Below are 55,990 nucleotides of genomic sequence, written 5' to 3'. Positions count from 1 at the left end.
CGGTATCGACCACCATTCTGGGGGTGATCGAGCGGTCGGCAGCTGGTGGGCGGGTGGGGGTCTGGGCGCAGCAGGTGAGGCTAGCGAAAAGGCAAATTATCAGTAGGCTTTTCATGGGTCACCGGATTACCAGTAGTAGGGGTGGCGATACCAGGGCGATCCCCAGGGGTACCAGGGGTCGTAGAAGGGATCGCGGTTGCGCCAGTCGCGCGCTTCGCGCTGATCCGGCCAGAGGTGGTGAATTTCGCTCTCCACCAGCGGGTAGAGGTAGGGGTAGTCACCGATCGTGCGCTGGGTGGTGCCGGCGATTGTGCCGCTGATCGTCAGCAGCCGTTCTTTGGGGTACTCCTCCGGATCGAGAAAACCCGGAATGCGGGCCAGGAAGCGGCCCTGCGTGCGGCCTGAGCTGTCTGGCTTGCCGTTGCCAGAGAGCGGGCGGGAGAGCAGTTCGATTAGGGTATGTTGCGGCAGATTCTCCACCTGGATGATGCTGCCGCCCCAGCGCACCCGGCTGCCGAGAAAGCGCTCGGGTTGTTGGCGTACCTCCTCGACCCGGATCTCGGTCGGCGGCACCTGGCTGATCGCCTTGGGCAGCGGGCTGGCGCAGCCGTTTAACTGGATCGCCAGGCTCAGCAGGAGCGCGTTTGTGACTTTGTTTATCATCTACCCACCCTCTGACTCTGGCCAAGCTGTAGGGCAGCGGTCTATTCGGTCTGGGGCTGCTCGTCTTCGATGATTCGCTGTTGCTTGGCCTCCTGCTGGAAATAGTAGTCGTATTTGCGGTGCAGGCGGGTGGTGAAGCCCCAGGCCTCGTTGTAGGAGAGGCCGCTGTTTTTCGGGATGATCACCTTGATATAGAGCTTGTTGCCCTTGGCTCCCTTGATCTCGTCCAGGCTGGCCTCGAGCTCCTCGTTTGAGATGGTGCGGAAGTGGCTCTGTTCCGGCAGCTTCAGGTCGATTTGCGGGTTGCCATCCTGTTTGGAGTAGCGCACCTCGACCACATATTTGCCTGTGGCGGTGCGGGCCGGCCGCACCAGTCGATCATACTTTATCCTCAGATTGGCGAACTTGGTCTGCAGATTCTCCAGCTCCTGCTGGCCCAGCAGATCGCTGCTGCGCGCCTGTTGCAGCGCTTTGCCCTGGTCCGCGTAGGCGCTGCGCAGGTTCTCCATCTCTGTCAGGGTCTCACTGTGGCGGCTGCTCAGGCGCCCCATATCTTCGTTGAGATTCTGGATGTCGCGCAGCAGTTGTTCGAGCTGGCTCTGCTGCTGATTGATCTGGGTCTGCTGACGAGCCATCTGTGCCTGCTGCAGCTTAGTGAGATCGACCTGCCGTTCGAGGCGGATGTTGAGATCATCCCGTTCGAAGCCGAGCTGTTTGAGCTGGGTCTCCAGTCCCTCGCGCTCCCGGCCCAAATCGCCGATCTGATGACGCTGGCTGGTGATGGCCGCTTCCTGCTGCTCCTGCAGCTCCTCCATGCGCATCAGCTGCAGCCGCAGCATCGAAATCTCATGCTCGCGGGCGATCAGCTGATCTTCCAGGGTTTCGTTCTCGGCGCCGGTGGAGCGTACCAGTTCCATCGCCTCCTGCTCAGAGGCGATCGAGGTGCGCAGCTGCTCGAGCAGCTCCATGTTGCGGATCAGCAGCACCACCATGGCGAGAAGGAAGATCATCATGATCACCGTCATGATGTCGGTGAAAGAGGGCCAGAAGCCTTCGTCCGCTTCGCCGGCGTGGCGGTTGAGGCGCAGATCGATGAAGCCGTCGTCCATCATCAATCGTCGTGCAGGCGGAAACCGCGGATCAGGATCAGCTTGATCTCGTCCATATCGGTGGCGAGCGTCTCGGTGGTTTTGTCGTGGGCCTTGAGGGTGGCGACCAGCTGTTTTTCGAGGCTGCCGAAGCGCTCCTGGGAGCGCGCCAGATTGGTCACCAGTCCTTGCATCGAGCGCACCAGGCCGGTGAATTCGTGGATTGCACTGTCAGTGGTGGTCTGAAAGCGGGGCATCAACTCATTCACTGTGATCTGCTCCACCGCGCTCACCAGGTTGGTTTGCACGTCGGTCACTTTGAGGTAGAAGTAGCCGAAAAAGAGGTAGCAGACGATGGCGGTGATGGTGGTGGAGAGCGCGGTGGACATGCCGTGCACCACCATTCCCATGCCGCCGGAGCTGACCGCGTTGGAGAGCATGTCGGAGGCGCCGATTAGGGCGATCGAGAGCGACACGATGGTGCCGAACACACCGGTCAGGATCAGCACGTTGTTGATGAATTTTGGCAGGCTGTTGCGGGTGCTCTCGTTGGCCAGCAGGGTGGCGGCCAGCGAACCGTGGTTGATTGGGCAGTTGGCCTTGTGCAGCCCCATCATGGTGCGGTAGCGCATCGCGATGATAGACTTTCTGGCGATGTTTTCCAGCGGGTCGCGCTGGCCTTCACGCAGGTTGCGCAGAAAGCGGATCAGGTCGTTTTCTTCACGGCTGTAGTGGGCGAAGATGGTGATCATGCGCAGGATGCCGACAAAAAACAGCAGCACGATGGCGCCGTTGATGATCAGTCCGGTGCTGGTCAGCTGGTCGCGGAAGTAGACCTGATTGATGAACCCGAACTTCCAGACGATTAATCCCAGCGCGATTAGCGACATGATGATCATACGGATCAGGATGTTGCGGCTGAAATTACGGCGCAGTTGTATGCTCCCCAACGCTCTCTCCCCATTGAGTTCGACAAACCGAACCAGTTTAACCTAGCAAATCAGCCGATGACAGCGATTCATCCCCATCGCCGGGCGCTTTTACAGATATTCAGTGCGGCCCTCCGTGCAGTGGCGGGCGACGATTGTGTCGCGGCTGCCCTGCAGCGGCGGTCGCTGCCAGATGGTGTGCGTCTGGTGGCGGTGGGTAAGGCGGCTCAGTCGATGGCGGATGGTGCGAAAGCCGCGCTGGGTGGGAGGCTGGCGGCGGCGCTGCTGATCTCCAAGGTCGGGCATCTTGATCGACGCCACTGCCGCCGCTTTGGCTGGCAGGCGCTGGAGTCGGGTCATCCTCTGCCGGACGCGGCCAGCCTGCAGGCGGGGCAGCAGTTGATCCGTTTCATCGAGGCCGATGTGGGGCCGCTGTTGCTGCTGATCTCCGGCGGTGCCTCGAGTCTGCTGGAGCTGCCGGTGCCCGGGGTCGGTCTGGAGCAGCTGCTGCGGACCAACCAGTGGCTGCAGGCCAGTGGCCTGCCCATCGATCAGATCAACCGGGTGCGCAAGTCGCTTTCGCTGATCAAAGGCGGGGGGCTGCTCAACTGGCTCGGGGAGCGAGAGGTGACAGCGTTGGCGATCTCCGATGTGCCGGGGGATGATCCTGGGGTGATCGGTTCGGGGCTGCTGCTGCCAGACCTGACGCTGGACCAGCGGGGTTGGCGGCAACAACTGCCGGGCTGGCTCGATATGCTAGTGGCAAACGGTCTGAGCCAGCGGCGGCGGCCGTTGCGGGATCCGCCGCCGGTGGAGATTGTCGCCAATCTGCAGATGGCAAAGCAGGCCGCGGCGCAGCAGGCGCGGACGCTGGACTATGCGGTGAGAGTGGAGCCTGAGTTCATCGTTGGTGATGCCGCCGAGGCGGGGCGAAGATTGGCCGCTCGGCTCAGGGTGGGGCCGGCGGGAGTGTGGATCTGGGGTGGTGAGAGCACGGTGGTGTTGCCGCCCTCGCCTGGCCGCGGTGGTCGCAATCAGCAGCTGGCGTTGGCTGCCGCCTGTGAGCTGGCTGGGGAGCAGAACTGCTTGTTTCTCTCCGCTGGCAGTGATGGTAGCGACGGCCCCACCGATGACGCCGGTGCGCTGGTGGATGGTGCTACAATCGCTCGCGCTGAGCGGGAGGGCTTCGATGCCGCTGCCACCCTGCGTGTCTGCAATGCCGGTGAGCTGCTGCAGGCGAGCGGCGACCTGCTCAGCACCGGCCCCACAGGCACCAATGTGATGGATCTGATGCTGGGCTTGAAGCTGGCTCCCGATAATGACCAGATATAGGCCCGTGGCCACCGCATGCCATCGATTAAAATCAAGGATAGTGTCGGGCACAGCCTGGCCTATAGATCGGCTTAATTAATTGCCTGGTCAATCTTCAATGCATACAGAGAGTCTTTATCAAGCCGCCCGCGAATGTTTGCTGTGCGACGACCTGGAGCAGAAGTTGACGCTGAGCGACGCGACCGCTGCGGCCTGGCGTAGCGGTGAGCTGGAACTCTCCGGTTGGTGCGCTGCGGACGAGATCAAGACGGCGGGACGGCCAGCGTGCCCTGAGCTGGTCCATCCGAGCCGCCTGGCGCGACGCGGCCTGGGCAGCGAGGCGGGCCGGCTGGCGCTGATCCACGCCATCGCCCACATTGAGTTCAACGCCATCAACCTCGCCTGGGATGCGGTGCAGCGCTTCCCCGGTCTGCCACCAGAGTTCTACGACGACTGGATACAGGTGGCGGTGGAGGAGGTCTACCACTTCCGCCTGCTGCGTCAGCGCCTACGCGATGGCGGCGCCGACTATGGCGACTATCCGGCGCACAACGGCCTGTGGGAGATGGCCGTGCGCACCGCCCGGGATCCGTTGCTGCGCATGGCATTGGTGCCACGCATGCTGGAGGCCAGGGGCCTGGATGTGACGCCGGGCATCATGGAACGATTTCGCACCATCGGTGACGAACAGACCGTGGCCTGCCTGCAGGTGATCCTTGATGAGGAGGTGGGGCATGTGCGGTTTGGCAGCCGCTGGTTTCATTACCTTTGTGAACAGCGGGGGCTGGAGCCGGAGGCGACCTACTTTGACCTGTTGGAGCAATTCCTCAATGGCGGGATGCGCTGTCCGCTACACCAGCAGGCGCGGCTTGAGGCGGGGTTTTCGCCACAGGAACTGGAGCGATTGGAGCGGTCATGCGCCAGAAAATAATCGGAATTCTACTCGTGCTGGCGTTGTCGGCAGCAGTATCGGCGAGCGCAACAGAGCTGGATGCCAGACTGTTGGTGTTTCGGGTCAGCGAGCCTGGCGCAGAGCCCTACATCAGCCGGGTGATCGTCAGCGACGATTTCCTGCGTCTGGATCAGGGGGCGAGCAGTCCCGGGTTTATTCTGTTAGATCGCCAGGCTGGGGTGATCTACAGCGTCAATCCGGATGACCGGCTGGTGCTGGTGTTCCGAGCTGAAGCGGGTGGATCCGAAGCGCCTGCGCAGGCGCAGCTGGAGATGCGCCAGTTGGAGCTGGCCGATGCCCCCACGGTGGCTGGGGTGCAGCCGCAGGAGTGGCAGATTAGTGTGGCGGGTCAGCTGTGTGAGCGTGGTCTGGTGGCGCCCGGCCTGATGCCGGAGGCGCGAGCTGCGCTGCAGGAGTATCAGCGACTGCTTGCCCGGCAACAGCTGGCGACGCTTGCTTCGATCCCGCCGGAGTTCCAGGAGCCCTGCGATCTGCTATTGAACATCCAGCGCCCCGGCCTGCTGCTGCAGAAGGGGTTGCCGCTGCAGCAGTGGAGTCCGGCCGGGCATCGCCAGGAGCTGCTCGATTTCCGCCGCCAGTTCCCTGTCAACCGTGAGCTGTTTGTGTTGCCGGAGAGCTTCCGGCGGCTTGAGATGGGGTCGCCTTCGGGAGGAGCTGCAGAGGCGGGCTGAGGCTCAGGCAGGTAGCCGCCTCAGCTCAACCCCTTGCGCCGAGGCGCTGAGGATCTCGGCGCCGCCACTGTCCCACTCGCCGAGTACGTAGCGTTGTACTGGCTGGCCATCCAGTTCGAAGTCGTGCAGACCGGGGCGGTGAGTGTGGCCGTGGATCAGGCGGCCACACTGCTGTTCGCGCAGGTAGCTCTCCAGGGTCTGCTGGTTGACATCCATGATTGCCTCCGCCTTGAGTGAGGTGGCCTCACCACTCTTGGTCCGGTACTCCTGAGCGGCAGCGATGCGTTCGGGGATCGGCTGGCTGAGGAACTGTTTGATGAAGGTGGGTTCCCTCACCTGCTGGCGGAACGCCTGGTAGGCGGTGTCGTCGCTGCAGAGTAGGTCGCCATGCATCAGCAGGGTCGGGGTGCCGTACAGCTCGATCAGGGTTGGATCGCTGATCAGGGTCGCGCCGCTGGCGTTGCAGAAGATCTCGCCGAGCAGGAAGTCCCGGTTGCCGTGCATCAGGAAGATCTTGGTGCCGCTCTCTGCCAGCAGACGCATGCCGTGGATGATGCCGTTGATCTCTGGTGTCACCAGGTCATCGCCGATCCAGGCATCGAATAGGTCACCGAGGATGTAGAGCGCCTCCGTCCCCTGCGCCTCCGAGGCGAGGAATCGCAGGAAACGGTGCACCGTCTCCGACCGTTCGGCGGAGAGGTGCAGGTCGGAGATGAATAGGGTCTCAGCCATCGGCTTTAGTCGCTGATCTCGGTTTTTTCGATGACGATGGTCTCTTTCGGCACGTCCTGGTGGCCTGCCATCATGCCGGTTTCTGCGCCTTTGATCTTGTTGACCACATCCATGCCGCCGGTCACCTTACCGAACACGCAGTAGCCCCAGCCATCCTGCCCCGGGTGGTCGAGGAATTTGTTGTCTGAAATATTGATGAAGAACTGAGCGGTGGCGGAGTGGGGGTCCGCGGTGCGCGCCATGGCGATGGTGCCGGTGAGGTTGGAGAGGCCGTTTTTGGCCTCGTTTTCGATCGGTTCGCGGGTCGCCTTCTGCGTCATGTCGGGCAGCATGCCGCCTCCCTGGATCATGAAGTTGTCGATGACGCGGTGGAAGATGGTGCCGTCAAAGAAACCCTCCTCGACATACTGCTTGAAGTTGGCGCAGGTGTTGGGCGCCTTCTCCTCGTCCAGTTCAATTTCGATCTTGCCGAGGTTGGTGGTGAGCGTAATCATGAAAATACCTGTTGTCTGGTGAACGATCTCTAAGTCTATGGTGCGGCAGTGATTTATCGGCTGACGCTGACTTTCTCGATGATGACGGTGTTGGCGGGCACGTCGCGCATGCCGTTTTTGCGGGTGGTGGGCTGCTGGGCGATCTTGTCGACCACATCCATGCCGCTGGTGACCTTGCCGAACACGCAATAGCCCCAGCCGTCCTGTCCCGGGTAGTCGAGAAAGCTGTTGTCTTTGAGGTTGATGAAGAACTGGGCGGTAGCGGAGTGGGCGGCGGAGGTGCGCGCCATGGCGATGCTACCGCGGCTGTTTTTGAGGCCGTTTTTCGCCTCGTTACGGATCGGGTCTCGGGTTGACTTGCGCTGCATGTCGGGGCTGAAGCCGCCGCCCTGGATCATGAAATTCTTGATCACCCGGTGGAAGATGGTGCCGTTGTAGAAGCCCTCTTCGGCGTACTGGACAAAGTTCTCCACACTCTGCGGTGCAGCGGTGGCGTTGAGTTCCAGGGTGATAGTGCCCAGGTTGGTCTGCATCTCCACTGTGACAGGCTTGCTGTCGGCTGCGATGGCCTCACCGGCAGTGAGAAAAACCATGCCCAGGATCAGGCCCAGAAAAATCCGCTTCATAACTCATGCTCCCTCTAGGAATCTCTGTAAAGGGCGCATCATATCGATATTAAGGGGTGGGAAAAAGGGGCTCCCGGCTCTGTTGGAGCCGGGGAGCTGGCTCAGCGCACCGAGAAGAACTCCACCAGCTCGGCCATGCGGGATGCCTGCTGGGCGGTACTGGTGCTGGCGGAGGCGGTTTCTTCTGCGAGCGCCGCGTTCTGTTGGGTGGCGTCGTCGATTCTGGTGACTGCCTGGTTGACTAGCTCGATGCCGTCCATCTGCTCCTGGCTAGCGGCGGCGATCTCAGAGATCAGGTCGCCGACCTGCTTCACTGACTTGACGATCTCCTGCAGGGTGTTGCCCGACTCGTCCACCAGTTTGTAGCCGGCATTGACCTTGTCGACGCTGTCATGGATCAACTCCTTGATCTCTTTGGCAGCGGAGGCGCTGCGCTGGGCCAGATTGCGCACCTCGGTGGCCACCACCGCAAAGCCGCGGCCCTGCTCGCCGGCCCGGGCGGCTTCTACCGAGGCGTTGAGTGCGAGCAGATTGGTCTGGAAGGCGATCTTATCGATCACGCCGATGATGGCGGCTATCTTCTCACTTGAGTCGCGAATGTCGCCCATCGCGGCCACCGCATTGCCCACCACGTCACCGCCTTTGACTGCGATACTGCGGGCGCTGATCGCCAGCTGGTTGGCCTGACTGGCATTGTTTGCGTTGTTGCTGACGGTGCTGGTGAGCTCTTCCATGGAGGAGGCGGTCTGTTCAAGGCTGGCCGCCTCCTGCTCGGTGCGGACCGAGAGGCTGGTGTTGCCGGCGGCGATCTCGTCTGCGGAAGTCCTGATGAAGTCTGAAGAGTCGCGGATCTCGGAGACGATCTGGTTGAGTTGGCTGACGGTTTCGTTGACGCCGTCTTTGAGCTGGCCGAATGCGCCCTGGTAGTCGCTGGTGATGGTCTTTGTCAGGTTGCCGGCAGCCAGTTCAGCGACGATCCGAGAGATGTCATTGATGGCGTTGTCGGTGACCTCGAGCAGGTGGTTGATCGACTCGCTGAGGAGGGCGTAGAAGCCCGATTTGCCGCTCATTGAGATGCGCTGGCTGAGATCGCCCCGGTTGGCGGCGGCGATGATGTCGCCCACCTCACGCTCCACCTCCACCTCGCTGGTTCGGTCGGCCCATTCGACGGCGGTTCCCAGCCGCTGGCCCTGTTCGTCGATCACCGGGTTGGCGATGATCCTCAGGGTGCGTCCGCCCAAGTGGAGTTCGGTGGCGTGGGTTGAGCTGAGATGATCGAGTATCTGGCGGTTCTCCGCAGGGTTCTGATGGAAGGCGTCGATGTTCTTGCCCAGCAGGTCGTCAGCGGAGAAGCTGGGTAGCGCCTGTTGGATCTCGGCTTCGGCGTTGTGCAGCAACTGCAGCACTGATTTGTTCATGTAGATGATGTTGTGAGAGGTGTCGGAGACCATTACGCCGCTGGAGACGTTGTCGAGAGCAGTCTTCAGTCGTTGTGCCTCGGCAGATTGGCGTTTGGTATCGTCGATGATACCGCCGAAGCGCTTGATCGCCCGATTGAAGTGGCTCGCCAGTTCGCCGATCTCATCGTTGGATTCCACATGAATCCGTTTGGAGGCGTCCACCGTGCCTTCGGCGCGCGTGGAGAGCTTTTTCAGCGGTTCTGAGACCAGCCGGCCGAGGGTTGCTGAGATCACAAACAGCGCAATCAGCATCACCGCTGAGTTGATGCCGACATTGACCAGCAGATCCCGGTTGATGGCGGCATCGAGTTCAGCGGTGGAGTAATCGAGACGTATCGCGCCCAGCACGCTGTTCTCTTCGACTACGTGGCACATCAGGCAGTTGGTGCCGCGATACTCTTTTTTTGCCCGCATCGGGATCACCACGGTGAGCACCCGCCCCTCTGCGCCTTCGCGGAACTGCATGATGTTTTCGCCGTCGAGGCCGCGCTGGTCCCACTCATCCTTGACCTTGGCGTAGTCTGTGCCCTTGCCGAAGGTCTTGGTGATGCCTTCACCACGCACGATGCGAGCGTCGAGTACCTCCGGACGCGACAGCAGTTTGCTGCGCGGGATCTCCCGGCTGGCCATACCGCCGCTCAGCATCAGGGTGTTGATGTTGTCGAAGTAAGCATCGGCCAGGCTGCTGGCCTGGTCCTCCACTAACTGCTCCACCAGTACACTCTGGCTGTAGGCGAGATAGGAGGCGGTCAGCAGCAGCATGATGGCGAACTGGATCAGCAGGGTGCGGCGGATCTTGCTGCGGATGGAGCGGAACTTTTTCTCTTCAGGCATGGTGATACTCGCCAGTTTTTACTTCTGATGGGTGAGCCAAAGGGGCTACTGCCAAGAGCTAGGAAACAGCTTCTCTCTGGTTGCAGTCTGGGTATCGACTGGCTGGGAAAAGAGTTTAGAAATTGTGTGGGAATTGGTGCCTGGCCGGCCCTGCTTTGTGGTGGATAGTGCTTTTGCTACCATGCGCCCACCACACAGCAGCAGACGTAGTCCACACCATGCTCAAGATCTACAACGACCTCAACAACCGCAAAGAAGAGTTTAAACCCCTCGAAGAAGGGCGGGTACGCATGTATGTCTGCGGCATGACCGTCTACGATCTCTGCCACCTGGGGCATGCGCGGGTGATGGTGGTGTTCGACGTGGTCTACCGTTATCTGAAGGCGATGGGGTACGAGGTCACCTACATCCGCAATATCACCGATATTGACGACAAGATCATCAATCGCGCCAACGAGAATGGCGAGCCCTTCATGGCGCTGACCGAGCGTTTCATCCAGGCGATGCGTGAGGATGCGACGGCGCTCGGCGTGCTGCCACCTGACGATGAGCCACGCGCCACCGGCCATATGAAAGAGATCCTGGTGATGATTCAGCGCCTGATCGACAATGGTCACGCCTATGCCGTCGAGAATGGTGATGTCTACTACGATGTGCGCAGCTTCCCCGACTACGGCAAGCTTTCCGGCAAGTCGATCGATGACCTTGAGTCGGGTGCGCGAGTCGAGGTGGACGAGATAAAGCGCGATCCCCTCGACTTTGCCCTGTGGAAGTCAGCGAAGCCCGGCGAGCCTGCCTGGGATTCTCCCTGGGGCCAGGGTCGTCCCGGCTGGCACATCGAGTGCTCGGCCATGTCGACCTGCGCCCTGGGCGATAGCTTCGATATTCACGGCGGCGGCGCTGACCTGACCTTTCCGCACCACGAGAACGAGATCGCCCAGTCGGAGGGAGCCACCGGCCACTCCTTCGTTAGATACTGGATGCACAACGGCTTTGTCCGGATCAATGATGAGAAGATGTCGAAATCCTTGGGCAACTTCTTTACCGTGCGGGAGATTCTGCAGCGCTATCGTGCCGAAGAGGTGCGCTACTTCATCCTCACCAGTCAGTATCGCTCACCACTCAATTATGATGAAGAACACCTGGAGAACGCTCGCGCTGCGCTGACCCGCTTCTACACTGCCTTGCGCGGTCTGGATGAGGTTGAGCCCGCCGGTGGTGAGGCCTTTATCGAACGTTTTCATGCGGTGATGGACGATGATTTCAACACCCCGGAGGCTCTGGCGGTGTTATTCGATATGGTGCGCGAGATCAACCGGTTGCGGGAGACCGATGCAGCGAAAGCAGCAGGGCTGGCGGCCGAGTTGCGGCAGCTGGGTGGCGTGCTGGGGATTCTGCAAGATGACCCAGAAGCCTATCTGAAAGGCGGCGTTGGTGCGGAAGGTGGTTTGTCGGATGCGGATATAGATGCGCTGATCCAGCAGCGTCTGGATGCACGGGCAGAGAAGAACTGGGCCGAGGCCGACCGCATCCGTGATGAACTGCAGGCCGCCGGTATTCTGCTCGAGGATGGCCCTCAGGGAACCAGTTGGCGGCGCGGCTGATCTAGGTAGCTTTGAACGACGGGAAAATGAATAGCGGCAATTCCGTTGCCGCAATGATGGTGAGTGAACAGGGAGTCCGTTCCTTTATTCTTCTTCGTCCGGCCAGAAACTGCAGGATCAGCTGAAGTGACTCCATGTCACTCCGCTTCCCATCCAATCCATTTCTGACGGCTTATCCGAAGGCGAAGCTGTTGAAAACCAACTTGTAATTACGCTTCAGGCTGGTCCGTAAGCTACCTTGAATCGGTACATTTTTCCAGCCTTGATGAGGCCAGTGCGTGCTGGCCTCAGCTGGAACTGTTGTCAGCGTAGCGTTTCTGTTCGTACAGGGAGAACTGCGCGGCACTCTCCAGCGCATGCTGCAGGTCGGCCAGTTCATCACTCTGCTTGCGTTCGCAGTCGGAGAGGATGTGGGACTGGCGAAGACGTGAGCCGATCTTCTCGATGCTGCCATCCCGGCCCGCGACGGCTGGCGGGGTTGGATTTTTCTCGTGCAGCGGTTGGTTGAAGCGGAGTTCATAACTCTCTTCGAAGGAGAACAGCGCCTTTCGCACACTGATCTCATTAATGTCTTCTTTACGGATGATGTTGGAGAACTGGGCAAACAGACGATCGAACTGTTCATTGGTTGCGAGCGCACCCTGCTGGCGCGGCGTCATCTGCACGACGGGTGATGAGGCGCCGCTGCGGGGCGGGTTCATCTTCCATGAGCGGCTCATTTTGTTGAGCGGGGAGTGACCGATAAAACGCTGTTTGAGGATCTCGGTGATGGCGTGAAAGCAGCGGCTGGAGGGGGCGTTAGGCGCGCTGATGCTCACCGGCATATGGTTGTAGACGGCGTTGTGCAGATGCCGGTCGGCGGTGACATAACCGAGTGAACGTACACTCAGACCGAGGTTTTTCTCCACAACGCGCTTGAATTGACGATAGACTTGTAGTCCCTGCTGGCGGCCCTTGATGCGGTTGATCAGCACCTGCACCCCGCCCATATGGCCGCGACGGCGCAGCGCCCAGAGCAGTGTGTAGCTGTCTTTGATCGATTCCAGCTCGGGCGAGAGTACCAGCAGGATATGATTGGCGGAGCGCAGCAGCGACAGGGTGGTGAGCGAGTCGCCGGGTGGGGTGTCGATGATCAGATAGTCGAAATGGCTCTCCAGCTTCTGGAATGCGGTCTTCAGACGCAGTGTCTGGGTGTAGTCGAAGGCGGCGAGGTTGGAGGGGGCAGCGAGCAACTGGATGCCGTTTCGCCCCGTCTGAATCACCGTCTCTAGCGGTTGGCCGTCGAAGATGTGAGAGCCGAGCCCGAGTTCGCTCTTGCCACCCAGCAGTTGCACTGCACCGGAGAGCTGGTTATCACTGTCGAGTAGACAGACCTTGGCTCCACCATTTGCTAGGTTGACTGCAATGTTGACTGCAACGTTGGTCTTGCCAACACCATGTCTGCCACCGGCGAGGGCGATGACCAAGGCATTGCTCCGGGCACCGGCAGAATGGGAGGTAGTGTGTTGATCTGGCTCTTGAGGGGGGGTCAGCATAACCATTGGAGCTCTGAATCGTTAAAAGACTTATCCCGATTCTATCCCAGAAAAAACGACATTAATCACTCTTCTTTCAGACCTGAGTCACAAAACAGGAGTTCGGAGGTGGATAGGATGGGGCGCCTTAATGGGTGACGAATGACTACCCGGACATTTACACCAGCCTTCCCAGGATCTATGGATAGCGTTAAGAATAGTTGTCTGCTGGCGGTTGACCTGGAGCGGCTGCCCGCCATTCCAGCGGTGTTGCTTGAGCTGATTGAGGCCTGTAGCCAGGCTGACTCAAGCTTGAAGCAGTTGGCCGATATCGTCTCGCAGGATGTGGTGCTGAGCGCGAAGGTGCTCGCCGCTGCCAATTCGCCGCTCTATCGCCAGTGGGGCGAGGTGGCGGGTCTGGAACGGCAGCTCTCCGTACTCGGTGTGGAGACCCTCAAAAGCATCGCCATCACCAGCGCGGTACAACAGTTCTTCTCCCGCTTGGGCGAGCAGCACGAGGCCTATCTCGACGGCTACTGGTACCGCTCCCTGAAGGTCGCCCAGATCGCCAGAGAGCTGGCCATCCTGCTGCAGCACCACTCCGAAGAAGAAGCCTATCTGGCTGGGCTGCTGCATGGGCTGGGAGAGCTAGCGTTGTTTCAGCTCTCTCCTGACGACTATGTCGAGATCGCCGCCAAGCCACGCGGCCTGCAGCGGGAGGAGCAGCAGCGGCGGTTTGCGGTTATTGGCGAGGAGGTTGGCTTCCATCTGATCGATCGCTGGCACCTGCGATCGTTCCTTGCCGATGCGGTGCGCTATCAGGACGAGTCGAGCGAAGCGCTGCTGGATGCGCCGCAGCTGGTGAAGATTGTGCACCTGGCGCAGCGTCTGGCGCAGCCGGACGCCTACGATCTGGATCAGACGATCCTGGCCGCAGAGCAGCTCTCCGGCATTGACCCATCGCACATCGAGTCACTGGTGCTACGGGTGGATGGGCGGCTACAGCAGCTGGCCGGCTCCCTTGAACTGATGCCGCTGGAGGCTGGGGCAGTGCGCGAGGAGCAGGCGCTGCAGGTGAAGCTGACGACGCGTCTGGAGCTGGCCCGCCATGTGCGAGATTTTGCCCTGCTTAGTGCCTCCCGCCAGCAGATGGCGGAGGCCGCCAGCTGGCATGCCATCGTCAATGAGTTGCAATACAACCTGGGGGTGCTGTTCGGCCTGAAGCAGAGCATGGTGCTACGCTACAATCCGGATCAGGAGCGCCTGGAGGGAGATGTCGGGGGGCGTGTTGGCAACAAGCCGATGGATGCGCTGCACCTCTCGCTAGAGGCGGGCAAGAGTCTGGCCGCTGACGCGTTGCTGGAGCAACGGGTGCTGCACTCATTCGATGATAATCCGGCGCGCAGCCACGCGGTAATCAATCGGCAGCTCTGTCACCTGCTGGGAGATGAGGGGGTGGTCTGCATTCCCCTGTTTGTCGGTCAGGCGATGCTCGGTGTGGTGGTGGCGGGGATCAGCCGAAAGCGCCTCAAGCAGCTCGATTTTCAGCAGGATTTCATGGAGGTGTTCGCACAGATGGCAGCTGCCTCGATCCTGCGCCAACAGCGCTGGCAAGAGGCGGAGGAGCTGCATCTCAACGAGCTGCGCATCAAGGTGCAGAACCATGCGCGCACGCTGCTGCACGAAGCCAATACGCCGTTAGGGGTGATCAATAATAGCCTGCAGCGGCTCGACTCGAAACTTGGCAGCGGTCATGCGGTACAGGCTGAACTGGCAACGATCAAAAACGAATTGGAGCGGCTGGGGACGGTGCTGCAGCGGATGCGGGACCCGGTGGAAGAGATAATCGACGGCGATGGCCTGGTCGATCTCAACCGCCTGGTTGAAAATCAGTTGGCGGTGTTCAAGGCTTCGTTTTGTGCCGGGGACAAGATCAAGTGCGTCAAGGATCTGGACGATAGGCTGCCGGCTATCCACAGTCACCACGGCCGATTGAAGCAGGTGCTAGCCAACCTGATGAAGAATGCCAGTGAGGCGCTGGAAGAGGGTGGCACGATCAAGCTGGAGACCCGGGATGGGGTCAACCTGAACGGCGAGGAGTTTATTGAGATCTCGGTCAGCGATGACGGCCCGGGTATCCCGCGGGCGGTGATGGATGAGCTGTTTCTGCCGGTCAAGAGCGAAAAGAAGGGCAACCACTCGGGCACCGGACTGGCCATCGTAAAAAATCTGGTGGATGAACTGGAGGGTACCATCTCCTGCTACAGTCGTGAGCAGGAGGGCACCCGCTTTGGCATCCTGCTGCCGCGTCGGCTGGTGGATGAGCCGGCTTGAGCCTGGTGGGGGAGTTGGCTATTCGAAGCTGTAGTGTTTCTCCACATCCTTCAGGATCTCCCAGCTGCAGGCAAGCCCAGCAGGAAAGGTGACCAGGTCGCCCCGGCCAAACTCCTGTGGTTCCCCGCCCTTAGGGGTCACCACCACCTTGCCGCGCAGAAAGTAGCAGGTTTCGCTCTGATCATAGCTCCAGTCGAACTTGGAGGCCTCCTTACGCCAGATGGGCCAGTCGTAGATACCCATGATCTCTAGTTTCATGGCGGAAGGGCGGTGTTCACACTCTATCGTCAGATCGCTCATTGCTGACTCTCCTCGACTGCGGGGCTTGTTGGAAAATGACCGTCTAGTGTAACCGGAAGCTGTTGCAGCGTCAGGCGCGTCTAACAGCCTGTTAGGCACTATCTCCCCTTGTTATTAATCGGCAATCCTCTACCTCATGTTGTCGGTTTGGCTTCGGTAGGCCGAAGCTGGACCTGCAAACAATCTATTTGACTGCCAGGTTGCATAGAATGAGAGTGTCGGAATATCGAGAAGGAGTGGCGCAGATGAACGCAGATGATCAGGCGTTGACCCAGCTGGCCGGCCAGCTGGGGGATTGCCTCAGACGGCAGCGGGCCAGGGTGGCCTTTGCTGAATCCTGCACTGGTGGCTGGATTGCCAAGGTGGCCACCGATGTGGCAGGCAGCAGCGCCTGGTTCGAGCAGGGGTTTGTCACCTACAGCAACGCGGCCAAGCAGTCGATGCTCGGCGTGCAGGCAGAGACGCTGGTGGAATACGGCGCGGTGAGTGCGCAGACAGTGGCGGAGATGACCGCCGGCGCTCTGCAGCGGAGCGAAGCAGATTGGGCGGTGGCGGTGAGTGGCATTGCCGGTCCGGGGGGCGGAACTCCCGACAAGCCGCTGGGCACGGTCTGGTTCGCCTGGCAGCAGCGCGGTGCGGCAGCCGAAGTGCAGCGGCACTGTTTTGCAGGCGACCGGGAGGCGGTGCGGCGGCAGACGGTGGCCTGCGCCCTGCAGGGGCTGTTGCAGCGGTTGGCTGAAGATGAGTGACAGCCGGGCCTTTTTCGCCCTCTGGCCCGACCTGGAGGTGCGTCGACAGATCGCCCGTGTTGGCCGATCCCTGAACGGTTGTGGCGGGCGCATGCTGCAGCCACAAGATCTGCATCTGACCCTCTGTTTTTTGGGGGATCTGGACGCACAGCGCCGGCGTTGTGTTGAGGCCGTGGCCGATTCGTTCAGTGCGGCGCCTGTTGTCCTGCAGATCGACCGGATCGACCAGTTTCCCCGGGCGCGTATCTTCTGGGTCGGGCCGCTGGGGTCCCCGCCGTCACTGATCACGCTGCATGATCGACTGAGCCGTGCTCTGCAGTCCTGCGGTTTTGCCCCGGAAACCCGCGCCTTCACCCCGCATCTCACCCTCTATCGCAAGGCCCAACGGGTCGAGCCTGGCAGAATCGATCCGCCGATCCGCTGGCTGGCGGAGAGCCTGACCCTGGCCTGCGCCGTCGGTGGCCCGTCTGGTGCGCCCAGCTACCGAATTCTCAATGAATGGTCGCTAAGGGGCCTCTGAACGAAGCATGGGCGATCCAAATCTTCCGTTGTTGCGTTGTATCCCAAGGGCATTTCCTGCGGGGCAAAATCCAGGTAATAGACCGGCTATTATTATCTGTGATTTTCGCCTTGCATCGAAAAATTTGGCCTCACAATTCTGCTCGCCCTGATTCATTCTGAGGCTACCTAAAGGCGAAGCTATAACCTGAGTTGATCCCTGTGTGATAATTTCATCTTCAAAAAGGTACTGTATGAATGTACAGTAAGCGGCAAGATGCAGAAACAGGGGGAAGAGCGGATGGATGACAATCGTGCAAAGGCGCTGAGTGCGGCACTGGGGCAGATCGAGAAGCAGTTTGGCAAAGGCTCGGTGATGCGAATGGGCGATTCCAGCTCGATCCGCAACATCGAGGCTATCTCCACCGGCTCCCTCGGGCTCGACATCGCGCTCGGCGTGGGGGGGCTGCCAAAAGGGCGCGTGGTGGAGATCTACGGGCCGGAGTCTTCGGGCAAGACCACCCTGACGTTGCAGGTGGTGGCGGAGGCGCAGAAGCAGGGCGGCACCTGTGCCTTCATAGATGCGGAACACGCCCTCGATCCGATCTACGCGGAAAAGATTGGGGTTGATGTGGATGAGTTGCTCGTCTCTCAGCCCGATACCGGCGAGCAGGCGCTGGAGATCACCGACATGCTGGTGCGTTCCGGCGCGGTAGACGTGGTGGTGATCGACTCAGTGGCGGCGCTTACCCCCAAGGCGGAGATTGAGGGCGAGATGGGTGATACCCATGTGGGGCTGCAGGCGCGGCTGATGTCGCAGGCGTTACGCAAGCTGACCGCCAACATCAAGCGTACCAACTGCCTGGTGATCTTCATCAATCAGATCCGTATGAAGATCGGCGTGATGTTCGGCTCACCTGAAACCACCACCGGCGGCAACGCGCTCAAATTTTACGCCTCAGTGCGTCTCGACATCCGTCGGATCGGAGCGATCAAAAAGGGCGAAGAGGTAGTCGGTAATGATACCAAGGTGAAGGTGGTGAAAAATAAAGTAGCGCCCCCCTTCAAGCTGACCACTTTCGAGATCATCTACGGCGAGGGCATCTCCCGTGAGGGTGAGATCATCGAGCTGGGGGTGAAGCAGGGCATCGTCGACAAGGCAGGCGCCTGGTATAGCTATAATGGTGATCGAATTGGTCAAGGCAGGGAGAATGTGCGCCAGTTTCTGAAGGATAATCCCGATATTGCAGCGGATATTGAACTGCGGGTACGGGCTGAGCTGCTGCCTCCGGCCGAGAGTGCTGAAGAAGCGGCGCAGGAGAAGGCCTGATCGACACGGCCGAGATTCAGGCGACGGCGTTGCGCCTGCTGGCGCAGCGTGAGCACAGCCGCCAGCAGCTCCAGAAAAAGCTGGCCAGACGGGACTTCGATGGGGAGATGATTGAGTCTCTGCTCGATGGGCTGGAGGCGCAAGGGCTGCTCAGCGATCTGCGCTTTTGCGAGAGCTATGTGGAGATGCGGGTGCGCAAAGGCTATGGGCCGCTGCGCATCCGTGCCGAACTGAGCGAGCGCGGGGTGGATGAGGCGCTGATCGAGCAGACCCTCAGCTACTACGCGGAGGGCTGGTGGAGTCAGTTGCAGCGGGTTCACGATGCAAAATATGGTGGCGGATCGGTGGATGATCGCCGCGAACTGGCCCGTAGGGCGCGTTTCCTTGAGTACCGAGGCTTTCCCGCCGCGATGATCCGTGAGCTGTTGATTGACTGATCCCGAAGGTGGGGCTTCGCACGGATGGCGACGGGGTGATCCTCCCGGTTCCACAATATCCTTTTGCCTGCCTGCCTGCCTGCCTGCCTGCCTGCCTGCCTGCCTGCCTGCCTGCCTGCCTGCCTGCCTGCCTGCCTGCCTGCGTGCCTGCGTGCCTGCCTGCGTGCCTGCGTTTGCGGAGTGCCGCCTCCCCTTCCATCGTTTCCTGTCTGTTGAGCCCTTGCATCTTCTGATGCCGAAGTAGACAAAGAGGATGAGAATTCGTTTGGGGTTCCTGTTATGCTCTAGGGCTGTTTTGGATTTGATTCTGGCGGCTACGGGTTTGCCTGTGCGTTCGCGAAACGGGTGCTCTGTGGTGCAGGGCTCCCCCTGTTAATTCACTGTCCTCATTGAAATTTTGTTTGTCCAATATGAAAAGTAGTGCAGATATCCGCAAGGCATTCCTCGACTATTTTGCGCAAAATGGTCACGAGGTGGTGGCGAGCAGTCCGCTAGTGCCGCTGAATGACCCCACCCTGCTGTTTACCAACGCGGGCATGGTGCAATTCAAAGATGCCTTTCTTGGTCGCGACAAGCGCAGTTATCTCCGGGCTGCTAGTTCGCAGCGCTGTGTGCGCGCCGGCGGCAAGCATAATGATCTTGAGAACGTGGGATACACCGCACGCCACCACACCTTCTTCGAGATGTTGGGTAACTTCAGCTTTGGCGACTATTTCAAGCGTGAAGCGATCAGCTACGCCTGGGAATTTCTCACTCGCACACTGGGGCTGCCTGCGGAAAAGCTCTGGGTGACCGTTTACCAAGAGGATGATGAGGCTGCCGATATCTGGCTCAAAGAGATCGGTGTCAGTGAGGCGCGCTTCACCCGTATCGGGGACAAACCTGGCGGTAAACGCCACGAGAGTGACAATTTCTGGTCGATGGGTGACACCGGTCCATGTGGTCCCTGTAGCGAGATCTTCTACGATCATGGTCCCGAGGTTGCCGGTGGTCCGCCGGGCACACCGGAAGAGGATGGCGATCGCTATATCGAGATCTGGAATCTGGTGTTTATGCAGTACAACCGGGATGCGGAAGGGAATATGACACCGCTACCCAAACCTTCGGTGGATACCGGTATGGGACTGGAGCGGTTGGCTGCGGTAATGCAGGGCGTTCACAGCAACTATGAGATCGATCTGTTCGCCAACCTGATCAAGGCGGCATCTGAAGTGACCGGTTGTTCGAATCTGCAGGAGAAGTCGCTGCGGGTGATCGCAGACCACATCCGTTCCTGTGCCTTTCTTGTTGTGGACGGGGTGATCCCCTCCAATGAGGGGCGCGGCTTTGTGCTGCGTCGGATCATTCGACGTGCCATCCGGCATGGCTATATGCTGGGACAGAAGGGGGCGTTTTTCTATCGGCTGGTGGGGCCGCTGTGTGACGAGATGGGGGCGAGTTATCCGGAATTGCTGAGTGCCAGGGCGCTGGTTGAGCGGGTGCTGAAACAGGAGGAGGAGCGTTTCGCCGAGACTCTGGAACAGGGAATGCGGATTCTCGAAGAGGTGATTGCCGGGCTAGAAGGGAAACAGATCCCAGGCGAGACCGTCTTCAAACTTTACGATACCTACGGCTTTCCGGTCGATCTGACCGCGGATATCGCCCGCGAGCGCGATCTGAGCCTCGACATGGAGGGCTTCCAGCGGGAGATGGAGGCGCAGCGCGAGCGTGCCCGTGCCGCAAGCCAGTTTGGCGTTAATCAGGAGGTCAGCGTCGGCCTCGAGGGTGAGACTGAATTTGTCGGCTATGAGTGCCTTGAGGCGAATGCCACCGTGGTGGCGCTCTACCGAGATGGCGAGTCGCTGGATAGCCTGGCCGAGGGCGAGACCGGCCTGGTGGTGCTGGATCGTACGCCGTTCTACGCGGAGTCGGGTGGTCAGGCCGGCGATAAAGGGGTGATCAGCGCCAAGGGTGGCATGCTGTTCGAGGTCGAGGATACCCGCAAACAGGGCGGTGATGTGTTTGGTCACATCGGCAAGCTGGAGGAGGGCAGTCTTGCGGTGGGAGATCCGGTTACGGCTGAGGTCAACGCCTTTACCCGTCAAGCCACCGCCCTCAATCACTCGGCGACGCATCTGTTACACGCCGCGCTGCGTGAGGTGCTGGGCGATCATGTGGCGCAGAAGGGGTCGCTGGTAGACGATGAGCGGCTGCGCTTCGACTTCTCTCAATTTGAGCCGGTCAGCCGTGAACAGCTGCAGAGAGTGGAGCAGCGGGTGAACGAGCAGATCCGCCAGAATCACATGGTGGAGACGCGCATCATGTCTCTGGAGGATGCCAGGTCAAGTGGTGCGATGGCGCTGTTCGGCGAGAAGTATGATGAGCAGGTGCGGGTACTGCGGATGGGTGATTTTTCAACCGAACTGTGCGGCGGCACCCATGTGAAGGCGGTGGGTGATATCGGCCTCTGCAAGATTATCGTGGAGACCGGCATCGCCGCCGGTGTGAGGCGCATCGAAGCGGTCACTGGTCAGCGCGCCATCGAGTGGATGGAGGCCGATGAGGAGCGAGTGCTGCGAACCGTGGCGTTGCTGAAAGGGAGTCGTGATGATCTCGAAGAGAAGGTCATGCAGCTGCTGGAGCGCAACCGGAAGCTAGAAAAAGAGCTCGAGCAGCTCAAGGGTAAGCTGGCGAGTGCAGCCGGCAGTGATCTGGCCTCTAGCGCTGAAGATGTGGCCGGGATCAAGGTTTTGGCGGCCACGCTGGAAGGTGCTGATTCCAAGTCGCTGCGTGAAACCATGGATCAACTGAAGAACAAACTGGGGTCTGCAGTGATCCTGCTGGCGGCCATCAATGGTGACAAGGTCGCCCTGGTGGCCGGGGTTACCAAGGACCTGACTGGCCGGATGAAGGCTGGCGATCTGGTTAAGCTGGTGGCGGAAAAGATTGGTGGCAGGGGGGGGGGGCGCCCCGATATGGCGCAGGCAGGCGGCAACGATCCGTCCGCTCTGCCGCAGGCGCTGGCGCTGGTGTCGGGCTGGGTTGAGGCGCATGCTGGCGACTGAGCCACTTTGTCTGATGATGAGCGTTCACTGCCGATGTTCTGCTGGCGGTTTTAACCCCGCCTGATTTCGTGTTTAATTGCCCCCTTTTGGAGCTGGGCTGCCGATTGGGTGGTCCCTCCTGAGTTGGAATGGCGGCATGTTGGCCGTCTGTTCTGTTCACTCTCTGGCCTTAGATCGCTGATGGCGGCACAGCTGTCGGTCGATCGATTTGTGCAGGATTTGTAAACAAAATGGCGCTTATCGTGCAGAAGTACGGCGGGACCTCCGTCGGTTCAGTGGAGCGTATCCAGGCGGTCGCGGAAAAGGTGAAGGCTGCCAGGGATCGCGGAAACCAGGTGGTGGTGGTGGTCTCAGCCATGTCGGGCCAGACCAACCGGCTGATTGCTCTGGCCCATGAGATCAACGCTGAGGGCGACCCTCGTGAGATGGACGTGCTGATCTCCACCGGCGAACAGGTGACCATTGCCTTGCTGAGTATGGCGCTGCAGCGGATCGGATGTCCGGCCCGTTCCTATACCGGCGGTCAGGTGCATATCCTGACGGATAGCGCCCATAGCAAGGCACGCATCCAGGATATCGATGGTGCGCGGGTGCAGGCAGACTTGGAGGCCGGTCGGGTGGTGGTGGTAGCCGGGTTTCAGGGGGTCGATCAGCAGGGTGATATCACTACCCTGGGGCGCGGCGGTTCTGATACCACAGCGGTGGCGATGGCTGCGGCCCTGAAAGCAGACGAATGTCAGATCTACACTGATGTGGATGGGGTCTATACCACTGACCCCCGCATCGAGCCGAAAGCACGCCGACTCGAGCGTATTACCTTTGAAGAGATGCTGGAGATGGCGAGTCTCGGCTCCAAAGTGTTGCAGATTCGTGCGGTGGAGTTTGCGGGCAAATATAACGTTCCCTTGCGGGTCCTTTCCAGCTTCGAAGAGGGCGAAGGCACCCTGATTACCTTTGAGGAAGAGAGCATGGAACAGGCAAAGATATCCGGCATTGCGTTCAATCGTGATGAGGCAAAACTGACCATCCTGGGAGTCCCAGACCATCCCGGTGTGGCCTACCAGATTTTGGGGCCGATCTCCGATGCGAATATTGAAGTCGACATGATCGTGCAGAATATCGCAGCGGATACCTCAACTACCGACTTCACCTTCACAGTACATCGTAACGATTACAAGAAGGCGCTAGGGATCCTGCAAACGACCGCTGAGTCCCTTGGAGCAAGGGAGGCGCTTGGGGACGATACGATGGTGAAGATCTCAATTGTTGGTGTGGGTATGCGTTCCCATGCCGGTATTGCGAGTCAGATGTTTGAAGCGCTGTCCAGTGAGGGGATCAACATCAACATGATCTCAACATCCGAGATCAAGATCTCGGTGGTGGTTGATGAAAAGTACCTGGAGCTGGGAGTCAGGACTTTGCATGAGGCATTTAGCCTCGACTCTGAAGCGGCGAATTAGAAATAAAGTCCTAAATTGTCGTGAAATAGCCTTAAATCGGCTAACTAAGGAATTCTTAAGCTTTTTCTGTGGTCCTACCAGTTGCTAGAATGCGAGCATCGTCCTGTCCTGCATCAAGTGCAGGGGATGGTTGGCAAGCGCTGTCGACAGAATCGGACTCTGAGTGGGAGTGGTCGGCAGTAAACAAAAAGGATCTGCAGGGAGATTAGACATGTTGATCTTAACTCGCCGAGTCGGCGAAACCTTAATGATAGGCGACGAAGTTACAGTCACTGTGCTGGGTGTTAAAGGAAATCAGGTTCGCATCGGTGTGAATGCGCCGCGTGATATCTCCGTGCATCGCGAGGAGATTTACGAACGCATCAAACGTGAGCAGGCGGGCGGAGCAGAAGGTGCCGCCGAATAGACTGCGCAGAACGGCCTGAAAGGAAACTTCGGCAAGGATGCCGGAGTTTTTTTGTTTATGGGCGAAAAAACTGTATAATCCCGCGCTCTTCCGGGCAGTGATTCCCTCGAAGTTGTCATCGGACGAATGTCTAGAGATGACGTCATTTACAGTTGGAAAGCTTACTCCTCTGTAATAGAATTCTGCGCGGACCGGGTGGCTGGAAGCCCGGAGCACAGCCTCGGCGACACTGCGATAGGTTACGCCGAGTATCTCTGTCAACCAGCACTGGAGAGATGGCCGAGCGGCTGACTAAGACGGCGTTGGCCGTCTTGAGCGGTGTCGCGTAGCGGCATCGACCCCGAAGGGGTGAGGGACGCAGTCCTGAATAACGCGCTCCCCTGCATGGCTCGAAGGGCCATTGAACAAGCGCAAAGTTTTGGAGAGATGGCCGAGCGGCTGAAGGCGCTCCCCTGCTAAGGGAGTATGGGGTTAATAGCTCCATCGAGGGTTCGAATCCCTCTCTCTCCGCCATGTCAGTGCATCAGTGCAAGACTGTAATCTCAGGTTGCAACTGAATCACATAGCGCCCGTAGCTCAGCTGGATAGAGTACCTGGCTACGAACCAGGTGGTCGGAGGTTCGAATCCTTCCGGGCGCGCCATTTTAGAAGATAAATCAACCGGTTAGAGTGTCCCGCTTGGCCGGTTTTTTTTGGCGATACTTTGCTGGCGATTTGTGGATGTCAGTCAATGTTTCTTGCCTGTGGGAACCAAGCTACAGTTTGGCTTAGGTGGTTGACAGCGGGAGGTGTGAGAAGTATATTTCTCGCCCTTCTCGCCGTTACCCGGTGCTGATAGTTTGGCAAGGTAGCTCAGTTGGTTAGAGCACAGCACTCATAATGCTGGGGTCGGCAGTTCGAATCTGCCCCTTGCTACCATCTTAAAGCCCCGCCAGGTTCACTGAACCGGCGGGGTTTTTTTGTGCCACTTTTGGTTCGCGCTGACAGGCATGCGCAGTTTTGGTGCGACAATCATTTCTCCCTGCACCGTTTTGGTGCTTTTTTGGGCGTGCGCCATATTTATTTTTGTCTATCTGTTTGAATTAAATGAGAATTTATGGAAGGCATTAAAATTGCATACTCGTAGACGAAAATGCATGCGCAGTGAGCGCATGTGATTAATAAACTGCTAGTGAGAGAGATACAGATGGCACGATTCCACCTTTTGGGGCGCTTGCTGCCCCTGATTGGGGCATTTTTCCTCCCGGGGGCCGCTTTGGCGGAAGAGACAGCGATCAATGGGGCCAATACGGCATGGATCATGGCTTCCACTGCCTTGGTTCTTTTTATGACCCTGCCGGGGCTGGCGCTGTTTTATGGTGGTCTGGTACGCAGCAAAAATGTCCTTTCGGTGTTGATGCAGTGTTTTTCCATTGCCGGGATGGCCACGGTTATCTGGTTTGTCTTCGGCTACAGTCTCGCTTTTGGCGAGGGGAATGCCTGGATCGGCGACTTCAGCAAGGTAATGATGGCAGGCATCGGCAAAGAGACTCTCTCCGGCGATATTCCTGAGTCACTTTTTATGCTGTTTCAGATGACCTTTGCGATCATCACCCCGGCGCTGATTGTGGGTGGCTTTGCCGAGCGCATGAAATTCTCTGCCATGATGATCTTCAGTGCGGTCTGGCTGGTGCTGGTCTATCTGCCGGTGACCCACTGGGTCTGGGGTGGCGGCTGGCTCGGTGAGATGGGCCTGTATGACTTCGCTGGTGGTACCGTGGTGCACATCACTGCCGGTGTGGGGGCGCTGATGGCGGCCCTGGTCCTTGGCCCGCGCAAAGGCTTTGGAACCTCTGCCATGACGCCGCACAACATGACCATGACGGTGACCGGCGCCGGCATGCTCTGGGTTGGCTGGTTCGGCTTCAATGGTGGCAGTGCACTGGCGGCGGATGGCAGCGGCGCGATGGCGATGCTGGTCACCCACATCTCTGCCGCCACCGGTGCCATGACCTGGCTGGCAATCGAGTGGATACGCTTCGGCAAGCCGAGTGCCTTGGGTGCGGTGACCGGCATGGTGGCGGGCCTGGGCACCATCACCCCGGCCTCCGGTTTTGTTGGCCCTGGCGGTGCTCTGGTTATCGGCCTGCTCGCCGGTATTGTCTGTTTCTCTGCCACCCAATACCTCAAGCGGGTGCTGAAGATCGATGACTCCCTGGACGTGTTCCCAGTGCATGGAGTTGGCGGCATCCTCGGTACCCTGTTGGCGGGCGTCTTCTCCGCCACCTCGCTGGGGGTTCTCTCCGGCTATGGTTTTGCGGATGGCATCGAAACCATGGGAGGGCAAGTCTACGTGCAGTTTATCGGTGTGTTGGCCACGGTCATCTTCACTGCGGTTGTCTCCTGGGTGATTCTGAAACTGATTGACAGCCTGATCGGTCTGCGGGTCAGTGAAGAGGATGAAGTGGAAGGCCTTGATGTGGTCGACCATGAAGAACGCGGTTACGATTTCCACTGATTTGCCCCCTTCCGACCTTACCGATCCCAGTAGCTTATCTGCTGCTGGGATCGGCTTTACCTCTCCTCCCTTGTTGTTGGCTTTGGGCTGCTGAGGCAGGCCCAATCCCACTTCGCAGCGATAACCATTGCATCTCTTGTGGTGGTATCTACAGTCAGAGTTGTTGTAAGCCCGCTGACAGATCCTGTTAATCGATTAAAGGTATTGAATCACTTGTCGAAAACAGTGCTTGAGGTTATGGCGAATGGAGCCGCAAGCAATGATGTCACATGGGACATTTTTTTCCGCAGCTGAAGCGATGGCAAAGCGCCTGGAACATCTCATGGAGGCGTTCCCCAAACTGGTGAACAATCAGGTTGAGGAGGCGGTAAATAATTGGCGTAGGCAGACCGTTGCGTTGTCGCTTTCGCCGCCTGGCTCCGCTGGGAATATTGATGTGGGTGGTGAAAAGGGAGCTGTTTCCCCAAGTGAGACCATTCCTGACCAGATCGCCAGTGAGGCAATTGAACTGATCGCCAGCTACAGCATCGAGGATGTGATGGATATCCTGACAGAGGATTTTGGTATCACTCTCGACTATGCGCAGTTGATCGACCTCATTGGCATCGAGCGTTACCAGCATGCTCTGCGCGGGGAGGCGATCGAATTGCAGCAGAACAAGGTCTCGTTGCTGCAGACCTCGGAGCTGTGGAACAGCATGGGGCGTCCGGCTCTGGGTGATGCGTTGTGGGGGCCGAAGAAGGTCTCAATCCTGCTTGAGAGGCAGGAGTCCTTCTAGGCGGCTGTCGGATTGGGGAGCTGCCCTGCTGCGGCGGTGGTAAATCGATCCATTTTCCCACACGCCTTGCCAAGGATAGCCAAGCCCGACAGGCTTCTAAGGGCTTCAGAAAAGTACCATTCTCTTTGCGGTGGCAACTGGCGCCTCTCCGCCCACAAGCAAAAACTGTGGCTCCCCGCATTCCCCGACATCAACCAATAGTCAGATAGCAACCCGTGATGAGATGTTTGTCGGTAATCCAGTAGGCGCCATGAAACAGTGGCTCGGCCGGCAATGCCAGCTTCGCACCGGGAGCCTGTCTGAAACTGAACTGGGCGGTCTCGATGGTGATCTGTAACTCCACCTCATAGAAGCCAAAAAAGCGCCTCACTAACGGGTAGTAACACTTGTAGAGGCTCTCCTTTGCGCTAAAGACAAGTCGCCGTGGCAGCTCAGGGTGGGCCTCCAGAAAGGCGGACTCGGTGTCACTCTCGATCTTGCGCTCTAGCCCTGCCGCCAGTGGCGCCAGCGGCTCCACATCCACCCCAAGTCCGACAATCGCGCCGCGCCGGCACGCCAGCGCCAGCGCCAGATCCGCACAGTGTGAGATGCTGCCTAGGTAGCCTGTCGGCCAGCGTGGCTCACGTTGATCACCGCGCAGGATCGGTCCGCTGGTGCCACCAGCCAGCTGTATCGCGTGGTGAGCCGCGTGCCGTCCGGCGCGAAACTCCCGCCGGCGCTTCTCGATGGCGTTCTCGATGAGCTGTTCCTCCGCGGCGAACAGTGGTTGTTCCCACATCTCCGGGCTGGCGATAACCAGCGCCACTTCAGGGGGGAAAAGTTGCTCGGCTAAAAATTCAGATGACATCGGGGTCTCAAGGCTGAACGCTGAAAGTTGTCAGCCGCGCAGTATAGCGGATGGTGTAATGATGCTTGCGAACTCAGGCGGGCGGGATAATACTTCCCGGGTCGGGCGTGTCATGATCAGGGAGACGTTGCATGAATCTGAGTCTTGCCCACTACTCTCGCATTACCGAGATCGTTGGCGATATCATTAAGGTCGCAGTGCCCGAACTGGTGGCTGGCCAGGGGCAGGATATCTGCTATGGTGATCTGGCGCTGGTGACGGGGCGTGAGGGTGACAGCTCTCTGGCCCAGATCATCAACATGCAGGGTGAGCAGGTCAGCCTGCAGCTGTTCAACGGCACCAAAGGGGTGGGCACCGACTCCAGTGTGCGTTTTCTCGGCCACCCGATGCAGGCGACCTACTCCAGCAATATCCTCGGCCGGGTCTTCCGCGGTACCGGCGAGCCCATCGATGCCGGTCCTGATCTCTCCCACGACCCCCAGGTCGCGATCGGCGGCCCCTCAGTCAATCCGATGCGGCGGGTGCTGGCGTCGAAGATGATCCGCACCGACGTACCGATGATTGACGTCTTCAACTGCCTGGTAGAGAGTCAGAAGATTCCGATCTTCTCGGTCTCCGGCGAACCCTTCAACCGCTTCCTGGCACGGGTCGGGATCCAAGCCGACGCTGATGTGGTGGTGTTCGGCGGCATGGGGCTGATCTTTGATGACTACCACTTCTTCCGCACCGCCTTCGAGGATGCCGGGGTCTTTGCTCGCACCGTGATGTACGTCAATCAGGCCTCCGACCCCATCGTCGAGCGGCTGCTGATTCCCGATATGGCGTTGGCGGTGGCGGAGCGGTTCGCGGTGGAGGAGGGCCGGCGGGTGCTGGTGCTGCTTACCGACATGACCGCTTTTGCCGATGCGCTGAAAGAGGTCGGCATTGCGATGGACCAAGTGCCCTCCAATCGCGGCTACATGGGCGACCTCTACTCGCAGCTGGCGCGCCGCTACGAGAAGGCCTGTGACTATGCTCAGGGCGGCTCGGTGACCATCCTCAGCGTCACCACTATGCCCGGCAACGATGTGACCCACCCGGTGCCTGACAACACCGGCTACATCACCGAGGGTCAGTTCTACCTGCACAACGGGGAGCTCGACCCCTTTGGTTCTCTGTCGCGCCTGAAGCAGCATGTGATCGGCAAACAGACCCGCGAGGATCATGGCCAGATCATGAACACCATGATCCGTTTCTACTCCGGCGCCAAGGATGCGGAACAGAAACAGGCGATGGCCTTCGAGCTCTCCGAGTTCGACCTCAAGCTGCTCAAGTTCGGCGGCCTGTTCCGCAAACGCTTTATGGATATCAATGTCTCGATGCCTCTGGAACAGGCCCTGGATAGCTGCTGGCAGACCCTGGCCGAGTGTTTTGATGCCGATGAGTTGCTGATGAAACAGGAGCTCATCGATCGCTACTTCCCGCAGTCGGCGACTGCAGAGACGGCGGCATAGATGGCGCGGCTCGCCCTCAATAAGTCATCCTTGACGCGCCAGAATCAGCTGCTGAAGGGGTATCGCGAGTTTCTGCCCGCACTGGATATGAAACGCCGCCAGCTGCTGGCGGAACAGGCGAGGGCGCGGGCCGAGCTGGCGCAGGAGCAGGCGCGACTGGCCGAGATCCATCCGTGGATTGCCGAACAGCTACCGATGTTGGCCAACCAGGGCATAGCGCTGGATGGTCTGGTGCAGGTCGAGCGGGTCGAGCTGGCGCAGGAGAATGTGATGGGGGTGCGTCTGCCGCTGCTGCAGGCGGTCGAGTTCCGGGTCAAACCCTACTCCTTTCTGAGCCGCCCGCACTGGGTCGAGCCACTGGTGGACAAGCTGAAACAGGCGCTGGAGTTACGCATCCGCATGCAGCTGGCACAGCGTCGCTTGCAGCTGCTGGCCGATGCCGTGCGCACCATTACCCAGCGGGTCAACCTGTTTGATAAGGTTTTGATCCCCCGCACCCATCAACATATCCGCCAGATTCGCATCTATCTGGCGGATGAGGAACGGGCCGCGGTGGTGCGCGCCAAACTCGCCAAGAGAAAGAAACGATGACCATCCTGGCGCTGCAGAAGGTGACCCTGGCCGGGCTCGTCGAGGAGCGCGGCGTCATCCTGCAGGGGTTGCAGCGACTCGGCTGTCTGCACCTGATCCCGCTCAAGCCGAAGCCGGAGGCGGAACCGGATCGACCCTCCGGCGCGCCGGTGGAGAGTGCCTACAAGGCGCTGCGCTGGATCTCAGACGTGGCCACAAAACGCCAGCAGGTGCGCGACGAGCACAGTTTCGACTTCGATCGGGTGGTGGCCGAAGCACTGCACAACCGACAGCGGCTGCGCGATACCGAGGACAAAAAGAGCCGTCTGCAGCGGCGCATCGAGGCGCTCATGCCCTGGGGTGACTTTCAGCTGCTGCCCCAGGAATACTCCGGCGGCTACCGCTTCTGGTTCTACCAGATCCCGGTTGACCAGCAGCGACAGCTGCAGGCACTCGATCTGCCTTGGCAGATGGTGCACCGCGACAACCGCTTCAGCTACGTGGTGGTGATTGCCAAACAGGAGCCCGATGCCGCGCTACTACCGGTACCGCGCACCCACACCGGCGCGGTCTCGTTGAGTGAGTTGCAGGCGGAGCTGATTCGCACCGAGATCGAACTGGAGGATCTGCTCTCAGATCACCACGCCCTGAGCCGCTGGATCTACCTGCTGAGCCGCAACCTGGCGCGGGTCGAAGACCAAAGTGCGCTGGTCGAGGCGGACCAGGGGGTGTGGCAACAGCAGGGCCTGTGTCTGATCCAGGGCTGGCTGGCGGAGCGCGATCTACCGAGACTGCAGGCATTCGCCGATGCGCAGGGGCTGGCGCTGGTGGCGGAGGAGCCCAGCTTTGAAGAACGCCCTCCGACCCTGCTGGAGAACCCCGCGCCGCTGGATGGCGGGCAGGATCTGGTCAGCTTCTATCAGACTCCCAGCTACCACGCCTGGGATCCCTCGCGGATCGTCTTCTTCTCCTTCGCCCTGTTCTTCGCCATGATCATGGCGGATGCCGGCTATGCGCTGATTCTCAGCCTTTTTCTTGCCCGATACTGGAAGCGCATGGGGGCGAGCGAGGGCGGGCGGCGTTTCCGCCGGCTCACCACGGTGGTGCTCGCCACCTCCTTTGTCTATGGGGTGCTGGTGGGCAGCTACTTCGGCATAGTTCCGCAGACGGCGAGCTTGGCCGGCTCCCTGAAGCTGCTGGATCTGAACGACTTCGACAGCATGATGCGGCTCTCCATCGGCATCGGTTCTGCACACCTGATACTGGCTAATCTGGTGGTGGCGATGCGCCTGCGGCCCTTTCCCCATAATGCCCGTCCGATCGGCTGGAGCCTGGCGGTGGCGGGCGGTTTCACTCTCTATCTCAGTGGTGTGGAGAGTGGCGCCAGCCTGACCCGTCTGGGCCTGTTGCTGCTGGTGACGGGTCTGCTGCTGGTGCTGTTGTTCAGTAGTCGGCGTCCGGTGAAGGATCTGAAATCGGCCCTGTTGCGCCTGCTTGATGGCCTTGGCGGGCTGACCCAGGTGACCAAGATGTTCGGCGACATTCTGAGCTATCTGCGCCTGTTTGCCCTGGGTCTGGCCAGCTCCTCCCTGGCGCTCACCTTCAATGACCTGGCGTTGCAGGTAAAACAGGCCCTGCCCGGTGCCGGGTTGCTGGTGGCGATTCTGATCCTGCTGCTTGGCCACAGCATCAATCTGGGGCTGGGCATTATCAGCGGCTTTGTGCACGGGCTGCGGCTCAACTTCATCGAATTTTTCAACTGGGGCCTGTCCGGTGAGGGCTATCCCTTTCGGGCCTTCGCCAAAAAGGAGACCGAACTATGAATGAGTTTGTAATGGCGCTCGGCTGGGCCGGCATCTACGGGCCGATGGCCTTGGGGGCGATCGGTAGCGTCATCGGCTGCTCCTTGGCGGGGCAGGCGGCGATCGGTGCGATGATGGAGACCGAGAGCGGACACGGTCGCTACGTGGGCATCTCGGCGATGCCCTCCTCCCAGGTGATCTACGGCATCGTGGTGATGTTCACCCTGAATCGGGAGGTCACCGCGCAGGCCGCTGCCGGCATGTTTGGCATCGGCATCTTCTGCGGCCTGGCGCTGATGTTCAGCGCCATCTACCAGGGTCGCAGCTGCGCCTCTGCGATCAATGCCGCCAAGGCGAAGCCGGAGATTTTCGGTCTGTCGCTGGCGCCGGCTGCCATCGTCGAAGGCTTTGCAGTGTTCGCCTTTGTCTTCGCGCTGGTGCTCAGCGCCGATCTGCCGGTGGCGGGCTAGGAGGGTCAGGTGGCAAAACAGGATCAGGCACTACAGGTCTCCTCCGGGGTGGAGGCGCTGATCGAGCGGCTGCATGATGAGGGTGTCGCGGCGGGGCAGGAGCGGGCGAAAAAGATCGTCGCCGATGCGGAACACCAGGCCGCCTGGATCATCGAGCAGGCTGAGCTGGAATCAGAACAGCTGCGCAGAGAGGCGCGGGAGTCGGCGGAAAAGACCCGCAAGGCGCTACAGGAATCGCTGGCGGTGGCGGTGCGCGATGCCATCCTGTCGCTGAAATCGACCCTCACGGCACGTTTTGCCGAGGATGTGCAGCGCGCCGTGGGCGAAGAGATGAGCCGCCAGGAGATGCTGCAGCGGTTGATCCTGGAGGTGGCCGGGCGTACCCGGGAGCAGCTGGCCGAGGATGAACCGCTCGAGCTGCTGCTACCGCGGGACGTGGTGGGGCTGGAGCAGTTGCGCAAGGATCCAGAGGCGTTGCGCGCCAGTCCGCTGACCGAGCTGAGTGGCCTGATTACCAAGGAGATGCTGCGCGATGGGGTCAGTTTTGGTGAGGCGGACGACCAGCATGCCGGTATCCGTCTGTCGATCCGGGACGGTGCGATCCAGCTCGATCTGAGTGATGTGGCGGTAACCCGGCTGCTATTGGCCCACCTGCAGCCGCGCTTCCGTGCCCTGGTGGAGGGGATTGTCGGTTAGGAGCCTCTGAATGAATCTGGGCGAACAGAATTGTGAGGCCAAATTTTCCGCTGCAAGGCGGAAATCGCAGGTAATAGTATGCCTATTGTCAAGATTGACAACGCAGCAGCGGGAGATGTATTCGGCGCATCCCTGTGCCTCACCCCTTCGGAGCTTGCGTGAAAAACGGCTCCAGGCCGTTTTTGGGACCGCAAGGCGGTCGCCCATGATTCGTTCAGAGGCTCCTTAATATGTCTGGCGACCTCTATATCACCCTGCTCACCAGTCTGCCCTATCACGGCGAGCTGTTCGGCGAGCAGCAGACACCGATCTCACGGATCCAGCTGGAGAGCCGGCTGCGTCTGCTGGAGCCGGAGGACGCCGTCACCCTCGACGCCATCGAGCAGCTGATCCGCTGGGCCAATCACTCGCTGGATGAGGATGATGCTGCGGTGGCGGCGCAGACACAGCGGCTGCTTGAGGGGGAGATCTGCAGTTGGTTGCAGCAGCTGATCGCCTACCGCATGGAGATACGTACCCTGATGGCGGCACTGCGCCGCCGCCGCCGGGGCGAAGGTCCGCCCGAGCGCCCCAGCGGTTGGGGGGTCGGCCGCTGGCAACGGCGCATCCATGCCAATTGGAGTGAACCGGGGTTTCGCCTCGAAGGGGTCTTCCCCTGGGTGCTGGAGGCCAATCGGCTGATGCAGGAGGAAGATCACCTGGGGCTCGAACGGTTGCTGCTGGGGGTGACCTGGCGTGCGCTGGAGCGCTTTGGCGAGGGGCACTACTTCGATTTCGAGGCGGTGGTGGTTTATGTGCTGCGTTGGGGCATTATCGATCGCTGGAGCCGCTACCACGGTAAGGCAGCAGTGGCGCGTTTTGAAAGTCTGGTGGAGCAGGCGCTGGCAGGCCAGCGGCTGGAGTTTGTAGGAGATGGATGAGTCATGAATAACGGGATAAGCGCATGAGTGAGAGGGCCGAACTGGCGCGCATCGTCGCCGTCCAGGAGGACATAGTCACCATCGAGAGCCCGCTTGAGGGCGGTCCGCCGTTGGTGAAGAACGAGGTGATCTACATCCTGCCCCAGCGCCTTGCCGATGGGCGTCAGGAGCGCCTCAAAGCGGAGGTGCTGCGGGTCGAGGGGCGACAGGCGGTGGCGCAGGTGTTCGAGAGTACCCGCGCCATTGGCATCGGTGATCCGGTGGAGCAGAGCGGGCAGATGCTCTCGGTGACTCTGGGACCGGGCCTGCTGGGACAGGTCTATGATGGTCTGCAGAACCCGCTGGAGGGGCTGGCGATCGGCTTTGGCAACTTCCTGCCCCGCGGGGTCGATCTGCCGGCCCTCGATCCCACTGCCAAGTGGTCCTTCGTGCCGCTGGTGGAGACCGGCGCGCGGCTGCGTCCCGGCGATACCCTGGGCACGGTGCAGGAGGGGCGTTTCACCCATAAGATCATGGTGCCGTTCGGGGAGCGGGATGAGGTGACGGTGACCTGGATCCAGCAGGGCACCTTTACTGTCGATGTGCCGGTGGCGCGCATCAAAGACGCACGAGGCCATGAGCGTTCGCTGACCTTGGCCCAGGAGTGGCCGGTGCGCAAGGCGCTGCCCGAGCAATTGCTACGCCGTCGTACCAGTCAGCGGTTGTTCCCTGAAGAGCCGCTGATCACCGGGCAGCGCCTGATCGACACCTTTTTTCCCATCGCCCGCGGCGGCACCGGCTGCATCCCCGGTCCATTTGGCGCCGGCAAGACCGTGCTGCAGAGCCTGATCTCGCGCTTCTCGGCGGTGGATGTGGTGATTGTGGTGGCCTGTGGCGAGCGTGCCGGCGAGGTGGTAGAGACCATCACCGAGTTCCCTAAGATGAATGATCCGCGCAGCGGCGGCTCGCTGATGGACCGTACCATCATCATCTGCAACACCTCGTCGATGCCGGTGGCGGCCCGCGAGGCGTCGATCTATACCGGCATCACCCTCGGTGAGTACTACCGCCAGATGGGTTTTGACGTGCTGCTGATCGCCGACTCCACCTCCCGTTGGGCGCAGGCGATGCGCGAGACCTCGGGACGTATGGAGGAGATCCCCGGCGAGGAGGCCTTTCCCGCCTACCTCGACTCAGCGGTGCGCGGCATCTACGAGCGTGCCGGCCTGCTGCAGAGCAACGACGGCTCGGTAGGCAGCCTGACCATGATCGGCACCGTCTCCCCCGCCGGCGGTAACTTCGAGGAGCCGGTGACCCAGTCGACCCTGGGTACGGTGAAGTGTTTTCTCGGCCTCAGCGCGGAGCGCGCCTACAAGCGCTTCTATCCGGCGGTAGACCCGCTGCTCTCCTGGTCGCGCTACCACGATCAGCTGCGCCCCTGGTTTGAACGGCATATCGCGCCGGGCTGGAGCGAGCGGGTGAAACAGATGACCGAGCTGCTCGGCCGAGGCGAGTCAGTCTCGCAGATGATGCAGGTCACCGGCGAGGAGGGGATCACCCTGGAGGACTTTGTGGTCTATCAGAAGGCGCTGTTTGTCGACATGGTGTTTCTGCAACAGGATGCCTTCGACAAGGTTGACGCCACCGCCACTCTGGAGCGTCAGGCAAACTCCTTCAACCGTGTCTTTCGATTGGTGAACCAACACTACAAGTTTGCCGACAAGGATGAGGCCCGACGCTATTTCACCCAGCTGACCGGCCTCTATCGCAACCTCAACTACAGTGACCAGGAGACCCCCCAGTACCAGGAATACCTGCAGCAGATCGAGATACTGGCCAGCGCCAGGCGCAGTGCAGCGGAGTCAGACAAGAGGCCTGCAGTGCCCCACTGATCTGATAGGGTTAGGACGCTGACAGACAGGTGAGCCTGCGGCCTCTGCTGTATCGATCAACCAAGGCAGGTCCCGATGGCTGTGCGCTATTTCTGGTTGTTGCTGCTGATCTCCCTCTCCCTTTTGGCCCGTAACCCTCTGACCCAGTGAACTGGCGGATCGACCTGACCTCAGCCTCTACTTTATGGAGGTCTTGGCGACGGCAGAGCATGGGGAGCTGGTGGATTTCAGCATGCGGTTAAACTGTTGCTTGAGCGCCGCTGTGTGGTCTGCCACGGCTGTTACGATGCCCCTGCCAGCTCAAGCTGAGCGCCTATGAGGGGATCACTCGCGGCGCCAGCAAACAGGAGGTGTATGACGGCCCCGGCTGATCTCCGCTAATGTTACCCGCCTCTTTATCGAGGCCCAGACGCCACAGTAGTGGCGTGAGAAAGAATTTCATGCGGTGATCAACGAAGGTCAGGGCAACAGCCTGATCGCCGGCATGCTGGCGCTGAAGAGACTGCATCCGATGCCTGCGGGACGCCGCTTGCCTGACAGCTTCGACCTAAAGCTCAATCGAGACCAGCAGTGCGCCAGCCGCCAGGCGTTTGCCGACTTCACCGCGGAGTATCCGCTCTGGGGCATGCCTTACGGAGTGCCGGGGCTGGCCGATGAGAAGTACGGGGTGTTGATGCGCTGGCTGGCGCAGGGGGCGCAAGGCGACGATCGAGTGGTGCTGAACCCGCAACAGCAAGTGCGGGTAAGTCGCTGGGAGGCGTTTCTCAATGGCCGTTCCCTGAAGCAGCAGCTGATGAGTCGCTATCTGTTCGAGCAGCTGTTCATCGGCGATCTCTACTTTGACAAACTGCCGTCCGGTGTTTGGTTTCGTCTGGTGTGCTCCCGCACCCCCAGCGGCGCGCCGATTGCGATCATTCCCAGCCGGCGCCCTTCGATGCCCCCGGGGTGAAGCGTTTCTACGATCGATTGTAGCCAGTACGCACCAGCATCCTGGCGAAGACCCATTTGCCCTACGCCCTGGGCCCCGCACGCATGCAGCGTTGGCAGTGACGGGGGAGTTACCGCTTAATAGGTACCCCTGAGCCCCGCACGCATGCAGCGTTGGCAGCAGTTGTTTCTCGGGGATGGCTATCGGGTCGATGAATTGCCTGGTTATGGCAGCCGGTTTGCAGCCAACCCGTTCAAAATCTTCCAGGCGATTCCGGTGAAGAGCTGCTATCTATTTCTGCTGGACGATGCACGCTACTTCATCTCCGGCTTTATCAAGGGGCCGGTGTGCCGCGGTCAGATGGCATTGAACGTGATCATTGATCACTTCTGGTTCTTCTTTCTCGACCCCGATAATCCGATCATCGACTACGATGCCGACCGGGTGCTGGCCGACATGAGGGGCGGCTGCGGTTGCCCTCCGCGAGAGCAGCGATGCCCTGCTGTTGGTCAACTGGCTCGAATACTGGCAGCGGCATGAATCCTATCTGGCGGCAAAGCGGGACTATCTGCGGCAGCGTTTCGACGACTCTGGGGATATCAATCTCGACCTGGTGTGGGATGGTGAACGGCACAATCCCAATGCGGCATTGACGGCGTTTCGCCACTTCGATAGCGCCAGCGTGGTGGAGAGGCTGGTGGGTGAGCGGCCGCAGACTGCTTGGCTGATCAGCTACAATCTGTTTGAGCGGATCCACTATCTGCTAGTGGCGGGGTTTGATGTCTATGGCAATCTCGGGCATCAGTTTAACACCCGCCTCTACATGGACTACCTGCGCATGGATGGCGAGTTCAACTTCCTGATGCTGCTGCCACGGCAGGAATGCGAGAAAAAATGGCGCCACTGGTATCGGGATGCCCACGACAAGGTACGGGAGTTCATCGACCAGCAGCAGCTGAGCTTTGATCAGGAGAGCGGCATCAACTATCTTAGTGACGACCCGATGCAGGAGCTATTGGCGATGTTACGCCGGCGCCTGGGTGGTGCCGACTCCTCAAAATACCGCCTGCAGCCGGAGAGCACAGACTATGTCGAACGCCAGTTGCAGCGGCTGACCCACCTGTAGGGGCTGCCGGTGAACCATCTGCCACAGATGGCACTGCTCAGCGTGGTCGGCGGCAATGCTGGCCTCCATCTCTGTACTTTGCTGCGCAACAACGCCCATAGCAATGTTGCCCATATCTTTCGTGAACAACAACGGCGTCTGCCGCAGGAGGATACGCTTTCTGTGAGTAGGGGGGGCTATCCCAACCTTCTGCTGCGGGTTGAAAGTTCCCGGTTGGCCGGTTTTGTGGATGAAATCGCCGCGATGCGTGACCAGGCCGACTATCCAGTCTTGCTGGACCGGTATGAGGTACGCCGCACCAGCGCGGATTTCTGGCTGCACAGCAATCGGTTGCATGCCGCCTATCGGCAACAGGAGCCGATCGAGGCCGGTTTGTTTGACTTCAATCGATTGGATAACGATTAGCCCGCCCGGTGTGGGGTGGTTGAGTTATAGTTGATCGGGAAGGGGGACTCATATCATTGCAACAGGGGGCGGTGTGTTCACTATCCTCGCGTTCGGTTTTCTCATCGGCATGCAGCATGCGATGGAAGCAGACCACCTGGCTGCAGTGGCCTCGTTGGTCAGTGGCCGTCGCAGTCTGCGGGAATCGCTGCGCCAGGGTGCGGTCTGGGGGCTGGGTCATAGCCTTACCCTGTTCTGTTTTGCCGGGGTGGTGGTGGTGCTCGACAGTCTGATACCGGCCAGCATCGCCCAGTTGCTGGAGCAATTGGTGGGGGTGATGCTGATCCTGTTGGGCGTCGACCTGTTGCGCCGCCTAATCCGCGAGCGGGTCCACTTCCACGCTCATCACCACGGCGATCTGCGGCACTTTCACGCCCACTCCCACCGCCAGAGTGGGCTTGATCATGCCGTTGATCCTCATCAGCACAAACACCCTAAAGGCTTCCCGCTACGTGCCCTGCTGGTCGGTATGACGCATGGCCTGGCGGGCTCCGCTGCGCTGATCCTGCTAACCCTGGAGAGTGTTCAGTCACCACAGCAAGGGCTGCTCTATATTCTGTTCTTCGGTTTGGGTTCGATCGTCGGCATGGCGCTGCTCTCGCTGGTCATCAGCTTGCCGCTGCGCTACTCGGCCCGCAACCTCAGCTGGGCCCACAACGGCCTGAAAGGGGGGGTAGGTCTGGTAACGATCGGCTTGGGGGCAACTCTGTTGGTTGGGGGCTGACTGAAAAAATACCGCCCGATCTGAAATCAATAGTTGACCCTGGAAGGGTTCGGCGGCATGCTCTCGCCTATGGAGGATTTGATGCACATCAAAGACGTTTTGGTAGTACGCCGACTGCGCGTTTGGGCAGCGGTGGGAGCGTCTGTGCGTCTGGAGGAGGAGAGCTGAGGATTTAATTAGAATAAACCGAAGCATAATAATCTTGAAGGCCGCAGATTCTACCATCTGCGGCCTTTTTTATTGGCCAAAGTAAATGTATTGACAATAAGGAAAGAAAGATGTCTGTTCCAGCCGCCTATCTGGGCGTGGTGTTGATCTGGGCCACTACTCCGCTGGCAATCAAGTGGAGTGGTGATGGTAGTGGCTATCTGTTTGGGGTCACCAGTCGAATGGTGATTGGTGTGGCGCTGGCATTGGCACTGATCGCACTGATGCGCTTGCAAATGCCCTGGCATCGTCGCGCACGCCACACTTATCTGGCCGCTGGGTTGGGTATCTATGTGGCGATGTTGGCGGTCTACTGGGCCTCCCAATACATTCCGTCGGGGTGGATCTCGGTGCTGTTCGGCCTGAGTCCGGTCATTACCGGCCTGCTGGCGCACTATTGGCTGGAGGAGGTTGGCCTGACACCGCTGCGTCTGCTGGCGGTGGGGTTGGCCCTGGCGGGGCTGGCTCTGATCTTCATTGACAGTCTGAACTACCCGGCGGTGGCGGTGCTGGGGGTTGCCGCGATGCTGGTCTCAGTGACCATTCATTCCGCCAGCAGTGTCTGGGTTAAACGCCTAGATGCCGGTTTGCATGGTCTGGTGGTGACCGGCGGTGGTCTGCTGGTGGCGGTACCACTGTTTCTGCTCACCTGGTTTCTGACCGGCGAACAGTGGCCCGAGGCCGTTCCTGGGCGGGCGCTCAGTGCAATTCTCTACCTGGGCGTGATCGGCTCGGTGCTCGGTTTTGCCCTCTACTTCTACGTGCTGCGGCATGTGGAGGCGACCCGGGTGGCTCTGATCGCGCTGATGACACCGGTATTGGCGCTGCTGCTGGGCCACTACTTCAACGGCGAAGCACTCGATCTCTCGGTCGGGATCGGTGCTGGCTTGATCATGTTGGGGCTGGCCGGGTTTGAGTTTGCAGATCGCTTCCAGCGAGAACTGGTCACACCCATCTCAGAGATGACTGGCGAGCAGGCCCTAATGGATGATCCGGGCCAGCCGATCGAGCGTAGCTGAGGCCAGTCTGGCGACTCTTTGCAGGCTGATCTCCGCCCCAGGGGAAGGTGGGCAGCTATAGCCGATCAGCAGCTCACTGCTGGTGGTGAGCTGCATCTATCGTCGGAACCGGGATGGCTGGCGCCAGCTCCACTATCATGGATCGATTGCCGATTCTGATTTACTGCAGGCGTATCAGCGTGCAGTGATGGGTTAGGTGGGGTCGGTGGGGTCGGTGGGGTCGGTGGGGGTGCCATCCAGCAGGCCATTGTGCTGCAGGATGCGGTGGATCTTGCGGCCGCTGTTGGCCAGCTGGGAGAGGTCGCCGAAGTTGGGGCGCACGCCCTGATCGAGTCGTGCCTGCCAGCCTTCCAGCTCACTCTCCAGGTAGTCGAGCAGCTTCAATGAGCAGCCGTTGCAGGGGCCGTCGCAGATCCGTGCCTCGGCCAGATCGAAGGGGGTCGCCGCGCGGATCTGCCTGATCAGCTGACGCATCGCAGTGGTGGTGTCCGGCTTCATTGCTCAGCCACGCCCGAGCAGGGCGAGGGAGAGGAACGGCCAGTAGGTGATGATCAGTACCGCGCCGAACAGGATGAAGAACCAGGGCAGGGTGGCCAGATAGATCTGTATGATCGGACGCTCGAAGCGGTAGCTGGCGATGAACAGATTCATCCCCACCGGCGGGGTGAAGTAGCCGATCTGCATATTGGCGAGGAAGATGATGCCCAGATGCACCGGGTCGATGCCGTACTGCACCGCCACCGGCAACAGCAGAGGCACCATCAACACCAGCGCGGAGAAGATATCAAGCATGGTGCCGAGCACCAGCAGAAAGACGTTGAGCAGCATTAGGAAGGTGAGCGGATCAGAGACTCTCGCACTGACCCACTCGAACAGCTGGGTGGGGATCTCGGCGTCGATCAAGTAGTTGGTGGAGGCGAGCGACAGGCCCAGGATCACCAGGATGCCGCCCACCAGCAGCATCGACTCGCGCATCACCCCGGGCAGCTTGCGCAGCGGGATCTCCTGATGGATGAAGACCTCTACCACCAACACATAGAAGGCGGTGACTGCGGCTGCCTCGGAGATCGCGAAGTAGCCGCTATAGACCCCGCCGAGCACGATGATAGGCAGCGGGATCTCCCAGATCGCCTTGCGTATCGCATCCAGTGCCTCGACCCGGGAGAAGGGGTGCAGCGTGGCGCCGCGGCTCGACCAGAGGCTCCAGCCGACCAGCAGCACCAGCATCAGCAGGCCGGGCAGGATGCCGGCGAGGAACATGTCATCCACCGAGATCGATACGCCGATGCCCATCTGCTGCGCTACCACCGCGTAGAGAATCAGCGGCAGCGCCGGCGCGAACAGCAGCCCCAGGCTGCCGGAGGTGGTGACCAGGCCGAGGCTGAAGTTCTGCTTGTAGCCCGACTCCATCAGGGCCGGATAGAGCAGTGCGCCCAGCGCCACGATGGTTACGCCGGAGGCGCCGGTGAAGGCGGTGAACAGCGCGCAGGCGATCAATGAGACAAAGGCCAGCCCGCCGGGCATCCAGCCGAGCAGGGCGCGGGTCAGGCGCACCAGCCGGTAGGGGGCGTTGCTCTCGCTCAGCAGGTAGCCGGCAAAGGTGAACAGCGGGATCGCCAGCAGCACCGGCATCTCGGCGATGCGGAAGAACTCGATCGCCACTACCGACAGGTCGACCTCCGACTGGTAGAAGCCCCACAGGGCGCTGGCGCCGATGATGACAAACAGCGGGGTGCCGATGATCGCCAGCAGGATCAGTCCGAGGGCGATCAGCATCACTGCCACTCCCCGTTGTGAAAGCGCAGCGGCAGGTTCAGCAGAAAACGCAGTGTCAATACGCCAAAACCGATCGGGATGATGATCTCGCCGGCCCAGGCGGGGATGCCGTTGAACAGCTTTGTGCCATCCTGCCATTCAAACCAGACGAAGCGGCCACCGTGCCAGGCGATCAGGCTGCAGACGGCGGCGCTGAACAGATCGGTGGCTGCCTGCAGATAGGCTAGGCCACGCCCCTTGAATATGTGGGAGAGCAGATCGATGCGGATGTGGCGATCCTCGCGGGCGGCTGCCAGTGCACCGAGCAGGGCGATCCAGAGCACCATTATGCGTAGGCTCGGATCGGCCCAGATGATGCCGGAGTCGAACAGGTTGCGTAGCGCGATCTGCGCCACCGCGAGCAGGATCATCGCGGAGAGCAGCAGTGCCATCAGGCCGTCCTCGATGGCGAGGATTGTGCGTCGGATCCGTTTCAATTGTTCCAGCATGATGGCGGCAGTATACGCGTTTTACAGACAGATCCCGATAGGAATACGGATAGTTCAGCCCTTAGGTGCTGGATAGCGGGGGGCAGGCGTGGATATGCAGCGCCAGCCAGATGCAGAGGGGATCCTGGCTGGTCTGCAGCACCTGATGGGGGGTGTGGGCCGGGATGAAAAGCGAGTCGCCGCGTGACAGCGTGAGTTGTTCACCCGCCATCTCCAGCAGTGCCTCTCCCTGGATCACCGCTACCCACTCGTCCTGCTCCTGAACAAACAGCTCGCTGCGGCTGCCAGCGGGGCTGATGATACGCTCCAGCTCCAGGTTGGGGCAGCGCAACAGGGTCTCGAAGCGCTCCTGAAAGCCGTTGGCTGAGGCGTGATCGAAGAGATTGAAGATCTGCAACACTGAACCCTAGTTGGGGTGCGAGCGGCGGTATGCTGTGATCAGTTGCCGCAACTGTTCGAATAGCGATTTTGAGAGTGCCCCATCCTGGACGGCCTGAGTGACGGAATTGGCGGCTTTCTGCTCCCACAGGGCGCGGTCCGCCGGGTCCGGCTGGATGAATTCGATGCCTTGCTGTTTGAGGGCGGCCTTGGCCTGTTTGTTATCGCTGCGGCTGGATGTGTTCAGCGACGTGAATGCCTTGAGCATCTCCTCTCTGAGGATGGCCCGATCGGCGCTGGAGAGCTTCTTCAGCGCCTTCTCTTTGATCACCAGGCTGCCATAGAGATAGGAGAGCGGGATATCGGTGAGGTATTTCACTCGGGTGTGCCACTGTAGTGCAATCGCGCCGATCGGTGAGGAGGCAATGGTGTCGATGAGGCCGGTCTGCAGGCCGGTCAGGACATCGGTGAGCGGCAGGGGGATCGGCGATATACCAAGTTCGCTGAAGGCGTTGCTGCTGATTTGATCGGTCTCGGGGATCCAGATCCGTTGTGATTTGAGCTCCTGCGTGTTGCGTACCGGGCTGTTGGACAACAGATAGGCAAAGCCGCCCTCACTGATGCCGTAGCTGGCAAAACCCTTGGCGTGGAGCGACTCGGCGATCAAAGGATCCATCGACTGACGCACATGGTCCACCTCCTGCAGGTTACGGAACAGAAACGGCAGTCCGTAGAGTTGTGCATCCGAGGAGATCTGGGTCAGGCCTCCACCGGAGATGGCGCCACCGTGGAGCTGGCTGACACGGATCTTGCGCAGCACGCTCTGGTCGTTGCCCATCACGCCACCGGGGTAGAAGCGCAGTTTGACCCGCCCCTCGGTGCGCGTTTTGATCTGTTTAGCCGCTGCGCGCATGGTCTTCATCCAGGTAGTGCCATCCGGCGCGATGGTGGCGATCTTGAGGGTGGTGGCGTTGGCTGTGGTCAGCAGGCTGAGGCTGAAAAAGAGCGCAAGTATCGCGCGGATCATCGTGGACTCCGGATCTGTTGTTTAACGCAGGTAGAAAGGTAGATGCTTTCGCCTGGCAGTACTATCTCGTGTGGGTGCATTTTTGTGTCAATTGCACTGCGTGTGGTGCTGATGCTGGTTTCAGGGCGGCTACGATTGATCAAAAGTAGTCGTCAGCCAGCAGCTCCCGGGCCTGTCTTTTGGCGATGACGTTGCTCAGGGTCAGCCCTGGGGCCTGGGGGTCGGCGGCGATTACCTCGTTGAGCAGGCGGTCGTGTAGTGCTTGATTGAACACCAGGCGGGCGTAGCGGCGGGCAAACTCGACCTTGGCAATGAGGTCGCGCCCTTCTGAATATTTCAGGGCCTGCTCGAAGTGTCGCCGGCCAATCTCAGGATTGCCACCCAGCGCCGGTGGGATCTGCGATCGGATGACCCCCAGATAGAGCTGTGCACGACCCTGTTCGTAACCCGGTTTTATGTTGATGACCCGCTGCAGCAGCGCCTCGACTTTGGGCAATTGCGCCACCGCGTTCCAGTCGTCCTGATGGGCCTGGATCCAGCCGGCCCAAGTGGTGGCCATCAGATAAAGGCCTTCGATATCGGAGATGCCGATCTGTGCGACTTCGGCCTGAAACTCGCTGAATGGAGCAGAGCATTTTTCGCAGAGTCCTGGTTGGGAGTCGCAGAGGCCGCGGCTGGCGTAGTCGAGCGCCTTCTGCGCCAGCCCCTTCTGACGTTCCGGGTCTTTCACCAGGCCGCTGCCATAGGCGCTGTAGAGTCGTGCGCCAGCAAACAGTAGGACCGGATCATCGTTCGATTCAGTGATCAGAGAGTCGAGCAGCAGCAGGTAGGCGGGGGCGCCGCTGCGTACGATCTCTGGGTCGCTCTGATTGAGCATGGCGCTCGATAGATTGGTGGCGAGCGAGTTAGTGGCCATAGAGGCGCAGCCGCTGAGCATCGAGAGCAGCAGCGCAAGCAGGAGCGGCAGGCGCCAGTGAGTGAGTTTGAACATCCGACAGTTCGGTTGGGCGGGGCTGAGGTCAGCGATGTCTGCGTCCGACCTGCTCCATGTGGTGCAGCCAGCCGCTGAACATCTTGCCGATAGAACCGGCATCCCCCCTGCGCCCTTTGAAGGTGTGGAAACAGCTTTCGTCATCGTCTGCAGAACGGGCGGAGCCAAGGTTGAGGAACAGGAACATCAGGAACAGATCGAGCAGGATGGTGAGGATGAACAGCGGTATTCGAAGCAGCATATTCTCGCCCATCCAGGCCATGATCGGGGTGTGGTAGCTGACCCCAACATAGAGTGTGCCAAACAGTAGGGCGACCGACATCAGAGAGAAAAAGTCAGCAAGATGTTCGTGTTCGCGGGTAAATCCCTTGAGGTTTCGACAGACTGACATGGTGGTGCCCCCTGAATGCGCAATCGCAGTTCTCAAGATTATCAAGGTTTTAGAGTCTACCGGGCATTGATTGTTGTCAAGCAACGCTGATAGTTTGTGGGCAGTGACGTGGCTATGTATGGCAGTGGTTCCGTCAACGGTTATGAATAATCAAAAATCGGCCTGAAGATTTAGGAGAGAGGATGTGGAGACACTAAGCGCACTGGTAAGCAGCGTCAACGGCATTGTCTGGGGGCCGTTGATGCTGCTGCTTATTCTGGGAACCGGTGTCTTTCTGACCCTGGGCCTGAAACTGATGCCGCTGCGCAAGTTGGGGTACGGCTTTCGCATGCTCTGGCAGGGACGCAAGGGGACGGGAGAGGGTGAGATCAGCCCCTTCAACGCCCTGATGACCTCGCTCTCCGCTACCATTGGTACCGGCAATATCGCCGGGGTGGGGACCGCGATTGCTCTGGGCGGCCCGGGGGCAGTGTTCTGGATGTGGTGCACTGCGCTGGTCGGTATGGCCACCAAGTACGCTGAGGCGGTGCTGGCAGTGAAATACCGCGAGGTGGATGAGCAGGGCAACCATGTGGGCGGCCCGATGTACTACATCAAAAATGGCTTGGGCGAACACTGGGCCTGGCTGGGTACGGCATTTGCCATCTTCGGTGCGATCGCCGGCTTTGGCATCGGCAACATGGTGCAGGCCAATTCGGTGGCGGATGCGGTCTCCACCAATCTGGGTTTCGACAAGTTGGTCGTCGGCATTGTGATGGCGGTGCTGGTGTTTCTGGTGCTGATCGGCGGCATCCGTCGTATCGCCCAGGTGGCGGGTAAGCTGGTGCCGATGATGGCGCTGGCCTATCTGGCGGGTGGCCTGTTGGTGATCCTGGCAAATATTACCGAGCTGCCGGCGGCGCTCGGCCTGATCGTCAGTCAGGCCTTTACCCCCACTGCAGCCACCGGCGGTTTTGCCGGGTCAGCGGTGATGGTGGCGATCCAGATGGGGGTGGCGCGCGGAATCTTCTCCAACGAGGCGGGTCTCGGTTCTGCCCCCATCGCCCATGCCGCTGCCAAGACCGACGATTCGGTACGGCAGGGCTCCATCGCGATGCTCGGTACCTTTATCGATACTCTGGTGCTCTGCACCATCACCGCACTGGTGATCGTGATGACCGGCGAGTGGAGTAGCGGCGCCCAAGGTGCGGCGCTCTCCTCCGCCGCCTTTGCTGCGGGGTTGCCGGGGGTGGGTGAGTGGGTGGTGACCTTCGGCCTGATGATCTTCGCCTTCACCACCATCATCGGTTGGAGTGTCTACGGCGAACGTTGTGTGGAATATCTGTTCGGGGTGAAGGCGATCCTGCCGTTTCGTATCCTCTGGGTGGTGGCGATCCCGCTTGGGGCGACGGTGAAGCTGGCTTTTGTCTGGTTGTTGGCCGACACCCTGAACGCGCTGATGGCGATCCCCAACCTGATCGCGCTGGTGCTGCTGGGGCCGGTGGTATTCCGGCTTACCCTGAACTACTTCGATAGAGAGGCCTGAGGGGAGGGCGGTAGCAGCAATCTCAGTGAGCGGCTGCCTGAACAGCTGCCTCGCGAGTGTAAAAAATTCCGTCACGTACAAAGCCGGCGACTATTCCCTCTCGGGTGCTGAGTGCGCGACCGCTCTGGTCGCGTCGGCAGATCCATTCCTGCGGCAGGCCGTCGAGCAGGTGCATCGGGGCCGGTCGGCCGTCAGCAAACTGGGAGATGATCCAGCTGCCGCTGCTAAGGTCCTGAAAAGCGGGCAAGAAACCAGCATTCCGGTTGTTCTCGCTGACCCCATAGGTGCCGTGAAAGTGGCGGTTTTGACGCGCCAGGATCAGCTGGCTGAGGATGCCGCGGCGAATCCGTTGGCGCTCTTCGTTGGCCAGTTTAGTCTTGATGGCCTCGATGGGTTGTAGTTCTGGAGTTCTCATGGGACCTCTCCTCAGCGTTTCTCTCCGCTTTACAGAAGATACGTTGCATATCTGATGCCAGATTCATGGGTGCCAAAAATCAATGACTTAGATTGATGTGTGGCGGGCAGTGTAAGGTTTTTCGACAGCTTAAGAGGCGATTTTGTACCAGAGCGGCGCTCGTTTGCCGCCGCTTTTGTTTCACTGCGGGAGCTGTCAGCTGGAAAAATGCTGCCTCAGATAGCGTTTGATGTCGGCAGACTCATACATCCACTGCACCCGCCCGTTAGCCGCTTCGATGCGCAGACAGGGCACCTGTGTCATGCCGCCGCCCTGCATCAACTCTTGGCGCCAGGCAGGATTGCGCTGAATGTCGCGTAGTTCGATCTTCAGCTGCAGCTTTTTGATGGTGCGGCGCACGGTGACGCAATAGGGGCAGCTGTTGGTCTGGTAGAGTGCCAGGCTGCGACAGGCTTGATCGATTCGGGTCTGCTCATCGGTGCTACGATTGAGAGCTTTCATGCCAAACAGACGTCCCAACATAGTTCAGCTGTCAGACGACGCCTTCGCCCCGCCGAGGCACTCCGGAGAGTCGGGGCTGGTGCCCCCCTTGCTGAACCACTCCTCCGGGGTCAGGGTGTGCAGTGCCAGAGCATGCACTCCGGCCTGCAACTCCTCGACGAGGGCCTTGTTGACCGCCCGGTGCCGCCCGATCAGGCGTTCACCTTCAAACTGACTGCTGACCAGCACCACCTTAAAGTGGGACTCAGAGCCGGGCGGCACGTTGTGCATGTGGCTCTCATTTGTCACCTCCAAGTGAAGCGGTTGGAAGGCGCTCTGGAGTTTCTCTTTGATGCGGCTCTCTGTATTCATAGTATTGCCTGGTCCGGATCTCTCAATGCTGCCGATTATAGCGGCTGTTGCTGGGGGCAAAGCATGGGAATGATGGGGGCTTTACCGCTCAGACAAACACCTGGCGGGCATCGAACACCGGGCCGTCGACACAGACCCGCTTCATTGCCGGGCCGGCCGGGGTCTCTAGCTCCACCACGCAGCCAGCGCAGCCACCGACACCGCAGGCCATGAACTCTTCCAGCGAGACCTGACAGGGTAGCTCGAACTCTTTTGCCAGGGTGGCGACCGCCTCCAGCATCGGGTGCGGGCCGCAGGCGAAGATCTCCACCTGATCCCGCTGATCGGCATCCAGCGCGTCGAGCCAGTGGCGCGCCAGCTCGGTGACATAGCCCTGGTGACAGCCGGGAAAGTCTTGCTGGCTGGTGAGGCGGCTGGGAATGCCCCAGTCATCGAGCAGCGGCATTGCGGCGATCACGCCTTCGGGCAGCTGTGGCATCAGCAGTTGCGAAGGTTGTGGCTGGAACGGGAAAGGCACTTCGGAGCCGAGGATGACAAAGGGTTTCTTGCTCTTGTCGCTACGCAGGGTGTCGGCGAGAAACACCATCGGCGGCATGCCTACGCCGCCGCCGATCAACAGTGGCAGGGAACGATCCGGATCGGGTCTGAACGGTACCCCGATGGGGCCTAGCAGATTGAGTGATTCACCGCGTTGGCGCAGTGACAGCAACCGGGTGCCTTGTCCGACCGCTTTGTAGAGGAGTTCCACCCAGCCTTCCCTGGCCGACACCCGCATGAGTGAGATCGGCCGGCGCATCGGCTGCAGCGGATCGCACTGCAGATGGACGAAGCTGCCGGGCTGAGCGCGCGCGGCGCACTTTGGGGCCTGCAGGCGCAGGATAAACTGATCGCCCTCGAAGGCCTCATGGGAGAGGATCTCGGCCTGCTCAAGAAACAGGCTGTCGCGGTGTGGTCTATTCATGGTCTGGCTCATGGTTCGAAATGGGCGGCGGCTTAGGCCGGCTCCGCAGTGTAGACGATACGTCCTTCGAGCAGGGTGTGGCTGACCCTACCGGGCAGGTCCCAGCCGATGAACGGGCTGTTTTTGCCCTGGCTCAACAGCTGATCAGACCGCACCGTCCAGCGCTGCTGCGGATCGAAGATGCAGATGTCTGCGCTGGCGCCGACGGCGAGCTGCCCGAAAGGCAGGTCGAGGATCTTCGCCGGCCCGCTGGTGAGGCGGGCGATCGCGTCAGGCAGATCGAGCACTCTCTCCTCGACCAGTTTCAGAGTCAGGGAGAGCAGGGTGTCGAGCCCTGAAATGCCCGGTTCGGTGGCCGGGAAGGGGGCGGCTTTGGCGTCTGGCTCATGGGGCTGATGGTCGGAGCAGATCGCCGACAGTAGGTTGTCGGCGAGTGCCTGACGCAGCCCGTCCCGGTCGCCGCTGGTGCGCAGCGGCGGGATCACGTGGACGTTGCTGTCGAAGCTCTCCACATCCATCTCGGTGAGAAACAGCTGGTGGATCGCCACGTCGGCGCTCACCTGCTGCTTGCCGAAGCAGGCGCGGGCCAGCATGTTGCTGCCACGGGCAGAGGAGATAGCGTGGAAGTGGATACGTGCCTTGGCATGTTCCGCCAGCGCCAGATCCCGCGCGATGGCCACCGTCTCTGCCGCCTCGGGGATGCCGGGCAGGCCGAGCCGGTCGGCCACCTTACCCTCATGTACGCAGCCCTGGTTGGCGAGATGCTCGTCCTGGGGGCGGATGATGGTGAGGATATTGAAGGTGGCGGCGTATTCCAGTGCGCGCCGCTGCACCAGGGTGTTGAGCAAAGGCGTGTAGGCGTTGCTCACAGCGCAGCAGCCGGCTCGCTTGAGTGCCGCCATCTCGCTCAGCTGGCTGCCCTCCAGCCCCTTGGTCTGCGCCCCCTGAGGCAGCAGACGGCAGTGGCCGGCGGCCCGGGCCAGCCTCTGAATCTGCTCCGCTACCGCCTGGGTGTCGATCACCGGTAGGGTGTCGGGGGGGCAGCAGAGGGTGGTGATACCGCCAGCTGCTGCCGCTGCAGTTTCGCTGGCGATGGTCGCCTTGTGTTCGGCGCCGGGTTGGCGCAGGTTGGCGCAGAGATCGATCAGGCCGGGGCAGACAATCTTGTCGCTGGCGTCGATGCTGGTGTCGGCGCTGAAGCCCTCGGGAGGCGCCCCTAGCGAGAGCACCTTGCCATTGCCAATGTGCAGATCCTGGGTCGCGTCGATGCCGTGGGCCGGGTCAATTAGACGGCCATTGAGGATGCTGATGGTGTTGCTGTTGTTCATCTGGTTAAGCCTGGGCCTGTAGGTTCTGACGGCCGATAATCATTGAGATTACAGCCATGCGGATGGCGATGCCGTAGCTGACCTGTTGCAGGATTACCGAACGTGGTCCATCGGCCACCAGTGAGTCCATCTCCACGCCACGGTTGATCGGCCCAGGGTGCATCACGATCGCCTCTGAGTCGGCCGCCTCCAGGCGCTCGTCGGTGAGGCCGTAGAGCTGAAAATATTCGTGCTCGCTGGGCAGCAGCGCGCCCTGCATGCGCTCCCGCTGCAGCCGCAGCATGATGATCACGTCGACGTCACGGATCCCCTCCTGCAGGTCGTGATAGACATGCACGCCGAGCTTGCGGGCGTCGTGGGGCAGCAGGGTCCGGGGGGCGATCACCCGCACCTCGGAGACGCCGAGGGTGTTGAGGGCGAGGATCTGTGAGCGGGCCACCCGCGAGTGCAGGATGTCGCCGACGATCGCCACCCGCAGGCCGACGAATTCTCCCTTGTGGCGGCGGATGGTGAACATGTCGAGCATCGCCTGGGTGGGGTGGGCGTGGCGGCCGTCACCGGCGTTGATCACTCCCACTCCGGGGGTGGCGTGCTGGGCGATGAAGTGGGCGGCGCCGCTGTCGGCGTGACGCACCACAAACATGTCCATGTGCATCGCCTCCAGGTTGCGCAGGGTGTCGAGTAGGGTTTCGCCTTTGGAGGTGGCAGAGGCGCTGATGTTGAGGTTGAGCACGTCGGCGGAGAGGCGCTTCTCGGCCAGTTCAAAGGTAGTGCGGGTGCGGGTGCTGGTCTCGAAGAAGAGGTTGGCGACGGTCTTGCCGCGGCACAGTGGCACCTTCTTTATTGTACGCTCAGAGACCCCGGTGAAGCCTTCTGCGGTGTCGAGGATCTCGGTCAGCAGCTCACGGCGCAGGCCGTCGATGGTGAGAAAGTGCAGTAGGTGGCCCTGCTCATCTAGCTGCAGGTTGGGCGTGTGACGGCTCATCGGGCCTCTCCTGTGTCGCCATTGCGCGAGCTGCGGTTGGAACGGCTGCCGATCACCAGGCCGAGTGGGCTTGGACCGGTGAGGGTGATGTGTTGGTCGGCGGCGAGGGTGGGGCGAAGCCCGACCACGTCGGCCTCGATCGGCAGTTCGCGGCCGCTGCGCTCCACCAGGGTGGCGAGGATTATCGAGGCCGGGCGGCCGTAGTCGAAGATCTCATTAAGCGCGGCGCGGATGGTGCGGCCGGTGTGCAGCACATCGTCGATGAGGATGATGTGGCGGCCATCCACCGGCAGCGGTAGGTCGGAGGGGTGCACCTCAGGATTCATGCCGATCTGAGTGAAGTCATCCCGGTAGAAGGAGATGTCGAGGGTTCCGAGCGGTTCTTGCAGGCCGAGCTCCTGGTGCAGCTGCTGCGCCAGCCAGACGCCGCCGGTGCGGATGCCGATCATCATCGGTGCATCGATACCCCGCTCATTGAGCAGGCTCCAGAGCTTGCCGGCCATCACGTCGATCAGTGACTCCACCGCGTCGGCGTCCATGAACTTCTTTATTTGCATCGATTGGGCTGCTCTCTGTCTGAATCTTTTTTGTTTCGGGTGGTGTGGCTCACTGTTCGCTGAGCCAGGTCTCGAGGATCAATTTGGCCGCTTCGGCGTCGTAATCTTCCAGGCGTTTGGCGCGATGGCCGATGCGGCTGCGCGCCTCCATCGAGGTGAGGCGCTCGTCGGCCAGGTGGACCTTGAGGTGAAAACGCCCCTCGAGCTGGCGGGAGAAGCGCAGCGCGGGCTGGGTGGCGTCGGTTTCGCTGTCGTCCAGGTCGAGTGGCAGGCCGACTACCAGCGCGTCGGGCTGCCACTCTTTGATCAGTTCGCCGATGCGCTGCCAGTCGATCTTCTGCCGGACCGGCAGCAGGGTCTCCAGGGCGCTGGCGGTGCCGCTGACAGTCTGGCCCACCGCGACACCGATCTTGCGTGTGCCGAAATCGAAGCCCAGCAGCGTCATGCGTGGCCGGCGTCGCTGCTGAGCAGGTTGAGGTCGATGCCGAGCAGGTCGGCGGCGGCCTGCCAGCGGCTCTCGCTGGGGAGGCGGAAGATGATTTCTTCAGCCGCAGGGCCGCTCAGCCAAGCGTTGTTCGCCAGTTCATCCTCCAGTTGGCCATCACCCCAGCCGGCGTAACCCAGAGCGATGAGGATCTTGTCTGGCCCGTCGCCGGCGGCGATTGCCTCGAGGATGTCCATCGAAGTGGTGACGCTAATGGCATCGGTAACCTTCAATGTGGACTTCCAGCTGCGTCCCGATTCATGCAGCACGAAGCCCCGGTCGCTCTGTACCGGACCGCCGACGTAGACGGGTTGTTGGCTGATCTGCGGGTCGCTGCAGCTCAGTTCGAGCTGCTGGAAGATGTCGCCCAGCTGCAGCTCCAGTGGGCGGTTGACCACGATCCCCATGGCGCCGTTCTGGTGGTGTTCACACAGATAGGTGACGGTGTGATGGAAGTTGGGGTCGGCCAGCGCGGGCATGGCGATGAGGAAGTGGTTGGTGAGGTCGGTATTGGGCGTCATGTCTATAGTATCCGGCGCGGACGGAGCGGCTGCAACCGGCGTTACTCTGTGCCGAGGCGGTTGCTGCGCAGGAACTGCCAGGTGCGGGTGATGTCGAGCACGTCGATCTCTTCGCGGATGTTGCTGGGAAATGGGGAGTAGGGGGCGGCGAGGCGCACGATACGGATCGCTGCATCGTCGAGGATCTTGTGGCCTGAGGAGTGGAGCACGCGGACCTTCTCGATGGTGCCGTCGGCGCGTACCGCTACGTGCAGTACCAGGTTGCCGTAGAGTTGCTGGCGTTTTGCTGCATCCGGGTAGTTGAGGTTGCCGATGCGCTCGACCTTGCGCCGCCAGGCATCCAGATAGGCGGCGTATTTGTACTCCTTGGTGCTGGCGCTGATGGCGCGGCGTTTGGTGCGCTTGGCGTAGGCCTGGGTTTTTTCTTCCAGCTCGGCGGTGAGGCGGGCGATCTCCAGGGTCTTGCTGGAGAGTAACTGGGCGGCGGTGGGGCGCGGTGTCGGTTTCGGGGTGGGCTGTTCGACCTGCAGTTTGCGTTCGGCCTTCGGGGCTGCGATCACCTGCTGCTTGGCTGGCTGCGGTGGTGCAGGCGGGGGTGCCATCACGGAGCTGCGAGTGGGGGAGGGTTTGGAGGTGGGGATCGGGCTCTCGGCCGACTCTACCGAGGGGCGCTTTGGCAGGTCGGTCTCGCCGCCGCCTGCCTGGCTGACCGGGGCGAGGAAGTCGGGTTTCTCCTCCTCCGGAGGCTGTTTGTCGAGGTTCGGGCGGATCACGGTGACTTCCAGGCTCTGCTGGCGATGGTCCGGCTTTTTGTAGTCCTGAAAATTGAACTGGATCCCCAGAATGATGAACGCGTGCAGGCAGGCGGCGACGAACAGGGTGATACCAAGTCGGTCGGTATGGGGTTGGAGGACGGCAGAGTGCATGGGTGAGGTCAGAGTGCTTCGCTGAGTTGGATCTGCAAGTTTGGATCGGTTAGTTCAATTCGTTGTGCCATGGCGGGGCTCATGTGGAGTTCGCCCAAGTCGTCGACAAGCAATACGTATTTTAGCCTCATTGAGCGGGCGATGCGGTACCAATCCCTGGGGCCTGCGATAAATAGCGCGGTGGCGGCGGCATCGGCGGTGGTGGCATCAGTGTGAATGACGGTGACCGAGCGGCTGCCGGTGGCGGGATAGCCGTTGCGCGGGTCGATAATGTGGTGGTAGCGGCGCCCCTGGTAGACGAAGTTGCGCTCGTAGTCGCCGGATGTGAAGACGCTCTCGTCGTTGTCGATCTCAATCACCGCGAACACTCCTTCACCCGAGGGGTCGCGGATGGCGATGCGCCAGGGTCGGTCGCCGTGATTGCCGATCGCACGTAGATCGCCGCCGGCGTTGACGATGGCATTGCGGATGCCCAGCTGGCGCAGGTGGTCGATCGCCAGATCGATGCCGTAGCCTTTGCCGAAGGCGCCGAAGTCGAGCTTCACCTGGGGGTTGTCGCTCTGCAGGGTGATGCCGTTGAGCTTGAGGTCGGTGATGCTGGGACGGGCGTCGAGCAGGGCCTGAATGGTTGTCTTGTCGGGTGGCTGGGGCGGCTCCTTTTTTCTGTGGAAACCCCATAGCTCGATCAGCCGACCGATGGCCGGATCGAATAGTTGTTCGCTCTGTTGCGATAGCCGCTGGCTGATCTCGATCAGCGGTAGCACCGAGGGTGGCACGGCAAATGGTTCGCCAGTGCGGATCATGCGATTGACGTAGCCGAGCGGGCCGGGGTCCCAAGCGTGCCAGGCGTGGTGCATGTAGTCGAAGTCGGCCTGGATGGCGGCGGTGGCCTGCTCTGCCGCCTGCTGGCTGACGCCGCTGATGTCGAGATCGACCAGGGTGCCGAAGGCGAGGAAGCGGTTGTGATGGACCGGCTGTGGTTCGCTGCAGCCGCTACTGGCGAGTGCCAGCAGCAGCGCAAGCAACAGGCTGCGGGTCACTGCAGTCGCTCCGCGATCCTATCCATCAGGTCGCCGGCGATGTCGAGGTTGAACTGACGGTCCAGCTCGCGGATGCAGGTGGGGCTGGTGACGTTGATCTCGGTGAGGTAGTCGCCGATTACGTCGAGGCCGGCGAACAGGATGCCGCGACGCTTCAGCTCGGGGCCGACTTGGGCGGCGATCCACTGGTCCCGCTCGGAGAGGGGTTGACCTTCGCCTCTGCCGCCGGCCGCCAGGTTGCCGCGAGTCTCCCCCTTGGCCGGAATGCGCGCCAGAGCGTACGGGACGGCTTCGCCATCGATCATCAGGATACGCTTGTCACCAGCGTTGATCTCAGGGATGAATTGCTGTGCCATGGTGAGCTGGGTGCCGTGCAGGGTCAGGGTTTCGATGATGACGCTGGTGTTGGGGTCGTCGCGGCGCACCCGGAAGACGGAGGCGCCACCCATGCCGCCAAGGGGTTTGAGGATGATGTCCTGGTGTTGGTCGAGGAAGCTGCGGATCTCAGCGGCGCTCCGGCTGACCAAGGTGGGCGGAGTGCAGTTGTTGAATTCGCTGGTAAAGAGCTTTTCATTGGCATCCCGTAGCGCTTGCGGACGGTTGACTACCAGGCAGCCGCGGTGTTCTGCCTGCTCCAACAGGTAGGTGGTGTAGATGTACTCCATGTCAAACGGGGGATCCTTGCGCATCAGTACCACATCGAGTGAATCGAGTGGTGCCTGCCGCTGGTCGCCAAGTTGGTACCAGTTGCTGGCGTTGTCGCGTACCCTTAGCGGGCGCATGCGGGCATAGGTGACTCCGTCAGAAAGCGAGAGGTCGCCCTGTTCCATGTAGAGGAGTTCCCAGCCTCTATGCTGTGCAGCGAGCAGCATGGCGAAGGTGCTGTCTTTCTGGACCTTGATGGACTCGATTGGGTCCATGATGACGCCGAGGGTTGTATTCATAACTACAGTCTACTGTGTGTGTGGCTCTGTTTTAAGGGGATTTGGATCTGTCCAGTGGGTGCGTCGGCAAGATTATTGGTGTGGTTTTGAATTGACGCATATGCTCAAGAAAAGTAACCAAAGTCTGCTATATGTCACGCTTAGGGTATTTGTTCCTTCATTTCGAAGGAGCCCGCGTGTAGCCTTGATGACGAACGCACATCTTGCTATTTTCACGGACCCGGTTAGCTCCGGTGGCTAGGATGGATTCAGCCGAGAATAACAGATGGTTCACTGTCTTTGATGCTGAGTTGTGGGCTATATTCTGAACTCTATAAACCAAAGAGGTGTGATATGCCGACACAAACCAGCAATCGGGGCGGTTTGGTGAAGCGGTTTTTGAGGTCTTTGGGGTTGTTTTTCCTTCTGATGGTCCCTGTTTTTGGGGCTGTGGTCGGGGCTGAGGAGGATTCATATTAATCGTTCCGAAAGTATTGGCAGTCTATTTTTGAACTTGCCAAAATATACTTTGTATCTGACATGCGGAAGAAACTCTTAATCAGCGAAGTGCGC

At 60.4% G+C, this 55,990-nt stretch carries 54 protein-coding genes, 3 tRNA genes and 2 pseudogenes (1 of these 59 cut by a window edge); 29 read left to right on the top strand and 30 right to left on the bottom strand.

Features of this window, described 5'->3' with window-relative positions; all coding sequences use genetic code 11:
- The 4 genes in view from Ga0074115_RS07650 to Ga0074115_RS07635 are tightly spaced (at most 41 nt apart) and all read right to left on the bottom strand, a layout consistent with a single transcriptional unit that may run on beyond the window.
- Positions 1 to 115, bottom strand: the 5' end (the start) of a protein-coding gene (locus Ga0074115_RS07650; RefSeq protein WP_057956343.1) for a Slp family lipoprotein. 407 nt of this gene lie to the left of the window's left edge; 115 of the gene's 522 nt are visible here — the first part of the coding sequence; the start codon lies at positions 113 to 115; the stop codon falls past the left edge of the window.
- 11 nt (positions 116 to 126) lie between these two features.
- Positions 127 to 663 carry a Slp family lipoprotein gene (locus Ga0074115_RS07645; protein WP_005958907.1) on the bottom strand — a complete coding sequence of 179 codons (537 nt, stop codon included), beginning with the start codon at positions 661 to 663 and terminating at the stop codon, positions 127 to 129.
- A gap of 41 nt (positions 664 to 704) precedes the next feature.
- Positions 705 to 1,775, bottom strand: coding sequence for a hypothetical protein (locus Ga0074115_RS07640; RefSeq protein ID WP_057956345.1), 1,071 nt, complete (start codon positions 1,773 to 1,775; stop codon positions 705 to 707).
- Complete coding sequence (locus Ga0074115_RS07635) at positions 1,775 to 2,701, bottom strand: hypothetical protein (protein WP_060528383.1); 927 nt, start codon at positions 2,699 to 2,701, stop codon at positions 1,775 to 1,777. The genes Ga0074115_RS07640 and Ga0074115_RS07635 overlap by 1 nt, the downstream gene beginning before the upstream one ends.
- Between Ga0074115_RS07635 and Ga0074115_RS07630 the strand changes: the two genes are divergently transcribed.
- The 3 genes from Ga0074115_RS07630 to Ga0074115_RS07620 all read left to right on the top strand — a co-directional run bounded on the left by Ga0074115_RS07630 (position 2,687) and on the right by Ga0074115_RS07620 (position 5,635).
- Positions 2,687 to 4,012 carry a glycerate kinase type-2 family protein gene (locus Ga0074115_RS07630; protein WP_060528382.1) on the top strand — a complete coding sequence of 442 codons (1,326 nt, stop codon included), beginning with the start codon at positions 2,687 to 2,689 and terminating at the stop codon, positions 4,010 to 4,012. The genes Ga0074115_RS07635 and Ga0074115_RS07630 overlap by 15 nt on opposite strands.
- Positions 4,013 to 4,109: 97 nt before the next feature.
- Complete coding sequence (locus Ga0074115_RS07625; RefSeq protein ID WP_198295055.1) at positions 4,110 to 4,922, top strand: ferritin-like domain-containing protein; 813 nt, start codon at positions 4,110 to 4,112, stop codon at positions 4,920 to 4,922.
- Entirely contained in the window at positions 4,907 to 5,635 is a 729-nt protein-coding gene (locus Ga0074115_RS07620) for a hypothetical protein (RefSeq protein WP_057957004.1), read from the top strand. Before Ga0074115_RS07625 ends, Ga0074115_RS07620 begins: the two co-directional genes overlap by 16 nt.
- A 3-nt stretch (positions 5,636 to 5,638) precedes the next feature.
- Here Ga0074115_RS07620 and Ga0074115_RS07615 read toward each other — a convergent pair whose 3' ends face one another.
- From Ga0074115_RS07615 to Ga0074115_RS07600, 4 genes are all read right to left on the bottom strand, one after another.
- Entirely contained in the window at positions 5,639 to 6,367 is a 729-nt protein-coding gene (locus tag Ga0074115_RS07615; RefSeq protein WP_060528381.1) for a UDP-2,3-diacylglucosamine diphosphatase, read from the bottom strand.
- Positions 6,368 to 6,372: 5 nt separating this feature from the next.
- Positions 6,373 to 6,861, bottom strand: coding sequence for a peptidylprolyl isomerase (locus Ga0074115_RS07610; protein WP_057957006.1), 489 nt, complete (start codon positions 6,859 to 6,861; stop codon positions 6,373 to 6,375).
- A 53-nt stretch (positions 6,862 to 6,914) separates the two neighbouring features.
- Complete coding sequence (locus Ga0074115_RS07605) at positions 6,915 to 7,454, bottom strand: peptidylprolyl isomerase (protein WP_050798691.1); 540 nt, start codon at positions 7,452 to 7,454, stop codon at positions 6,915 to 6,917.
- 134 nt (positions 7,455 to 7,588) lie between these two features.
- A complete protein-coding gene (locus tag Ga0074115_RS07600; RefSeq protein WP_057957007.1) occupies positions 7,589 to 9,781 on the bottom strand; it encodes a methyl-accepting chemotaxis protein in 2,193 nt (730 codons plus the stop codon).
- Between the two features lie 218 nt (positions 9,782 to 9,999).
- On the opposite strand from Ga0074115_RS07600, the gene cysS reads away from it, so the two are divergent.
- Entirely contained in the window at positions 10,000 to 11,385 is a 1,386-nt protein-coding gene (cysS, locus tag Ga0074115_RS07595; RefSeq protein WP_060528380.1) for a cysteine--tRNA ligase, read from the top strand.
- A gap of 287 nt (positions 11,386 to 11,672) precedes the next feature.
- On the opposite strand, the gene Ga0074115_RS07590 is transcribed toward cysS, so the two are convergent.
- Positions 11,673 to 12,851, bottom strand: coding sequence for a MinD/ParA family ATP-binding protein (locus Ga0074115_RS07590; protein WP_060528390.1), 1,179 nt, complete (start codon positions 12,849 to 12,851; stop codon positions 11,673 to 11,675).
- Positions 12,852 to 13,100: 249 nt separating this feature from the next.
- On the opposite strand from Ga0074115_RS07590, the gene Ga0074115_RS07585 reads away from it, so the two are divergent.
- Positions 13,101 to 15,233 (top strand): HDOD domain-containing protein, encoded by a 2,133-nt coding sequence (locus Ga0074115_RS07585; protein ID WP_232432966.1) that lies wholly within the window; start codon positions 13,101 to 13,103, stop codon positions 15,231 to 15,233.
- 18 nt (positions 15,234 to 15,251) lie between these two features.
- Here the strand turns inward: Ga0074115_RS07585 and Ga0074115_RS07580 are convergent, their stop codons facing one another.
- On the bottom strand, positions 15,252 to 15,533 hold the full coding sequence (locus Ga0074115_RS07580) for a cupin domain-containing protein (protein WP_005958893.1): 282 nt from the start codon (positions 15,531 to 15,533) through the stop codon (positions 15,252 to 15,254).
- 245 nt (positions 15,534 to 15,778) lie between these two features.
- Between Ga0074115_RS07580 and pncC the strand changes: the two genes are divergently transcribed.
- From pncC to Ga0074115_RS07520, 12 genes are all read left to right on the top strand, one after another.
- Positions 15,779 to 16,282 carry a nicotinamide-nucleotide amidase gene (gene pncC, locus Ga0074115_RS07575; protein ID WP_057957116.1) on the top strand — a complete coding sequence of 168 codons (504 nt, stop codon included), beginning with the start codon at positions 15,779 to 15,781 and terminating at the stop codon, positions 16,280 to 16,282.
- Positions 16,275 to 16,802, top strand: a complete 528-nt coding sequence (thpR, locus tag Ga0074115_RS07570) for an RNA 2',3'-cyclic phosphodiesterase (protein WP_057957117.1) — start codon at positions 16,275 to 16,277, stop codon at positions 16,800 to 16,802. Before pncC ends, thpR begins: the two co-directional genes overlap by 8 nt.
- Positions 16,803 to 17,081: 279 nt before the next feature.
- Positions 17,082 to 18,110: a recombinase RecA gene (gene recA, locus Ga0074115_RS07565; protein WP_057957118.1), complete on the top strand. Its 1,029-nt coding sequence runs from the start codon at positions 17,082 to 17,084 to the stop codon at positions 18,108 to 18,110.
- A gap of 29 nt (positions 18,111 to 18,139) precedes the next feature.
- Positions 18,140 to 18,547 carry a regulatory protein RecX gene (locus Ga0074115_RS07560; protein WP_232432965.1) on the top strand — a complete coding sequence of 136 codons (408 nt, stop codon included), beginning with the start codon at positions 18,140 to 18,142 and terminating at the stop codon, positions 18,545 to 18,547.
- A gap of 410 nt (positions 18,548 to 18,957) precedes the next feature.
- Complete coding sequence (gene alaS / locus Ga0074115_RS07555; RefSeq protein ID WP_060528378.1) at positions 18,958 to 21,591, top strand: alanine--tRNA ligase; 2,634 nt, start codon at positions 18,958 to 18,960, stop codon at positions 21,589 to 21,591.
- 230 nt (positions 21,592 to 21,821) lie between these two features.
- Positions 21,822 to 23,051, top strand: coding sequence for an aspartate kinase (locus Ga0074115_RS07550; RefSeq protein ID WP_057956263.1), 1,230 nt, complete (start codon positions 21,822 to 21,824; stop codon positions 23,049 to 23,051).
- 211 nt (positions 23,052 to 23,262) lie between these two features.
- Entirely contained in the window at positions 23,263 to 23,457 is a 195-nt protein-coding gene (gene csrA / locus Ga0074115_RS07545) for a carbon storage regulator CsrA (RefSeq protein WP_060528377.1), read from the top strand.
- Positions 23,458 to 23,877: 420 nt separating this feature from the next.
- Positions 23,878 to 23,970 (top strand) — tRNA-Ser (locus Ga0074115_RS07540).
- A 52-nt stretch (positions 23,971 to 24,022) separates the two neighbouring features.
- Positions 24,023 to 24,099, top strand: a tRNA-Arg gene (locus Ga0074115_RS07535).
- Positions 24,100 to 24,298: 199 nt separating this feature from the next.
- A tRNA-Met gene (locus Ga0074115_RS07530) sits at positions 24,299 to 24,375 on the top strand.
- A gap of 262 nt (positions 24,376 to 24,637) precedes the next feature.
- Positions 24,638 to 25,954 carry an ammonium transporter gene (locus Ga0074115_RS07525; RefSeq protein WP_057956275.1) on the top strand — a complete coding sequence of 439 codons (1,317 nt, stop codon included), beginning with the start codon at positions 24,638 to 24,640 and terminating at the stop codon, positions 25,952 to 25,954.
- Between the two features lie 298 nt (positions 25,955 to 26,252).
- Positions 26,253 to 26,732, top strand: coding sequence for a hypothetical protein (locus Ga0074115_RS07520; RefSeq protein ID WP_057956265.1), 480 nt, complete (start codon positions 26,253 to 26,255; stop codon positions 26,730 to 26,732).
- A 190-nt stretch (positions 26,733 to 26,922) separates the two neighbouring features.
- On the opposite strand, the gene Ga0074115_RS07515 is transcribed toward Ga0074115_RS07520, so the two are convergent.
- Complete coding sequence (locus Ga0074115_RS07515; RefSeq protein WP_057956266.1) at positions 26,923 to 27,579, bottom strand: 4'-phosphopantetheinyl transferase family protein; 657 nt, start codon at positions 27,577 to 27,579, stop codon at positions 26,923 to 26,925.
- Between the two features lie 131 nt (positions 27,580 to 27,710).
- Between Ga0074115_RS07515 and Ga0074115_RS07510 the strand changes: the two genes are divergently transcribed.
- From Ga0074115_RS07510 to Ga0074115_RS07465, 11 genes and pseudogenes are all read left to right on the top strand, one after another.
- Positions 27,711 to 29,072, top strand: coding sequence for a V-type ATP synthase subunit B (locus Ga0074115_RS07510; RefSeq protein WP_057956267.1), 1,362 nt, complete (start codon positions 27,711 to 27,713; stop codon positions 29,070 to 29,072).
- The gene (locus Ga0074115_RS07505) at positions 29,073 to 29,663 is read left to right on the top strand and encodes a V-type ATP synthase subunit D (RefSeq protein WP_057956268.1); all 591 of its coding nucleotides are present in this window, start codon (positions 29,073 to 29,075) and stop codon (positions 29,661 to 29,663) included.
- Positions 29,660 to 31,465: a V-type ATP synthase subunit I gene (locus Ga0074115_RS07500; protein ID WP_057956269.1), complete on the top strand. Its 1,806-nt coding sequence runs from the start codon at positions 29,660 to 29,662 to the stop codon at positions 31,463 to 31,465. Before Ga0074115_RS07505 ends, Ga0074115_RS07500 begins: the two co-directional genes overlap by 4 nt.
- The gene (locus tag Ga0074115_RS07495) at positions 31,462 to 31,914 is read left to right on the top strand and encodes an ATP synthase subunit C (RefSeq protein WP_005965720.1); all 453 of its coding nucleotides are present in this window, start codon (positions 31,462 to 31,464) and stop codon (positions 31,912 to 31,914) included. Before Ga0074115_RS07500 ends, Ga0074115_RS07495 begins: the two co-directional genes overlap by 4 nt.
- Before the next feature lie 9 nt (positions 31,915 to 31,923).
- Positions 31,924 to 32,610 carry a hypothetical protein gene (locus Ga0074115_RS07490; RefSeq protein WP_057956270.1) on the top strand — a complete coding sequence of 229 codons (687 nt, stop codon included), beginning with the start codon at positions 31,924 to 31,926 and terminating at the stop codon, positions 32,608 to 32,610.
- A gap of 230 nt (positions 32,611 to 32,840) precedes the next feature.
- Positions 32,841 to 33,530, top strand: a complete 690-nt coding sequence (locus Ga0074115_RS07485; RefSeq protein ID WP_057956271.1) for a DUF2764 family protein — start codon at positions 32,841 to 32,843, stop codon at positions 33,528 to 33,530.
- Positions 33,531 to 33,553: 23 nt separating this feature from the next.
- Positions 33,554 to 35,401: a V-type ATP synthase subunit A gene (locus Ga0074115_RS07480; RefSeq protein ID WP_057956272.1), complete on the top strand. Its 1,848-nt coding sequence runs from the start codon at positions 33,554 to 33,556 to the stop codon at positions 35,399 to 35,401.
- A gap of 445 nt (positions 35,402 to 35,846) precedes the next feature.
- Positions 35,847 to 36,869: pseudogene (locus tag Ga0074115_RS17080) on the top strand (fatty acid cis/trans isomerase).
- Positions 36,835 to 37,860 (top strand): annotated as a pseudogene (locus tag Ga0074115_RS17075) (fatty acid cis/trans isomerase). The pseudogenes Ga0074115_RS17080 and Ga0074115_RS17075 overlap by 35 nt, the downstream one beginning before the upstream one ends.
- A 73-nt stretch (positions 37,861 to 37,933) precedes the next feature.
- Positions 37,934 to 38,623, top strand: coding sequence for an urease accessory protein UreH domain-containing protein (locus Ga0074115_RS07470; protein WP_057956273.1), 690 nt, complete (start codon positions 37,934 to 37,936; stop codon positions 38,621 to 38,623).
- Positions 38,624 to 38,901: 278 nt separating this feature from the next.
- Positions 38,902 to 39,849: a DMT family transporter gene (locus Ga0074115_RS07465; RefSeq protein WP_057956274.1), complete on the top strand. Its 948-nt coding sequence runs from the start codon at positions 38,902 to 38,904 to the stop codon at positions 39,847 to 39,849.
- Between the two features lie 192 nt (positions 39,850 to 40,041).
- On the opposite strand, the gene Ga0074115_RS07460 is transcribed toward Ga0074115_RS07465, so the two are convergent.
- The 7 genes from Ga0074115_RS07460 to Ga0074115_RS07430 form a co-directional block, all read right to left on the bottom strand.
- Positions 40,042 to 40,347: a hypothetical protein gene (locus Ga0074115_RS07460; protein WP_060528376.1), complete on the bottom strand. Its 306-nt coding sequence runs from the start codon at positions 40,345 to 40,347 to the stop codon at positions 40,042 to 40,044.
- A 3-nt stretch (positions 40,348 to 40,350) separates the two neighbouring features.
- Entirely contained in the window at positions 40,351 to 41,625 is a 1,275-nt protein-coding gene (locus tag Ga0074115_RS07455; RefSeq protein WP_057956557.1) for a TRAP transporter large permease, read from the bottom strand.
- Positions 41,625 to 42,113 carry a TRAP transporter small permease gene (locus tag Ga0074115_RS07450; protein WP_057956556.1) on the bottom strand — a complete coding sequence of 163 codons (489 nt, stop codon included), beginning with the start codon at positions 42,111 to 42,113 and terminating at the stop codon, positions 41,625 to 41,627. The genes Ga0074115_RS07455 and Ga0074115_RS07450 overlap by 1 nt, the downstream gene beginning before the upstream one ends.
- A 61-nt stretch (positions 42,114 to 42,174) precedes the next feature.
- On the bottom strand, positions 42,175 to 42,513 hold the full coding sequence (locus Ga0074115_RS07445) for a cupin domain-containing protein (protein ID WP_057956555.1): 339 nt from the start codon (positions 42,511 to 42,513) through the stop codon (positions 42,175 to 42,177).
- A 6-nt stretch (positions 42,514 to 42,519) separates the two neighbouring features.
- Complete coding sequence (locus tag Ga0074115_RS07440; protein WP_057956554.1) at positions 42,520 to 43,518, bottom strand: TRAP transporter substrate-binding protein; 999 nt, start codon at positions 43,516 to 43,518, stop codon at positions 42,520 to 42,522.
- Positions 43,519 to 43,657: 139 nt separating this feature from the next.
- Entirely contained in the window at positions 43,658 to 44,509 is an 852-nt protein-coding gene (locus Ga0074115_RS07435) for a TRAP transporter TatT component family protein (RefSeq protein ID WP_057956553.1), read from the bottom strand.
- Between the two features lie 28 nt (positions 44,510 to 44,537).
- A complete protein-coding gene (locus tag Ga0074115_RS07430) occupies positions 44,538 to 44,900 on the bottom strand; it encodes a hypothetical protein (RefSeq protein WP_057956552.1) in 363 nt (120 codons plus the stop codon).
- Positions 44,901 to 45,084: 184 nt separating this feature from the next.
- On the opposite strand from Ga0074115_RS07430, the gene Ga0074115_RS07425 reads away from it, so the two are divergent.
- The gene (locus tag Ga0074115_RS07425; protein ID WP_060528375.1) at positions 45,085 to 46,425 is read left to right on the top strand and encodes an alanine/glycine:cation symporter family protein; all 1,341 of its coding nucleotides are present in this window, start codon (positions 45,085 to 45,087) and stop codon (positions 46,423 to 46,425) included.
- Positions 46,426 to 46,447: 22 nt separating this feature from the next.
- On the opposite strand, the gene Ga0074115_RS07420 is transcribed toward Ga0074115_RS07425, so the two are convergent.
- The 12 genes from Ga0074115_RS07420 to gshB form a co-directional block, all read right to left on the bottom strand.
- Positions 46,448 to 46,840: a hypothetical protein gene (locus tag Ga0074115_RS07420; RefSeq protein WP_057956550.1), complete on the bottom strand. Its 393-nt coding sequence runs from the start codon at positions 46,838 to 46,840 to the stop codon at positions 46,448 to 46,450.
- Between the two features lie 195 nt (positions 46,841 to 47,035).
- Positions 47,036 to 47,341: a glutaredoxin family protein gene (locus tag Ga0074115_RS07415; RefSeq protein WP_232432964.1), complete on the bottom strand. Its 306-nt coding sequence runs from the start codon at positions 47,339 to 47,341 to the stop codon at positions 47,036 to 47,038.
- A gap of 24 nt (positions 47,342 to 47,365) precedes the next feature.
- A complete protein-coding gene (locus Ga0074115_RS07410; RefSeq protein ID WP_060528374.1) occupies positions 47,366 to 47,692 on the bottom strand; it encodes a BolA family protein in 327 nt (108 codons plus the stop codon).
- An 88-nt stretch (positions 47,693 to 47,780) separates the two neighbouring features.
- On the bottom strand, positions 47,781 to 48,653 hold the full coding sequence (locus Ga0074115_RS07405) for a dihydroorotate dehydrogenase electron transfer subunit (RefSeq protein WP_057956558.1): 873 nt from the start codon (positions 48,651 to 48,653) through the stop codon (positions 47,781 to 47,783).
- A 32-nt stretch (positions 48,654 to 48,685) separates the two neighbouring features.
- On the bottom strand, positions 48,686 to 49,981 hold the full coding sequence (locus Ga0074115_RS07400; protein WP_057956548.1) for a dihydroorotase: 1,296 nt from the start codon (positions 49,979 to 49,981) through the stop codon (positions 48,686 to 48,688).
- Positions 49,982 to 49,985: 4 nt separating this feature from the next.
- Positions 49,986 to 50,966 carry an aspartate carbamoyltransferase catalytic subunit gene (locus tag Ga0074115_RS07395; RefSeq protein ID WP_057956547.1) on the bottom strand — a complete coding sequence of 327 codons (981 nt, stop codon included), beginning with the start codon at positions 50,964 to 50,966 and terminating at the stop codon, positions 49,986 to 49,988.
- A complete protein-coding gene (gene pyrR, locus Ga0074115_RS07390; protein WP_005963210.1) occupies positions 50,963 to 51,523 on the bottom strand; it encodes a bifunctional pyr operon transcriptional regulator/uracil phosphoribosyltransferase PyrR in 561 nt (186 codons plus the stop codon). The genes Ga0074115_RS07395 and pyrR overlap by 4 nt, the downstream gene beginning before the upstream one ends.
- Before the next feature lie 49 nt (positions 51,524 to 51,572).
- Positions 51,573 to 51,968 (bottom strand): Holliday junction resolvase RuvX, encoded by a 396-nt coding sequence (gene ruvX, locus Ga0074115_RS07385; RefSeq protein ID WP_005963208.1) that lies wholly within the window; start codon positions 51,966 to 51,968, stop codon positions 51,573 to 51,575.
- Positions 51,965 to 52,528, bottom strand: a complete 564-nt coding sequence (locus tag Ga0074115_RS07380; protein ID WP_057956546.1) for a YqgE/AlgH family protein — start codon at positions 52,526 to 52,528, stop codon at positions 51,965 to 51,967. The genes ruvX and Ga0074115_RS07380 overlap by 4 nt, the downstream gene beginning before the upstream one ends.
- A 41-nt stretch (positions 52,529 to 52,569) precedes the next feature.
- Positions 52,570 to 53,454, bottom strand: coding sequence for an energy transducer TonB (locus Ga0074115_RS07375; RefSeq protein ID WP_057956545.1), 885 nt, complete (start codon positions 53,452 to 53,454; stop codon positions 52,570 to 52,572).
- A gap of 8 nt (positions 53,455 to 53,462) precedes the next feature.
- Complete coding sequence (locus tag Ga0074115_RS07370; RefSeq protein WP_057956544.1) at positions 53,463 to 54,494, bottom strand: FAD:protein FMN transferase; 1,032 nt, start codon at positions 54,492 to 54,494, stop codon at positions 53,463 to 53,465.
- Entirely contained in the window at positions 54,491 to 55,438 is a 948-nt protein-coding gene (gshB, locus tag Ga0074115_RS07365) for a glutathione synthase (RefSeq protein WP_057956543.1), read from the bottom strand. The genes Ga0074115_RS07370 and gshB overlap by 4 nt, the downstream gene beginning before the upstream one ends.
- Positions 55,439 to 55,990: the final 552 nt, after the last annotated feature.

This window comes from endosymbiont of Ridgeia piscesae (assembly GCF_001443665.1).
In the GTDB taxonomy this organism is placed as follows: domain Bacteria; phylum Pseudomonadota; class Gammaproteobacteria; order Chromatiales; family Chromatiaceae; genus Endoriftia; species Endoriftia persephonae.
Note: the sequence above shows the minus strand (reverse complement) of the source record. Positions and strands in the feature narration are given on the sequence as shown.

Coding starts and splice junctions, on each gene's coding strand:
- Ga0074115_RS07600 (WP_057957007.1), bottom strand. CDS start 9,781: ATGCCTGAAGAGAAAAAGTTCCGCTCCATCCGCAGCAAGATCCGCCGC.
- Ga0074115_RS07395 (WP_057956547.1), bottom strand. CDS start 50,966: ATGAGCCGTCACACGCCCAACCTGCAGCTAGATGAGCAGGGCCACCTA.
- Ga0074115_RS07510 (WP_057956267.1), top strand. CDS start 27,711: ATGAATCTGAGTCTTGCCCACTACTCTCGCATTACCGAGATCGTTGGC.
- Ga0074115_RS07375 (WP_057956545.1), bottom strand. CDS start 53,454: ATGCACTCTGCCGTCCTCCAACCCCATACCGACCGACTTGGTATCACC.
- Ga0074115_RS07625 (WP_198295055.1), top strand. CDS start 4,110: ATGCATACAGAGAGTCTTTATCAAGCCGCCCGCGAATGTTTGCTGTGC.
- Ga0074115_RS07615 (WP_060528381.1), bottom strand. CDS start 6,367: ATGGCTGAGACCCTATTCATCTCCGACCTGCACCTCTCCGCCGAACGG.
- alaS (WP_060528378.1), top strand. CDS start 18,958: ATGAAAAGTAGTGCAGATATCCGCAAGGCATTCCTCGACTATTTTGCG.
- Ga0074115_RS07410 (WP_060528374.1), bottom strand. CDS start 47,692: ATGAATACAGAGAGCCGCATCAAAGAGAAACTCCAGAGCGCCTTCCAA.
- Ga0074115_RS07460 (WP_060528376.1), bottom strand. CDS start 40,347: ATGAAGCCGGACACCACCACTGCGATGCGTCAGCTGATCAGGCAGATC.
- ruvX (WP_005963208.1), bottom strand. CDS start 51,968: ATGACGCTGCTGGGCTTCGATTTCGGCACACGCAAGATCGGTGTCGCG.
- Ga0074115_RS07620 (WP_057957004.1), top strand. CDS start 4,907: ATGCGCCAGAAAATAATCGGAATTCTACTCGTGCTGGCGTTGTCGGCA.
- Ga0074115_RS07400 (WP_057956548.1), bottom strand. CDS start 49,981: ATGAACAACAGCAACACCATCAGCATCCTCAATGGCCGTCTAATTGAC.
- Ga0074115_RS07455 (WP_057956557.1), bottom strand. CDS start 41,625: ATGCTGATCGCCCTCGGACTGATCCTGCTGGCGATCATCGGCACCCCG.
- Ga0074115_RS07550 (WP_057956263.1), top strand. CDS start 21,822: ATGGCGCTTATCGTGCAGAAGTACGGCGGGACCTCCGTCGGTTCAGTG.
- Ga0074115_RS07645 (WP_005958907.1), bottom strand. CDS start 663: ATGATAAACAAAGTCACAAACGCGCTCCTGCTGAGCCTGGCGATCCAG.
- Ga0074115_RS07610 (WP_057957006.1), bottom strand. CDS start 6,861: ATGATTACGCTCACCACCAACCTCGGCAAGATCGAAATTGAACTGGAC.
- recA (WP_057957118.1), top strand. CDS start 17,082: ATGGATGACAATCGTGCAAAGGCGCTGAGTGCGGCACTGGGGCAGATC.
- thpR (WP_057957117.1), top strand. CDS start 16,275: ATGAGTGACAGCCGGGCCTTTTTCGCCCTCTGGCCCGACCTGGAGGTG.
- Ga0074115_RS07580 (WP_005958893.1), bottom strand. CDS start 15,533: ATGAGCGATCTGACGATAGAGTGTGAACACCGCCCTTCCGCCATGAAA.
- Ga0074115_RS07500 (WP_057956269.1), top strand. CDS start 29,660: ATGACCATCCTGGCGCTGCAGAAGGTGACCCTGGCCGGGCTCGTCGAG.
- csrA (WP_060528377.1), top strand. CDS start 23,263: ATGTTGATCTTAACTCGCCGAGTCGGCGAAACCTTAATGATAGGCGAC.
- cysS (WP_060528380.1), top strand. CDS start 10,000: ATGCTCAAGATCTACAACGACCTCAACAACCGCAAAGAAGAGTTTAAA.
- Ga0074115_RS07435 (WP_057956553.1), bottom strand. CDS start 44,509: ATGTTCAAACTCACTCACTGGCGCCTGCCGCTCCTGCTTGCGCTGCTG.
- Ga0074115_RS07450 (WP_057956556.1), bottom strand. CDS start 42,113: ATGCTGGAACAATTGAAACGGATCCGACGCACAATCCTCGCCATCGAG.
- Ga0074115_RS07405 (WP_057956558.1), bottom strand. CDS start 48,653: ATGAATAGACCACACCGCGACAGCCTGTTTCTTGAGCAGGCCGAGATC.
- Ga0074115_RS07380 (WP_057956546.1), bottom strand. CDS start 52,528: ATGACGCCCAATACCGACCTCACCAACCACTTCCTCATCGCCATGCCC.
- Ga0074115_RS07585 (WP_232432966.1), top strand. CDS start 13,101: ATGGATAGCGTTAAGAATAGTTGTCTGCTGGCGGTTGACCTGGAGCGG.
- Ga0074115_RS07495 (WP_005965720.1), top strand. CDS start 31,462: ATGAATGAGTTTGTAATGGCGCTCGGCTGGGCCGGCATCTACGGGCCG.
- Ga0074115_RS07465 (WP_057956274.1), top strand. CDS start 38,902: ATGTCTGTTCCAGCCGCCTATCTGGGCGTGGTGTTGATCTGGGCCACT.
- pyrR (WP_005963210.1), bottom strand. CDS start 51,523: ATGCAAATAAAGAAGTTCATGGACGCCGACGCGGTGGAGTCACTGATC.
- Ga0074115_RS07505 (WP_057956268.1), top strand. CDS start 29,073: ATGGCGCGGCTCGCCCTCAATAAGTCATCCTTGACGCGCCAGAATCAG.
- Ga0074115_RS07485 (WP_057956271.1), top strand. CDS start 32,841: ATGTCTGGCGACCTCTATATCACCCTGCTCACCAGTCTGCCCTATCAC.
- Ga0074115_RS07640 (WP_057956345.1), bottom strand. CDS start 1,775: ATGATGGACGACGGCTTCATCGATCTGCGCCTCAACCGCCACGCCGGC.
- Ga0074115_RS07515 (WP_057956266.1), bottom strand. CDS start 27,579: ATGTCATCTGAATTTTTAGCCGAGCAACTTTTCCCCCCTGAAGTGGCG.
- Ga0074115_RS07420 (WP_057956550.1), bottom strand. CDS start 46,840: ATGAGAACTCCAGAACTACAACCCATCGAGGCCATCAAGACTAAACTG.
- Ga0074115_RS07430 (WP_057956552.1), bottom strand. CDS start 44,900: ATGTCAGTCTGTCGAAACCTCAAGGGATTTACCCGCGAACACGAACAT.
- Ga0074115_RS07605 (WP_050798691.1), bottom strand. CDS start 7,454: ATGGTTTTTCTCACTGCCGGTGAGGCCATCGCAGCCGACAGCAAGCCT.
- Ga0074115_RS07415 (WP_232432964.1), bottom strand. CDS start 47,341: ATGAAAGCTCTCAATCGTAGCACCGATGAGCAGACCCGAATCGATCAA.
- Ga0074115_RS07440 (WP_057956554.1), bottom strand. CDS start 43,518: ATGATCCGCGCGATACTTGCGCTCTTTTTCAGCCTCAGCCTGCTGACC.
- gshB (WP_057956543.1), bottom strand. CDS start 55,438: ATGAATACAACCCTCGGCGTCATCATGGACCCAATCGAGTCCATCAAG.
- pncC (WP_057957116.1), top strand. CDS start 15,779: ATGAACGCAGATGATCAGGCGTTGACCCAGCTGGCCGGCCAGCTGGGG.
- Ga0074115_RS07520 (WP_057956265.1), top strand. CDS start 26,253: ATGGCAAAGCGCCTGGAACATCTCATGGAGGCGTTCCCCAAACTGGTG.
- Ga0074115_RS07480 (WP_057956272.1), top strand. CDS start 33,554: ATGAGTGAGAGGGCCGAACTGGCGCGCATCGTCGCCGTCCAGGAGGAC.